General features: G+C 64.8%; 52 protein-coding genes (1 of these 52 cut by a window edge). 28 read left to right on the top strand and 24 right to left on the bottom strand.

What is annotated here, in order from left to right; translation table 11 throughout:
- Positions 1–663, bottom strand: the 5' portion of a protein-coding gene (locus tag BRA1253DRAFT_RS31055; protein WP_088941181.1) for an MFS transporter. The gene continues 630 nt to the left of window position 1, outside the view; only the first 663 of its 1,293 coding nucleotides appear in the window; it begins with the start codon at positions 661–663; the stop codon falls past the left edge of the window.
- A 265-nt stretch (positions 664–928) separates the two neighbouring features.
- Entirely contained in the window at positions 929–3,319 is a 2,391-nt protein-coding gene (locus BRA1253DRAFT_RS31050; protein ID WP_007600929.1) for an EAL domain-containing protein, read from the bottom strand.
- Positions 3,320–3,634: 315 nt separating this feature from the next.
- Between BRA1253DRAFT_RS31050 and BRA1253DRAFT_RS31045 the strand changes: the two genes are divergently transcribed.
- A complete protein-coding gene (locus BRA1253DRAFT_RS31045) occupies positions 3,635–4,801 on the top strand; it encodes an ABC transporter substrate-binding protein (RefSeq protein ID WP_035994256.1) in 1,167 nt (388 codons plus the stop codon).
- Between the two features lie 6 nt (positions 4,802–4,807).
- Here the strand turns inward: BRA1253DRAFT_RS31045 and BRA1253DRAFT_RS31040 are convergent, their stop codons facing one another.
- The 4 genes from BRA1253DRAFT_RS31040 to BRA1253DRAFT_RS43905 all read right to left on the bottom strand — a co-directional run bounded on the left by BRA1253DRAFT_RS31040 (position 4,808) and on the right by BRA1253DRAFT_RS43905 (position 9,141).
- Entirely contained in the window at positions 4,808–5,785 is a 978-nt protein-coding gene (locus BRA1253DRAFT_RS31040) for a hydroxyacid dehydrogenase (protein ID WP_007600926.1), read from the bottom strand.
- Positions 5,786–5,797: 12 nt separating this feature from the next.
- On the bottom strand, positions 5,798–7,675 hold the full coding sequence (locus tag BRA1253DRAFT_RS31035; RefSeq protein WP_007600924.1) for a TRAP transporter large permease subunit: 1,878 nt from the start codon (positions 7,673–7,675) through the stop codon (positions 5,798–5,800).
- Positions 7,676–7,682: 7 nt separating this feature from the next.
- The gene (locus BRA1253DRAFT_RS31030) at positions 7,683–8,714 is read right to left on the bottom strand and encodes a TRAP transporter substrate-binding protein (RefSeq protein ID WP_007600923.1); all 1,032 of its coding nucleotides are present in this window, start codon (positions 8,712–8,714) and stop codon (positions 7,683–7,685) included.
- Between the two features lie 142 nt (positions 8,715–8,856).
- Entirely contained in the window at positions 8,857–9,141 is a 285-nt protein-coding gene (locus BRA1253DRAFT_RS43905; RefSeq protein ID WP_157158653.1) for a hypothetical protein, read from the bottom strand.
- Between BRA1253DRAFT_RS43905 and BRA1253DRAFT_RS31025 the strand changes: the two genes are divergently transcribed.
- Together BRA1253DRAFT_RS31025 and BRA1253DRAFT_RS31020 are read left to right on the top strand one after the other, a co-directional pair.
- A complete protein-coding gene (locus BRA1253DRAFT_RS31025) occupies positions 9,140–10,627 on the top strand; it encodes a caspase family protein (RefSeq protein ID WP_007600921.1) in 1,488 nt (495 codons plus the stop codon). The genes BRA1253DRAFT_RS43905 and BRA1253DRAFT_RS31025 overlap by 2 nt on opposite strands.
- A 186-nt stretch (positions 10,628–10,813) precedes the next feature.
- Positions 10,814–12,481 carry a SulP family inorganic anion transporter gene (locus BRA1253DRAFT_RS31020; RefSeq protein ID WP_007600919.1) on the top strand — a complete coding sequence of 556 codons (1,668 nt, stop codon included), beginning with the start codon at positions 10,814–10,816 and terminating at the stop codon, positions 12,479–12,481.
- Positions 12,482–12,642: 161 nt separating this feature from the next.
- Here BRA1253DRAFT_RS31020 and BRA1253DRAFT_RS31015 read toward each other — a convergent pair whose 3' ends face one another.
- The 3 genes from BRA1253DRAFT_RS31015 to BRA1253DRAFT_RS31005 form a co-directional block, all read right to left on the bottom strand.
- Positions 12,643–13,005: a hypothetical protein gene (locus BRA1253DRAFT_RS31015; RefSeq protein WP_007600918.1), complete on the bottom strand. Its 363-nt coding sequence runs from the start codon at positions 13,003–13,005 to the stop codon at positions 12,643–12,645.
- A gap of 116 nt (positions 13,006–13,121) precedes the next feature.
- Complete coding sequence (locus tag BRA1253DRAFT_RS31010; protein WP_007600917.1) at positions 13,122–14,441, bottom strand: Spy/CpxP family protein refolding chaperone; 1,320 nt, start codon at positions 14,439–14,441, stop codon at positions 13,122–13,124.
- Positions 14,442–14,527: 86 nt separating this feature from the next.
- The gene (locus tag BRA1253DRAFT_RS31005; RefSeq protein ID WP_007600916.1) at positions 14,528–15,967 is read right to left on the bottom strand and encodes an FAD-binding oxidoreductase; all 1,440 of its coding nucleotides are present in this window, start codon (positions 15,965–15,967) and stop codon (positions 14,528–14,530) included.
- Between the two features lie 88 nt (positions 15,968–16,055).
- Here BRA1253DRAFT_RS31005 and BRA1253DRAFT_RS31000 point away from each other — a divergent pair, with 88 nt between their 5' ends.
- Complete coding sequence (locus BRA1253DRAFT_RS31000; protein WP_007600915.1) at positions 16,056–16,562, top strand: thioesterase family protein; 507 nt, start codon at positions 16,056–16,058, stop codon at positions 16,560–16,562.
- Between the two features lie 5 nt (positions 16,563–16,567).
- On the opposite strand, the gene BRA1253DRAFT_RS42105 is transcribed toward BRA1253DRAFT_RS31000, so the two are convergent.
- A complete protein-coding gene (locus BRA1253DRAFT_RS42105; RefSeq protein ID WP_007600914.1) occupies positions 16,568–16,741 on the bottom strand; it encodes a DUF1328 domain-containing protein in 174 nt (57 codons plus the stop codon).
- A 241-nt stretch (positions 16,742–16,982) separates the two neighbouring features.
- Between BRA1253DRAFT_RS42105 and BRA1253DRAFT_RS30990 the strand changes: the two genes are divergently transcribed.
- The 9 genes from BRA1253DRAFT_RS30990 (at position 16,983) to BRA1253DRAFT_RS30950 (ending at position 25,414) form a co-directional block, all read left to right on the top strand.
- On the top strand, positions 16,983–19,589 hold the full coding sequence (locus BRA1253DRAFT_RS30990) for an ATP-dependent helicase (protein WP_007600913.1): 2,607 nt from the start codon (positions 16,983–16,985) through the stop codon (positions 19,587–19,589).
- A 7-nt stretch (positions 19,590–19,596) separates the two neighbouring features.
- Positions 19,597–19,887, top strand: a complete 291-nt coding sequence (locus BRA1253DRAFT_RS30985) for a type II toxin-antitoxin system HicB family antitoxin (RefSeq protein WP_007600912.1) — start codon at positions 19,597–19,599, stop codon at positions 19,885–19,887.
- An 88-nt stretch (positions 19,888–19,975) separates the two neighbouring features.
- Complete coding sequence (locus BRA1253DRAFT_RS44665) at positions 19,976–20,392, top strand: hypothetical protein (protein ID WP_007600911.1); 417 nt, start codon at positions 19,976–19,978, stop codon at positions 20,390–20,392.
- On the top strand, positions 20,392–21,063 hold the full coding sequence (locus BRA1253DRAFT_RS44660) for an OmpA family protein (protein ID WP_007600910.1): 672 nt from the start codon (positions 20,392–20,394) through the stop codon (positions 21,061–21,063). The genes BRA1253DRAFT_RS44665 and BRA1253DRAFT_RS44660 overlap by 1 nt, the downstream gene beginning before the upstream one ends.
- Positions 21,064–21,217: 154 nt before the next feature.
- Complete coding sequence (locus BRA1253DRAFT_RS30970) at positions 21,218–21,754, top strand: DUF962 domain-containing protein (protein WP_007600909.1); 537 nt, start codon at positions 21,218–21,220, stop codon at positions 21,752–21,754.
- A 29-nt stretch (positions 21,755–21,783) separates the two neighbouring features.
- A complete protein-coding gene (locus tag BRA1253DRAFT_RS30965) occupies positions 21,784–22,815 on the top strand; it encodes an NAD-dependent epimerase/dehydratase family protein (protein ID WP_007600908.1) in 1,032 nt (343 codons plus the stop codon).
- Positions 22,816–22,845: 30 nt separating this feature from the next.
- Positions 22,846–23,472 (top strand): isoprenylcysteine carboxylmethyltransferase family protein, encoded by a 627-nt coding sequence (locus BRA1253DRAFT_RS30960; RefSeq protein ID WP_007600907.1) that lies wholly within the window; start codon positions 22,846–22,848, stop codon positions 23,470–23,472.
- Between the two features lie 287 nt (positions 23,473–23,759).
- On the top strand, positions 23,760–23,969 hold the full coding sequence (locus BRA1253DRAFT_RS30955) for a hypothetical protein (RefSeq protein ID WP_007600906.1): 210 nt from the start codon (positions 23,760–23,762) through the stop codon (positions 23,967–23,969).
- Positions 23,970–24,109: 140 nt separating this feature from the next.
- Positions 24,110–25,414, top strand: a complete 1,305-nt coding sequence (locus tag BRA1253DRAFT_RS30950; RefSeq protein WP_007600905.1) for a sorbosone dehydrogenase family protein — start codon at positions 24,110–24,112, stop codon at positions 25,412–25,414.
- A gap of 195 nt (positions 25,415–25,609) precedes the next feature.
- Here BRA1253DRAFT_RS30950 and BRA1253DRAFT_RS30945 read toward each other — a convergent pair whose 3' ends face one another.
- Positions 25,610–26,434 carry an aspartate dehydrogenase gene (locus tag BRA1253DRAFT_RS30945; RefSeq protein WP_007600904.1) on the bottom strand — a complete coding sequence of 275 codons (825 nt, stop codon included), beginning with the start codon at positions 26,432–26,434 and terminating at the stop codon, positions 25,610–25,612.
- A gap of 37 nt (positions 26,435–26,471) precedes the next feature.
- Positions 26,472–27,389: a LysR substrate-binding domain-containing protein gene (locus tag BRA1253DRAFT_RS30940; RefSeq protein WP_007600903.1), complete on the bottom strand. Its 918-nt coding sequence runs from the start codon at positions 27,387–27,389 to the stop codon at positions 26,472–26,474.
- A gap of 133 nt (positions 27,390–27,522) precedes the next feature.
- Here BRA1253DRAFT_RS30940 and BRA1253DRAFT_RS30935 point away from each other — a divergent pair, with 133 nt between their 5' ends.
- From BRA1253DRAFT_RS30935 to BRA1253DRAFT_RS30920, 4 genes are all read left to right on the top strand, one after another.
- Positions 27,523–28,596, top strand: a complete 1,074-nt coding sequence (locus BRA1253DRAFT_RS30935; protein ID WP_007600901.1) for a tartrate dehydrogenase — start codon at positions 27,523–27,525, stop codon at positions 28,594–28,596.
- Positions 28,597–28,825: 229 nt separating this feature from the next.
- On the top strand, positions 28,826–29,281 hold the full coding sequence (locus BRA1253DRAFT_RS30930) for an Hsp20 family protein (protein ID WP_035994254.1): 456 nt from the start codon (positions 28,826–28,828) through the stop codon (positions 29,279–29,281).
- 116 nt (positions 29,282–29,397) lie between these two features.
- Positions 29,398–29,715, top strand: coding sequence for a hypothetical protein (locus tag BRA1253DRAFT_RS30925; protein WP_007600899.1), 318 nt, complete (start codon positions 29,398–29,400; stop codon positions 29,713–29,715).
- Between the two features lie 26 nt (positions 29,716–29,741).
- A complete protein-coding gene (locus BRA1253DRAFT_RS30920) occupies positions 29,742–29,981 on the top strand; it encodes a hypothetical protein (protein WP_007600897.1) in 240 nt (79 codons plus the stop codon).
- 343 nt (positions 29,982–30,324) lie between these two features.
- Here the strand turns inward: BRA1253DRAFT_RS30920 and BRA1253DRAFT_RS30915 are convergent, their stop codons facing one another.
- Positions 30,325–31,257, bottom strand: coding sequence for a LysM peptidoglycan-binding domain-containing protein (locus BRA1253DRAFT_RS30915; RefSeq protein WP_007600895.1), 933 nt, complete (start codon positions 31,255–31,257; stop codon positions 30,325–30,327).
- Positions 31,258–31,385: 128 nt separating this feature from the next.
- Entirely contained in the window at positions 31,386–32,003 is a 618-nt protein-coding gene (locus BRA1253DRAFT_RS30910; RefSeq protein ID WP_007600893.1) for an ABATE domain-containing protein, read from the bottom strand.
- A gap of 126 nt (positions 32,004–32,129) precedes the next feature.
- On the opposite strand from BRA1253DRAFT_RS30910, the gene BRA1253DRAFT_RS30905 reads away from it, so the two are divergent.
- Entirely contained in the window at positions 32,130–32,978 is an 849-nt protein-coding gene (locus BRA1253DRAFT_RS30905) for an alpha/beta fold hydrolase (RefSeq protein ID WP_007600892.1), read from the top strand.
- 22 nt (positions 32,979–33,000) lie between these two features.
- On the opposite strand, the gene BRA1253DRAFT_RS30900 is transcribed toward BRA1253DRAFT_RS30905, so the two are convergent.
- Positions 33,001–33,990 carry a putative zinc-binding metallopeptidase gene (locus BRA1253DRAFT_RS30900; RefSeq protein ID WP_007600891.1) on the bottom strand — a complete coding sequence of 330 codons (990 nt, stop codon included), beginning with the start codon at positions 33,988–33,990 and terminating at the stop codon, positions 33,001–33,003.
- Positions 33,991–34,391: 401 nt separating this feature from the next.
- Positions 34,392–35,105, bottom strand: coding sequence for a hypothetical protein (locus tag BRA1253DRAFT_RS30895; RefSeq protein WP_007600890.1), 714 nt, complete (start codon positions 35,103–35,105; stop codon positions 34,392–34,394).
- Between the two features lie 281 nt (positions 35,106–35,386).
- On the opposite strand from BRA1253DRAFT_RS30895, the gene BRA1253DRAFT_RS30890 reads away from it, so the two are divergent.
- A complete protein-coding gene (locus BRA1253DRAFT_RS30890; RefSeq protein WP_007600889.1) occupies positions 35,387–36,310 on the top strand; it encodes an ABC transporter ATP-binding protein in 924 nt (307 codons plus the stop codon).
- Positions 36,307–37,068: an ABC transporter permease gene (locus tag BRA1253DRAFT_RS30885; RefSeq protein ID WP_007600888.1), complete on the top strand. Its 762-nt coding sequence runs from the start codon at positions 36,307–36,309 to the stop codon at positions 37,066–37,068. The genes BRA1253DRAFT_RS30890 and BRA1253DRAFT_RS30885 overlap by 4 nt, the downstream gene beginning before the upstream one ends.
- A gap of 49 nt (positions 37,069–37,117) precedes the next feature.
- Here the strand turns inward: BRA1253DRAFT_RS30885 and BRA1253DRAFT_RS30880 are convergent, their stop codons facing one another.
- On the bottom strand, positions 37,118–37,441 hold the full coding sequence (locus tag BRA1253DRAFT_RS30880; protein WP_007600887.1) for a hypothetical protein: 324 nt from the start codon (positions 37,439–37,441) through the stop codon (positions 37,118–37,120).
- A 315-nt stretch (positions 37,442–37,756) separates the two neighbouring features.
- On the opposite strand from BRA1253DRAFT_RS30880, the gene BRA1253DRAFT_RS30875 reads away from it, so the two are divergent.
- The 3 genes from BRA1253DRAFT_RS30875 to BRA1253DRAFT_RS30865 all read left to right on the top strand — a co-directional run bounded on the left by BRA1253DRAFT_RS30875 (position 37,757) and on the right by BRA1253DRAFT_RS30865 (position 40,732).
- Entirely contained in the window at positions 37,757–38,527 is a 771-nt protein-coding gene (locus BRA1253DRAFT_RS30875) for a L,D-transpeptidase (protein WP_007600886.1), read from the top strand.
- A 225-nt stretch (positions 38,528–38,752) separates the two neighbouring features.
- Positions 38,753–39,007, top strand: coding sequence for an acyl carrier protein (locus BRA1253DRAFT_RS30870; protein ID WP_018454262.1), 255 nt, complete (start codon positions 38,753–38,755; stop codon positions 39,005–39,007).
- Positions 39,008–39,031: 24 nt separating this feature from the next.
- Positions 39,032–40,732 carry a fatty acyl-AMP ligase gene (locus tag BRA1253DRAFT_RS30865; protein ID WP_007600884.1) on the top strand — a complete coding sequence of 567 codons (1,701 nt, stop codon included), beginning with the start codon at positions 39,032–39,034 and terminating at the stop codon, positions 40,730–40,732.
- 6 nt (positions 40,733–40,738) lie between these two features.
- Here the strand turns inward: BRA1253DRAFT_RS30865 and BRA1253DRAFT_RS30860 are convergent, their stop codons facing one another.
- Genes BRA1253DRAFT_RS30860 through BRA1253DRAFT_RS30850 form a run of 3 tightly spaced genes read right to left on the bottom strand, consistent with a single transcriptional unit; the run spans position 40,739 to position 44,063 of the window.
- Entirely contained in the window at positions 40,739–41,701 is a 963-nt protein-coding gene (locus BRA1253DRAFT_RS30860) for a hypothetical protein (protein ID WP_245285998.1), read from the bottom strand.
- 25 nt (positions 41,702–41,726) lie between these two features.
- A complete protein-coding gene (locus BRA1253DRAFT_RS30855; protein ID WP_007600882.1) occupies positions 41,727–43,109 on the bottom strand; it encodes an MBOAT family protein in 1,383 nt (460 codons plus the stop codon).
- Positions 43,110–43,154: 45 nt separating this feature from the next.
- Entirely contained in the window at positions 43,155–44,063 is a 909-nt protein-coding gene (locus tag BRA1253DRAFT_RS30850; RefSeq protein ID WP_035994249.1) for an acyl-CoA desaturase, read from the bottom strand.
- Positions 44,064–44,332: 269 nt separating this feature from the next.
- On the opposite strand from BRA1253DRAFT_RS30850, the gene BRA1253DRAFT_RS30845 reads away from it, so the two are divergent.
- Positions 44,333–45,268, top strand: coding sequence for a glycerophosphodiester phosphodiesterase (locus tag BRA1253DRAFT_RS30845; protein ID WP_245285997.1), 936 nt, complete (start codon positions 44,333–44,335; stop codon positions 45,266–45,268).
- Between the two features lie 121 nt (positions 45,269–45,389).
- Here the strand turns inward: BRA1253DRAFT_RS30845 and BRA1253DRAFT_RS30840 are convergent, their stop codons facing one another.
- Positions 45,390–47,669 carry a spermidine synthase gene (locus BRA1253DRAFT_RS30840; protein WP_007600879.1) on the bottom strand — a complete coding sequence of 760 codons (2,280 nt, stop codon included), beginning with the start codon at positions 47,667–47,669 and terminating at the stop codon, positions 45,390–45,392.
- 248 nt (positions 47,670–47,917) lie between these two features.
- Here BRA1253DRAFT_RS30840 and BRA1253DRAFT_RS30835 point away from each other — a divergent pair, with 248 nt between their 5' ends.
- The gene (locus BRA1253DRAFT_RS30835; RefSeq protein ID WP_007600878.1) at positions 47,918–49,528 is read left to right on the top strand and encodes an NAD(P)/FAD-dependent oxidoreductase; all 1,611 of its coding nucleotides are present in this window, start codon (positions 47,918–47,920) and stop codon (positions 49,526–49,528) included.
- A 277-nt stretch (positions 49,529–49,805) separates the two neighbouring features.
- Here BRA1253DRAFT_RS30835 and BRA1253DRAFT_RS30830 read toward each other — a convergent pair whose 3' ends face one another.
- Entirely contained in the window at positions 49,806–49,961 is a 156-nt protein-coding gene (locus BRA1253DRAFT_RS30830) for a Flp family type IVb pilin (RefSeq protein ID WP_007600877.1), read from the bottom strand.
- A 163-nt stretch (positions 49,962–50,124) separates the two neighbouring features.
- Between BRA1253DRAFT_RS30830 and BRA1253DRAFT_RS30825 the strand changes: the two genes are divergently transcribed.
- A complete protein-coding gene (locus tag BRA1253DRAFT_RS30825) occupies positions 50,125–51,012 on the top strand; it encodes a 50S ribosomal protein L11 methyltransferase (protein WP_007600876.1) in 888 nt (295 codons plus the stop codon).
- Positions 51,013–51,036: 24 nt separating this feature from the next.
- On the opposite strand, the gene BRA1253DRAFT_RS30820 is transcribed toward BRA1253DRAFT_RS30825, so the two are convergent.
- A complete protein-coding gene (locus BRA1253DRAFT_RS30820) occupies positions 51,037–51,216 on the bottom strand; it encodes a hypothetical protein (protein ID WP_007600875.1) in 180 nt (59 codons plus the stop codon).
- 187 nt (positions 51,217–51,403) lie between these two features.
- Here BRA1253DRAFT_RS30820 and BRA1253DRAFT_RS30815 point away from each other — a divergent pair, with 187 nt between their 5' ends.
- Complete coding sequence (locus BRA1253DRAFT_RS30815) at positions 51,404–53,233, top strand: aminopeptidase P family protein (RefSeq protein WP_007600874.1); 1,830 nt, start codon at positions 51,404–51,406, stop codon at positions 53,231–53,233.
- Positions 53,234–53,556: 323 nt separating this feature from the next.
- Positions 53,557–54,834 carry a multidrug effflux MFS transporter gene (locus BRA1253DRAFT_RS30810; protein WP_007600873.1) on the top strand — a complete coding sequence of 426 codons (1,278 nt, stop codon included), beginning with the start codon at positions 53,557–53,559 and terminating at the stop codon, positions 54,832–54,834.
- A 102-nt stretch (positions 54,835–54,936) separates the two neighbouring features.
- On the opposite strand, the gene BRA1253DRAFT_RS43900 is transcribed toward BRA1253DRAFT_RS30810, so the two are convergent.
- Positions 54,937–55,536 (bottom strand): IS3 family transposase (locus BRA1253DRAFT_RS43900; protein WP_198288271.1); only part of this gene is annotated, 600 nt, incomplete at its 5' end.

Here is a 55,536-nt window from a genome sequence, read left to right as displayed (position 1 = left end):
CCGGGCCCAGACGGGATCGACGATGTTGGAGACGGGTTTTGCGGCGCCTGCGGCCGGCGCGGCATCGCCGTCAGGCCGCAGGCCGATATCCTCGGGGCGCCTGTGCAGGAACAGATTGATCGGCGCCAGCACGATCAGAATCATCAGGCCCATCGCCGTGCAGGCCGTGCGCCAGCCGGTCTGTTCGATCAAGTGCTGCACCCAGGGCAGCAGCGTCACCGAGCCGATGCCGACCCCGGCGAAGGCAATGCCGATGGCGAGGCCGCGTGTGCGGATGAACCAGTTCGGCAGGAACAGCGACTGGCCGGAATAGCCGAGACACACCGAGCCGGCGCCAACCATGACGCCGATGGTGACGTAGAGATGCCATGGCTGGCTGGTGAGCGGCGCGAGCAGCAGCCCGCCACCCATCAGAACCACGCCGAGCTCCATCACCGCGCGCGGGCCGGCGCGGTCCATCAGCCGGCCGATCAGCGGGCTGACCATGCCCGACACCACGAAGCCGAAGGAAAAGGCGCCCGCGGTGACGCCGCGCTCCCAGCCGAACTCGGAGATGATGGGAGGAAAGAACAGCGAGAAGGCGGTGCGCGCGTTGACGCCGATGGCCATGGTGACGAAAGTCACCGCGACCACGACCCAGCCGTAGAAGAACGGAAGCCGCATTGTGTGTTTCATCCCTGGACGGTCCTTCCGACCATCCGGGACTGCCCGGGTCAAGCGCTTTTCGCGCATGCCCGTTGAGTAAGGTGATCGCGCTGGAAGAAGTACTGGCAAGCACCTCGCCTGCGGCCATCCTTCGAGACGCCCGCTTCGCGGGCTCCTCAGGATGAGGACAGAGTGTTTGGCGACAATTCAACAGGCCCCGATGCCACCTAGCCTCATCCTGAGGAGACCGCGAAGCGGTCGTCTCGAAGGACGAGGCGGGCGCTCAGGCGGCGTCGAGTTGGGATGGTTTGACGGGCACGTCGAACATGATCCGTTCGATCGGGTGCGGGCGGCCGAACAGATAGCCTTGCGCGAAATTGACGCCGAGCGCCTTCAGCCGCTCGTACTCCTCGCGGGTCTCGACGCCTTCGGCGGTGACCGACATGTCCAGCCCGCGCGCCAGCGTCACGATCGAGGAGATGATGGCGGAGCTGCGCGGCTGATGCGTGAGGTTGCGGATGAACGACTTGTCGATCTTGATCTTGTCGAACGGGAACGCGGTCAGGTAGCTCAGCGACGAATAGCCGGTGCCGAAATCGTCGAGTGCGAGCGCGATGCCGATGCTCTTCAGCCGCTCCATGAAGGCGTGGTTCTCGACGCCGCGTTCCAGCAGAACGGATTCCGTGATCTCAATCTCCAGCCGCCGGGGCGGCAACCCGGAATCGGCGAGCGCCGCGCTGATCATCTCGAACAGCTCGGCCTCCTTGAACTGGATCGGCGACAGGTTGACTGCAACCGCAAGGTCGGACGGCCAGCCGGCCGCGTCAGCGCAGGCGCGTCGCAGCACGAACTCGCCGAGCGGCACGATCAGCCCGGTCTCCTCCGCAAGCGGGATGAACTGGTCCGGCGCAATCAAGCCGCGCGTCGGATGCCTCCAGCGCACCAACGCCTCGAAGCCGCGCCGCGCGCCGCTGAGGGCGTCGACGAACGGCTGGTAGTGCACCTCGAGCTGACACCGCGCAATGGCGTCGCGCAGATCGCCTTCCAGCGTGCTGCGCGCCTCGAGCTCGGCCGACATCGCCTTGTCGTAGATGGTGAAGCAGTTGCGGCCCGACGATTTCGAGCGGTAGAGCGCCAGGTCGGCCTTCTTCAGCAGCTGCTCCTGATCGCTGCCGTGATCGGGCGCGATCGCAATGCCGATGCTGGTGCCGATCTCGACGCGGTGTCCGGGAAGAAGGAACGGCTCGGCCACAAGCTTGGCGATCCGCCCCGCCAGTTCGGTCGAGCAGACGCGCTGATCCTCGCAAGCTTCCTGGATGATGGCGAATTCGTCGCCACCAAGCCGGGCCAGCACGTCGCTGGCGCGCAGCGCGGATTTCAGCCGTTGTGCGACCTGACGCAGCAGCGCATCGCCGGCACCGTGACCGAGCGAGTCGTTGACGTTCTTGAAGCGGTCGAGGTCGAGCATCAGGATCGAGAAGGTCCGACCGCCGTCCTTCAAACGACCATTGAGCTCGTCGAGCCGGGCCAGGAAGAAAGCGCGGTTCGGCAATCCGGTCAGGATGTCGGTCTGGGCGAGTTCGAGCACCCGCCGGTTCGCCAGCGACAACCGCTGCGAATTGCGGCTTGCGAGCATGAGATAGGTCGAAAGCGACAGCGTCAGCAGCATGCCGACGATCAGCACCGCGCCCGCGCGATCGTAAGTCGTCTCCAACGGACCGCCGGCAGTCGGCACCGCCCGCACCTGCCAGTCGGTGTCGCCGATCTTGAGATTGCCCGACCAGTGCAGGGCCCGCGCGACGTCCCGCATCGACTGCGGCGCCGTGGCGGCCGACGAATAATCCGGCAGCATCTCCTCCAGGCCGACGATCTGCCACGCAAACGGCGGATAGACGTTGACGCTGACCGCGGGGCTTGCGCCGGTGGTCACGCGAATGGACTGGATCAGCAGCGGCAGGTCGAAGACGCCGACGACGAAGCCGGCGAGATTGCGGCGTCGGTCCACGACCGTGTCGCGCGACGTTCCCTTGGCGTAGACGGGAATGGCGACGAGAACGTCGGGCAACCGGCCGCCCGCCCTCGGCTCGAAGAGGCGGGTGCGAATGGCCGAGACCCGGTCGGTGTCGCGCGCGCGCTCGAGGAGCGCGCGGCGCTCCGGAACGGTCGCGTAGTCCATGCCGTAGACCGGAGACGTCTTCGGCTGGGTCGAGTAGAGCACCGGAAAATATTCGTCGCTCTGCGGCGCGGTCGCGAACCCATCGCCCTGGAGCGACTTGATGCGATAGCCGGAGACACCGTCCATGATCGCCGCGGCCTCGTATTCGGCGCGCTCCTTGCGGTTCACGCGCGGCACCCAGGAGATGCGCAGCATGCCGGGATGGCGCTCGAACAGGCGGGTGCTGAAGGTCTCGAATTCGCTGCGGGTGATCTCCTGGTTGGTCGATTCGAACAGGGTGCGTAGCGCGACGAGCCTGGAGATGTACTCGCCCATGCCGTTCTGCATGACGATCACTTCAGTCTCGGCCGCGTTCTCGAACTCGATCTTGTTGACGCGGCCTTCCCATCGCGCCACCGCGGCCGCGGCCACGACCGAAAACAGAAGACCTACACCGACCGCAACGAGCGCAGGGCGATAGAGCCCGAGCAGCGGCGCGGCACGCCACCATCCGGTCATTCGCCTCCGATCCTGATCGTTCTGATCCCGACCGTCCATTCAGAAACCGCCGTCCCCTCTCCCGGTCAACCGAACCTCTGGTTGAGCCGCCGGAGCCACTATCGGAACAGGACCGCGGTTAAGAACTGCACAATTTCAGGCGCCGGCTGTTCCGCATGACCCGCCTTAGTTAATGAAATGCAGGACGATGCGGACTTTGACGAAGCAAGTTGCCGGTTTTCCCCGGAGTAGTACGGAGCCATCGATACATCGCCGATTCATCCTGCGGCGATAGCTTTCCCGAAGCTACTCACCGCACCGGCAAGACTTTTCCTGATGTATCGATCTCGATCTGCGACGTCCATCGTCATGACCGTCGTCCTCCTGGCAGCAATCATGCTGCCGGCGAAAGCCGACGAGATCGGCGTCAGCGAGGATGCGATCCTGTTCGGCCAGGCCGCAGCACTCGAGGGTCCCTCCTCCGCACTCGGACAGCGGATGCGGCAGGGCATCGTCGCAGCCTTCACCGAAATCAACGCCAAGGGCGGCGTCCACGGCCGCAAGCTCCAGCTCATCAGCCGCGACGACGGCTACGACCCCGACCGCTCGGTAGCGCAGACGCTGCAGCTGATCGAGGACGACAAGGTGTTTGCGCTGATCGGTGCGGTGGGCACACCGACCGCGGTGGCGACGATACCGATCACCAGCGCCAGGAACGTGCCCTTCATCGGTCCGTTCAGCGGTGCCGAGTTCTTACGCGACCTCGAGCTCGCCAACGTGGTCAACATCCGTGCGAGCTATGGCGCCGAGGCCGAGGCATGGGTCAAGCACCTCACGGAGGATCGCCATTTCACCCGCATCGCCATTTTCTACCAGGACGATTCCTTCGGGCGCGACGGTCTTTCCGGCGTGAAGGCCGCGCTTGCCAGGCGCGGCCTCGAGCTCGCCGCCGAAGGCACCTTCGAGCGCAACACCCGCGCCGTCGCTTCGGCCTGGCGCACGATCAAGCGCGTCGAACCCGAGGCGATCGTCATGGTCGGGACCTACGGTCCCTGCGCCGAGTTCATCAAGCTCGCGCACCGCAGCGGCGCCAATCCGACCTTCGTCAACATCTCTTTCGTCGGCGCCGTTGCGCTCGCCCGGGAGCTCGGCCCCGAGGGCGAAGGCGTCGTCGTCACGCAGGTCGTGCCGTTTCCCTGGGACCGCTCGCTCAAGCTCGTCGCCGACTATCAGGCCGCGCAAACCGCGTTCGACCCGACGCTGACGCCGAATTTCGTGTCGCTCGAAGGCTACATCGCCGGCCGTCTCGCGGCCGCGGCGCTGGAACAGGCCGGACCGCAACCGACCCGCGCGAGCCTGCTGCGCGCGATCAACGATGTCGGCCGCTTCGACATCAGCGGCAGCACCGTCACCGTCGGCATGCGCATGATCGACGCGCCACCAAAGGTGTTTTTAACGGTGATCCAGAAGGACGGGACGTTCAAAGCCGTGGACCGGCTGTAGAGCGGATCACGGCCGCCGCGTCCAGCGCTCGGCGTTGACGGCGCCTTGTGGGGCCTCGCCTTTGACGATCGCCTCGACCTGGCGCACGGTTTCCAGCGACTGATATTCGATCGCCTGCGGCGTCAGGCCGCCGACATGCGGCGTGGCGATGACGTTGGGATACTTCGCAAGCTCCGGATTTGGCATCTGGTCAGGCGCGCGGCCGACATCCATCGCGGCACCCGCGATACGATATTCAAGCAGCGCCTTCGCCAGCGCCGCTTCGTCGACGAGATTGCCGCGGGAGAGATTGACGAAGACCGCATGCTTCTGCATGCGCGCCAGCGCCGCCTCGCCGATCAGGTTTTCGGTCTGTTCGTTGGCGATGGCAAGGCAGACGACATAGTCGGACGCGGCGAGGAGCTCGTCGAGGCCGACCTGCCGGATGGCGCTGTCGCTCACGGTGGCAAACGGATCTGCGACCAGCACCTCCATGCGCATCACCTTGGCGATGTCGGCGAGGTAACGCCCGATGCTGCCATAGCCGATGATGCCGATCTTGCTGCCGGCCAGCTGACGGCCCATCCGGGCTTCCGGCCTGCGACCGGCGTGATAATCGGCCGTCGCTCGGGACACGCCGCGGGAGAGATCGACCATGAAGCCAACCGCGAGCTCGGCAACGGCTTGCACGAAGCCGGGCCCGGCGCGGGTCACGAGCACGCCGGCGTTCGAGGCGGCCTCGATATCGACATTGCGAATGTCGACGGCGCAGCGGACGAAGGCGCGCAGGCGCGGCAGTTGCGCAAAGATCTCGCCGCGGCCCTCGGTCATGCGGTCGGCCACGATGATGTCGACATCTTTGGCAGCGCGCACGAGGCTGGCTGAGACCAGCGTCTCATCGCTCTCGTGCAGCACCACCTCGGCGGCCGCGCGCAAACCGTTCAGGCTGCGATTGCCGTAGTAATTGCGGCGCATCTCCGGCGTGTGGGCCAGCAGGACTTTCACGGCAAGACTCCTTCAGTAGCCGAACGCGCGCGGCAATGCCGTGCTGAGCCATGGCACGAACGCGATCACGAGCAGGCAAAGGAACAACAGGCCAAGATAGCCCATGATCGGCTTCACCGTCTGCTCGATCGGCACGTTGCCGATCAGGCAAGCGCCGTAGAGCCCGAGCCCGAGCGGCGGCGCGAACAGGCCGATGCCCATCGCGATCACGAGCACGACGCCGAAATGCAGGGGATCGATACCGAGCTGCACGGCCACCGGCAGCAGCAGCGGCCCGAAGATGATCAGCGCGGCCGCGCCCTCCAGCACCGAGCCCATCACGATCAGCACGGCGATCGCGAGCAGGATGAACAGCCAGGTGCCCGAGGTCTTGGACAGTCCCAGCATGAAATCGCCGACCGCATGCGGCACCTGCTGCAAGGTCAGCGTGAACGCCAGCGATTGCGCCGCCGCGACGATGAACAGCACGAGCCCCGCGCGCGTTGCGCCCTGGACGAAGCTGTGCGCAGCCGATGTGAAGCTGAGCTCGCGGAACACCACGCTGCCGACGACGAGCGCATAGGCCACCGCGAAGGCGGATATCTCGGTCGCGGTGGCAAAGCCGCTCTTGAAGCCGAAGAAGATCATGAAGATCAGGCCGAACGAGGCGATCGCGCCGCTCCACAGGCCCGACACCGGCATCTGCGGCGCGATGTCCTCGGCATCAGCCGCAGTCTCAGCCGGAGTCTCAGTCGGCGTCTTGCCGAAGATGATGGAGACGGCGATCAAGGCCAGCGCCATCAGCGCGGCCGGCAACAGCCCTGCGACGAACAGGCCGCCGATCGACAAATTCGCGACGAAACCCAGGATGATCAAATTGATGCAGGGCGGAATGGTCTCCGCCATCACCGCGGAGGCCGCGAGCAGCGCCACGGCACCGCCCGGATTCTGCTTGGAGCGGCGCGCGGCCGGAATCAGCACGGAGCCAACCGCGGCGACATCGGCCATCTTCGAGCCGGAGATGCCGGAGAACAGCACCATCGAGGCCACCATCACGACGTTGAGGCCGCCGCGCATGCGCCCGACCCCACGCTGCAACAGCTCGATCAGCCGCACCGACATGCCGTTGGCTTCCATGAGGTAGCCGACGAGAATGAAGAACGGAATCGCGAGCAGCACGAAATTATCGATGCCGCGCGCCATCTGCTGCGCGAAGATGACGCCGGGCAGTGCGCCCTCGACCCAGATGAAGATCAGCGCGGCCAGCGCTAGCGCAAAGCCGATCGGCAACCCGCCGACCAACGTCGCGAAGAAACCGATCAGCATCAGCGTGCCCGCCGAGGGCACCGTGGCGGGCGACAGATAATCCCAGGCGAGATAGAGGCCGGTCACGATGGCAACCGCGACGAGGCCTCTGACGATGTCGGGGAGCGGCCTGGCGCAGAGCTGGTCGATCGCAAACACCGTCATGAACAGCGCGCCGGCGCCCATCGGGTAGAAGGTCAGCTCCAGCGGCAGGCCCGACCCGGTGGTCTGGCCCGCCGTCAGCGAGCCGAGCTTGATGGAATTGTAGGCGACGTAGCCCGAAATCAGCACCACGAGCAGCGCACTCGCGGCGTCGACCAGCGCGCGCAGCCGTACCGGAGCCAGGTCGCGGAAGAAGGAGACGCCGACATTCTCGCCGCGCGCGAGCGCACTCGCCGCGCCGAAGAAGGCCGAGCCGACCATCAGGCCGCGCGCGACGTCGTCGGACCACTCCACCGGCGCGTTGAAGCAGAAGCGCAGCAGCACGGAACCGCAGACGACGACGAGATCCGCAGCCAGCAAAATGGCCGCGATCGCGTCGCTGAGGCGAAGCAGCAGGGCGATGCTCCCGTGGCGGCCGCCCGAGAGAGGTACGGCAGCTGTCATTGCCACGTCAGGCCTGCGTGGCGCGAATGATGTCGATGACGGCCTTGGATTCCGGCCGCGCCTTGATGAAGTTCTCGATTTGCGGCGCGACGCGCTTCTTGAACGCCTCGCGGTCGCATTCGGCCACCGTCACGCCCTTTTCGGTCAAGGCCGACAGCGCCTCCTTCTCGACCGCGAGCCCATGGGTCCGCGTGTCCGCCGCGGCCTTCTTCGCGGCATCGAGGAAACCGTCGCGCAGCTTCGGATCCATGCGATTGTAGGTCGTGTCGCTGAAATAGATCGCGAGCGGCGAGAAATTGTGCTGCGTCAGTGAATAGAATTTCGCCGTTTCGAAGAACTTGCTGGCCAGGATGGTCGGCGGATCGTGCTCCAGCCCGTCCAGCACGCCGGCCTGCAATGCCGTGTAGATTTCGCCGAACGCCAGCGGCGTCGCGGCGGCCCCCATCAGGCGCAGGCATTCCGTGATGACGGGATTTGGCAGGGTGCGGATCTTGAGACCGGCGAGATCTTCCGGCGTCTTCACCGGCTTCCTCGCAAGTACGCTGCGCGAGCCGAAATTATAGGCCCAGGCGATGATGCGGATGTTGCTGCCCTTGAGCAGCGCGTCCTCGATCGGCTTGGCCGCGCCGGCGTCGAACGCCTTGGTCTGCTGCGGAAAGCTCGAGAACAGAAAACCGAGGTCGTAGGTGCCGACCAGCGGCACCAGATTGGCCGAGATCGAAGAGCCCGACACCATGAGGTCGATGACGCCGAGCTTCACCGAGTTGATAACGTCGATTTCCTGACCCAATTGGTTGTCGGGAAAGAACGCGACGTCGATCTGCTCACCGAGGCCGTTCGCCTTCAGGTTCTTCACGAGATTGTCGTAATAGACACGGCCGTTGGCGAATTTGGGATCGTTCGGCAGCGAGGAGGAGCATTTCAGCTTCAGCGTCGCGGCTTCGGCGCGGCCGATGAGTGCGGGGGAGAACACGAGGCCGGCGGCAAGTCCCGTCGACGACTTGATGAACGCGCGACGGTTCACGGGCACGATGGACATGGTGCGGTCTCTCCCCAATTATTATTTTTCGCGCCACGGTCGTTGCCGCAGCCCGTTGCGCGGACTGTATGGCCAAAGCGGCGGTGCAGGCAAGACTTGCGGCCGACCGCTGCAAAGCGGCGGATCGCGAAGATCGACGGCATCATCGCGCGCCGAAACAGTCATATTTTGCAGGATTTTCGATCAGATCGGCATGGGGGCCGATGCGCGAGAAGATGCTTTCGCGCAGCGTTGGGATCAATCCAATTGGCGCATGGATCAATGCGCAATTCACATGGATGGTGCCAGAACGATGCTGCACCAGCTCTGGCAGACCTTCTGCCCCATTTTGCCGCAGCTCAACGTGATCCAGTGCACAGACAGACGCATGGCGGCCACCTAGAAAAGGTGACATCATCGTGCGCATTGCCGATGGAGGTGACACCATGCGCCGTCCAGTTCTTCGCAATTTGTTTCTTGCATCCGGTCTTCTCGCGCTCACGCAATTGACGACGCCCACGGAGGCGGCGGCCGAAGCGCGGCTCGCGCTCGTGATCGGTCAATCGGCCTATCGCACCGTCCCGGAACTGCCCAACGCAGCCAACGATGCCAAGGGCATGACGGAGCTGCTCGGCAACGCCGGCTTCACCGTCACGACGGCATCCAATCTGGCGCAGAACGACATGCGTGAGGCGATCTCGGATTTCGCCGGCAAGGTCAGCGCCAGCGGCGCCGACACCGTCGCGCTGGTGTTCTATGCCGGCCACGGCCTCCAGATCGACGGCGAGAACTATCTCGTTCCCGTCGATCTCGATCCCAAGCGCGAAGCCGACATCCCGCTGCAGGGTGTGCGGCTCAACGATTTGCTCAACACGCTCGGCGCGCTGCCGACACGAGCCCGCATCTTCATGCTCGATGCCTGCCGCAACAATCCGTTCCCGGCGCTCAGCGGCGCCGGACACGGGCTCGCAATCGTCGACACCAAGGCCGGCGCGCCGGGCTCCTTCATTTCCTATTCGACTTCGCCCGGCTCCGAAGCCGAGGACGGCAGCGGCATCGACAGCCCCTACACCACCGCGGCGCTGACCGTCGCCAAGCAGCCCAATCTGCCGATCGAGGAAGTGTTCAAGCGCATTCGCGTCGCCGTGGCGCAATCGACCGACGGACGCCAGATCCCCTGGGAAAGCTCGTCGCTGACGACCGACTTCAAGTTCTTCGGCGGCGACAGCAGCGGCAGTCAAACTGCGCTTCCTGGCGCATCCTCCATGGCACTTGCCAGCGGCACGCGCAGCCTAGAGGATTGGCGCAAGGATTTGCAGGGCAAGCCGGCCATGGTCGCCTATGAGATGGTGATCACCGACGACACCGTGCCGGCGTATCAGGCCTATATCGAGTTGTATGCTCAGGACACCCGTACGCCGCGGCTGCGCACGATTGTGGAGCGCCGGCGCCAGATGCTGGCGTGGGAGCGCGCCACCGCGATCAACACCCGCGCCTCGTTCGAGGCTTATCTGGCGAACTGGGACAACAGCGACCTCGCTGCGACCGCACGCAGGCTGCTGCTTCGCGTGCAGAACCGCAACTACGTCTTGCCTGCCGTGGTCGCGGCCGCTCCTGCCCCGGTCGCCGTCGCGATGGCGCCAACCTGCCCGTGCTCGACGCCTTCGACACCGGCAACGCCGGTCAACCCGACGATCGCGCCTGTGATCAAGAAGCGCGTCGACGACACGCCGCCGAAGCGCAAGGTGGTCGACACGCCGCCCAGGCAGCGCCGGCCGCCGCCTGATGAAGTGATCTACGAGCGCGCGCCGCCGCCGGATCGCGGCCCGCCGCCCGGCGCCATCATGCAAGGCATTGGCATCGGTGTCGGGATCGGCATGGGTATGGGCGGCGGACGCGGCGGCGATTATCACAACGACCGCGGCCGGTACTGAGCCCACTCGCGAGATACGGAGGACAGATCTGTCCTCCGTCATTGCGAGCCACCGGGGCCGCGCTTCGCGCGGACCCGGTGGCTCGCAATGACGACGGATGGAGATAAACTGCGTCTTCTGCTTCCCGATACGGAAATGCTGTAGTCTAACCGACTAACGCCAGGGCTTTCCGGGGACTCCACATCGATGCCGCACGACGCTCACGCCAAGCCAGCTTGGCCGCTGTTTCGCTCACTCGCGTCCTATTCCCTCCCGGGCGACCTGATGGCGGGGCTGACGCTCGCGGCGATCGCGATTCCCGAGCAGATGGCCACGGCGCGGCTCGGCGGCTTCGCGCCGCAGATCGGCTTCTTCGCCTTTATGGCGGGCTCGCTCGGCTTTGCGATGCTCGGCGGCAACCGCTTCCTGTCCTGCGGCGCCGATTCCACGATCACGCCGATCTTCGCCGGCGGACTGGCGGCGCTGGCCGCCACCGGCTCGCCTGAGTATCAGGGGCTCGCGATCGCGCTGGCACTGATGGTCGGCGCGATGATGCTGGCCGGCGGCGCTTTCCGCCTCGGCGGCATCGCCAATCTCTTGTCCGTGCCCGTCATGGTCGGCTTCCTCGCCGGCATCTCCGTCCACATCATCGTCTCGCAATTGCCGGGCGTGCTGGGTCTGGACTCGCCGGGCGGGCCGACGCTCGATCGCATCGGTGTGCTCGCAAGCGAGCTCGGCCGCACCAATCCCTTCACGCTGTGCATCGGCTTCGGTGTGCTGGCCGTGGTCTTCGTCTCCGAGAAGGTCAGCGCAAAAATTCCGGGCGCGCTGATCGGGCTCGTCGCCGCGACGCTGGCCACGATCGCACTCGGCCTCGAGAGCAAGGGCGTCAATGTCGTAGGCCTCGTGCCGGGGACGCTGCCGCGGCCGACCTTCCCCGAGCTTGCAGCGGAGCAATGGGTCCGCCTCGTGCCGCTCGCCTTTGTCATCACGGTCGTGGTGATGGTGCAGACTGCGGCGACGACGCGCTCGTTCCCGTCCGATCCCGACAAGCCGGCCGATGTCGATCGCGATTTTCTCGGCGCGGGCGCCGGCAGCGTGCTGTCGGGCCTGTTCGGCGCGTTTCCGGTCAATGCCAGCCCGCCGCGGACGGGCATTGTCGCCGAGACCGGCGGACAATCGCAGCTCGCGGGTCTCGCCGCCGCTGCGATCGTGCTGGCGCTGCTCGCGTTTGGAACGGGATTGCTGCAGCACGTTCCGGACGCAGCCCTCGGCGGCATCCTGCTGTTCGTCGCGCTGCGCATCATCCGCGTGAAGCAGATCGTCACGATCTATCACCAATCCCCGAGCGAATTCCTTCTGATCGCCGCCACCGCCGCGCTGATCATCGTGCTGCCGATCCAGCAGGGTGCGTTCCTCGGCATCGTGCTGTCGCTGCTGCACGGCATCTGGAGCACGACGCGCGCGCGGCTGGTCGAGTTCGAGCGCGTGCCGGGCACCACGATCTGGTGGCCGGCGCACCCGCACATCACCGGCGAGCGCATCGACGGCGTCGCCGTGATCGGGTTGCAGGCGCCGCTGTCGTTCCTCAATGCGCCCGGCTTTCGCAGCGACGTGTCCAGGGTGCTCGGCGCGACGCCGCCGCAACTGCTGGTGCTGGAGGCGAGCGGCATGGTCGAGATCGACTTCACCGCCGCGCAGATCCTGCTCGACGTTTTCAGGGCCTGCAGCGAACAGGGTGTCACGGTCGCGCTGGCCCGGCTGGAATCGGTACGCGCGCAGGCCGCGTTCGAGCGGTTCAGGCTGTTCGAGGCGCTGCCCCGGGAGAACGTCTTCCACAGTGTGGACGAGGCCGTGCGGAAGTTGGCGAAATAAGTCCTGCTACGCACTCCGATCCTCATCCTGAGGAGCCCGCGAAAAGCGGGCGTCTCGAAGGATGGCCACGGGCGAGATCCGGGCCTTCATGGTTCGAGACGCGCGAAGACGCGCTCCTCACCATGAGGGTCTTGGTGCAACGACGATCGCGCGAGCACCGCTCACTGCGCCAATGTCGGATGATCCCGCTGGACCGTTTCGCGGATCCAGCTGGCATGGATCGCGCGAAACAGGATCTGCGCCGTCTTGAGGTCGTTTGCCTTCATGCAGAGATCGACGATGCGGTGCACTGCGTCGTCGCGCATCAGTCCATCTGAGATCTTCATCGCGATTTCCATCGCGACTTTCGCCGCGCGCTCGTAGCGCGCGCTGTCGCGCTTGTCGTTGCGCGCGCTGCCTGCCGCGCTGGCCGCAGCCGCGTCACAGATCGCACGGATGCGCTCGGCGGCGTCGATGTCGCCGAGCGGTCCTTCGACCGTCTCATCCCAGACGTCGCCCGCCTTCTTCCTTGCGAACCACTCCATCACCCCGCCACCCGTGGTCTTCCGGCCACCGCATTGTTTCTGCTTCAGCGCCACCCAGCATAGAGAACCGCAGTGCGATCGGAGGCGGTTTTCCGCCACGGCTTTTTGCGACGCGCTCAGGACGTCCGACGCGGCCCGATCGCCTCGAACTGCGCCTTCTGCTCGTCGCTCAACGTGCCATAGAAATCCTCGAGCGCGGCCCGCACTGATTTCACGCCGTCCAGCATCATTTCGAGCCGCTTGTGAACCGCGGCCATGCGCGCCGGTGGTGTCATCACGTCGCTGGGCTGGCACGCGTCCTTGAGCGAATCTTTGACCCTGGCGCTGGTATCCTGAAGCACTTGCAGAGCAGCACGCTGAGTCTCACTGGGATGGAGCCGCGCGCCGATCTCGCCGGCTGGCCAATCGAGCCCAACAGGCGCACCGCAATTCTGAACCAGCGATGCGCTGGCGTCGCGGGAAGCCGCTGTCCGGCGCTGATCCTCGGCCAACGCATTGAAACGGGCCTTCTGCTCGTCGGTGAGGGCCCCATAGAATTTGTCGAGCGCCGGTTGCACCAGCTCGACGGCCTTCTCCATCGCCTCGATGCGCTGCTGCATCGCCGCCAACCGACCGGGCGCCGTCGCCGCGACTTGCGTTGGACAGGCCGCGCGGATGAGCTCTGCTGCCTGGATCGAGACATTGCCGAGTTCGTCGAGGCTTGCGCCTTGCGCCTCGGTCGGCTGCACCGCCGCGACGATCTGGTCGATCGGCAGACCGACGATTTCGCGACGGTCGCTGCCGCAAAGCTGATCGAGCGCAACGCCTCGCGCTTGCCGTCGTCCCTGCGATCGTTGCGGCAGATAGGCCGAGAGGCGATCATAGCCATAGGGGCCGAACATGCCGGCATAGATGTCGGGATAGCCGTAGCCCCAGAAGCCGAGACCGTCGCCCCAGATCGCGTAGTCGTAGAGGTCGTTGTAGGCGAACGGCCAGAACAGCGGCCCGACCCAGCCATAGCCGCCCCCGGCATGTTGCCACCAACCGCCGCTTGCGCCGTGCCAGCCGGCAAGGGCGGCCGCAGCTGCGATCTGGGCCCGCGCCGCCGGATTGCTGATCAGCCGGCCATTGCGAAACGCGCTGGAGTGCGCGTTCAGGGCATTGCGAAAATGCGCGGGACGGATACCCGTATTGCGGATCTGACCGAATTTCGAGGAACCATGTCGGGCTCCGGCTGCGAACCGCGTCCCGCCATGATGCCCGCCGCCGCCATGCGCGTGCCCGAAACCGTGACCGCCGAAATGACCGCCGCCATGATGGCCACCCCCGTGCCCACCGCCATGCCCGCCCCCGTGCCCACCGCCATGGCCGCCGCCATGGCCGCCTTTCGCCAGTACCGCTCCCGCCAGCATGCACGCAAATGCCACCGCGGCAATTCGAATGACCGGTCGCACCATTGTACCCTCCCGCGCAGACCCCTGCCATTGAGGCATCGGAACTGGCGGGAGTTGGAACCGACAGGACTGCCGAAAGTTCCCGGTCGTTAGCTGCGCAGGCTCTCCGCCTCCGGCACGATCTTGCCGGGGTTGAAGATGTTCTGCGGATCGAGCGCATGCTTCAGCGCCCGCATCGCATCCAGCGCTTCCGGCCCGAGCTCGGCCCTGAGATATTTCTGCTTGCCCTGGCCGATGCCGTGCTCGCCGGTGCAGGTGCCGTCCATCGCCTGCGCCCGCTCGACCAGGCGGTGCATGAATTCCTCGCCGCGCGCCATCTCGTCGGCATCGTTGGTGTCGCAGACCAGCGAGCAGTGAAAATTGCCGTCGCCGACATGACCGACGATCGGCGACAACAGATTGAGGCGCTTGAGGTCTTCCTCGGTCTCGCCGACGCATTCCGCAAGCCGCGAGATCGGCACGCAGACGTCGGTCGCGACCACGCCGATGCTGTCGCCGGGCCGTAGCGCCTTCACCGACCAATAGGCGTCGTGCCGTGCCTGCCAAAGTTTTGTGCGATCCTCCGGCTTGGTGGTCCAGGAGAAATCACCGCCGCCGCAATCCCTGGCGATCTCGCCGAACGCCTTGGACTGCTCGGCCACCTCGATCTCGCTGCCGTGGAATTCCATCAGCAACAGCGGCGTCTCCGCCAGCGTCAGCTTCGAATAGGCGTTGCAAGCCTTCACCTGCGCGGCATTGAGCAGCTCAATGCGCGCCACGGGAATGCCGGTCTGGATCGCCAGGATCACGGCCTGACACGCGCCATGCACGGTCTCGAACGACACCGCGCCGGCTGCGATCGTCTCGGGAATGCCACGCAGGCGGATGGTCAATTCGGAGATGATGCCGAGCGTGCCTTCGGCGCCGACGAACAGATGCGTCAGGTCGTAACCGGCCGACGATTTCTTTGCGCGCGTGCCCGTGGTGATGATCTCGCCGTCACCGCGGACGACCTTCAGCGCCAGCACGCTGTCGCGCATGGTGCCGTAGCGCACCGCATTGGTGCCGGAAGCCCGCGTCGAGGCCATGCCGCCGAGCGAAGCGTCAGCGCCGGGGTCGATCGGGAAGAACAGGCCCTGGTCGCGCAGATGCTCGTTCAGCGCCTTGCGGGTGACGCCGGGCTGGATCACGCAGTCGAGGTCCTCGGCGTGCACCGCCAGCACCTTGTTCATGTCGCGCAGGTCGATGGAGATGCCGCCCGCGGGCGCATTGACCTGGCCTTCGAGCGAAGTGCCGGTGCCGAAGGCGATGACGGGGACGCCGTTCTTCGCGCAGATCCGCACCACGTCCTGGATGTCGGCGGTCTCCTGCGCCATCACCACGCCGTCCGGCGGCTGGTTGGGAATCCACGTCGTGGTGTGGCCGTGCTGCTCGCGGACGGCCTGCGACGTGATGAGGCGGTTGCCGAATCGTGCGGCAAGCTGCTCCAGCGCGGTCGCGAGGGCTTTCGGCGCCGGCCGCGGCGGATTATTGGTGATGGTCGTACCCACGGAAATTCCTCCCGACGAGAAGAGACCGTGGCAAAGGACATCTAACCGGTCAAGTCAAGCGACCGGACGCATAGCTGGGGAAGGACACATGCCGGACACTGTCACCGCTGCGCCCGATGCCGAGCCGTTCCGCGCCTCGATCATGCAGATCGAGCCGCAATGGATCGACTACAACGGCCACCTCAACATGGCCTATTACAACGTGATGTTCGACCGCGCGATCGACCAGATGTGGCTGACGCTTGGGATCGGGCCGGGCTATATGAAGGAGCGAGGCGGCTCGACCTTCACTGCCGAGTGCCACGTGCGGTATTTGCGCGAAATCCACTTGGGCGATCCCGTGCAGGTCTCGGTCTGGCTGCTGGAGGCCGACGACAAGCGGCTGCACACATTCCAGGAGCTGCGGCACGCCACCGAGGGCTGGTTGTCGGCGACCTCCGAAAACATGTCGCTTCACATCGACATGGGCTCACGAAAGGTGGCGGCGTTTCCGCCAGACATCCGCGAGCGCATCGCAGCGGTGGTCAAGGCCCACAGTGCCGTACCGCGGCCCGAGGGCATCGGCCGGAACGTGGCGATGCCCTCGAAGCGGTAAGCGCGCTAGACCCTGTTACGGCCGCGGGCCAGACCGACAACGGCCGAGACCAGGAACAGCACGACCGCGATGAAGAAGATGATCTTGGCGATTTCGATCGACGCGCCGGCGAGGCCGCCAAAGCCCAGGATACCGGCGATCAAGGCGATAACCAGAAACGTCACAACCCAGCTAAGCATGGTCCGAACCTCTGTTTCGATGTCTGTCTGCGATCGGCGCGGCTGACGCGCCTCACTTGCAGAACCAATCGCCAACTCGGAACAATGGTTCCGGGCCGCTGGGGCCGGAAATTCGCCTGACCCGCAGGAACAAATTGGCTTTCCGCGCACGTGGAAAACCCCCGTCCGCGGCCCCATATAGGGACCAATCCCTGTTAAGAAGGCTCCCCTTTCACCACCCCGCGGTGCCAACGTGGGGCAAATGATTCGCATGACCGAGCCGAGCAAGATCACGTCCCAGAGCGTCCCCGACCACCAGCCCGCAGCCGGCGGCATTGCCGCGCGCGCGCGCGCCTCGGTGGGCCCGCAATACCTGTCCGGGCTCAATCCGGAGCAGCGCGAGGCTGTGGAGACGCTGGACGGGCCGGTTCTGGTGCTGGCCGGCGCCGGCACCGGCAAGACCCGCGTGCTGACCACGCGCATCGCCCATATCCTGAGCCAGGGCCGCGCCCGCCCCTCCGAAATCCTGTCGGTGACCTTCACCAACAAGGCCGCGCGCGAGATGAAGCACCGGCTGGGCCAGATGCTCGGCCATGCCGTCGAAGGCATGCCGTGGCTCGGCACCTTCCACTCCATCGGCGGACGCATCCTGCGCACCCACGCCGAACTGGCGCAGCTCAAGTCGAACTTCACCGTGCTCGACGTCGACGATCAGGTGCGGCTGTTGAAGCAGCTGCTGCAAGCCGACAACATCGACGACAAGCGCTGGCCCGCGCGCATGCTGGCCGGCCTGATCGACGGCTGGAAGAACCGCGGCCTCACGCCGTCGCAGGTGCCGTCGGGCGAAGCCGCCATCTTCGCCAACGGCAAGGGCGGCAAGCTCTATGCGAGCTACCAGGAGCGGTTGAAGATTTTGAACGCCGCCGATTTCGGCGATCTGCTGCTCGAGGACATCCGCATCTTCCGCGAGCACCCGGATATCCTGCGGCAGTACCAGCAGCGCTTCAAATTCATCCTGGTCGATGAGTATCAAGACACCAACGTCGCGCAGTATCTGTGGCTGCGGCTATTGTCGCAGGCACCGACGAAGCCAACCTCGCCCACTGTCATTCCGGGGCGGCTCGAAGAGCCGAACCCGGAATCCGGAGATGAGTCTGCCGTTCGAGATTCTCAGGTGCGCGATCGCGCACCGGAGTTCGATGCTACGCATCGCCCCGGAATGACGGAACTCGCTGCCCCCCACGTCAAGAACATCTGCTGCGTCGGCGATGACGACCAGTCGATCTATGGCTGGCGCGGCGCGGAGGTCGACAACATCCTGCGCTTCGACCATGATTTTCCCGGCGCCAAGGTCATCCGCCTCGAGCGCAACTACCGCTCGACCGGCCACATCCTCGCCGCCGCCTCGCACCTGATCGCCCACAACGAGGGCCGGCTCGGCAAGACGCTGCGCACCGAGGACCATGACGGCGAGAAGGTCACGGTGACGGGCTCGTGGGATTCGGAAGAGGAAGCCCGCGGCATCGGCGAGGAGATCGAGCAGATCCAGCGCCAGGGCGACAAACTCAACGAGATCGCGATTCTCGTTCGCGCCTCCTACCAGATGCGCGAGTTCGAGGACCGCTTCGTCACGCTCGGCCTGCCCTATCGCGTCATCGGTGGCCCGCGCTTCTACGAGCGCGCCGAAATCCGCGATGCGTTGGCCTATCTGCGCGTCATCAATTCACCGGCCGACGATCTCGCCTTCGAGCGCATCGTCAACACGCCCAAGCGCGGCCTTGGCGATGCCACCGTGCAGATGCTGCACGATCACGCCCGCAAGCGCCGCATTCCGCTGTTCGAAGCGGCGCGCGCGGTGGTCGAGACCGACGAGCTGAAGCCGAAGGCGCGCGGCTCGTTGCGCGACGTCGTCGCCCAGTTCGACCGCTGGCGCGCCCAGCGCGAGGTCACGTCGCACACGGATCTCGCCCAGATCGTGCTCGACGAGAGCGGCTACACCGAGATGTGGCAGAAGGACCGTTCGGCGGACGCCGCGGGCCGGCTCGAGAACCTCAAGGAGCTGGTGCGCTCGATGGAGGAGTTCGAGAACCTGCAAGGGTTCTTGGAGCACATCTCGCTGGTGATGGACCGCGACAGCGGCGCCGATGAGGACGCGGTGTCGCTGATGACGTTGCATTCGGCCAAGGGGCTGGAATTCGACAACGTGTTCCTGCCGGGTTGGGAAGAAGGCTTGTTTCCGAGCCAACGGACGCTGGACGAACAGGGCCGCGCCGGCCTTGAGGAAGAGCGCCGGCTCGGTCATGTCGGCCTGACCCGAGCCCGCCGCCGCGCCAAAATCTATTTTGCCACCAATCGGCGGATCCATGGCACCTGGTCGACCACGATCCCCTCGCGCTTCCTCGACGAATTGCCCGCGGCCAATGTCGAGATCACGGAATCCAAGGGCGGCTCGGCCTGGGGCGGCACTGGCGGCTACGGCGCCTCCCGCTTCGACGACATGGAAGCGTTCGGCTCCACCTATTCGACCCCCGGCTGGCAGCGCGCCCAGGCCAATCGCAATCGCGGCGGCGGCGGGGGCGGTAATGGCGGCCGCGGCAGCTTCGAGGAACAGGCCTCGTCGTTTTCGTCCCAGTCGTCCTCGCCCGATTTCGGCAGCTTCTCCTCGCGCCGTCGGGGGCCCCTGACGATCGAGGGCGAGCTGGTGGCCAAATCCACCGGCACGACCTCGGAATTCTCGCTCTCCGACCGCGTCTTCCACCAGAAATTCGGCTATGGCCGCGTCACCAAGATCGACGGCAACAAGCTCACCATCGCCTTCGACAAGGCGGGGGAAAAGAAGGTCGTGGACAGTTTTGTGCAGCGGGCGTGAGGCCTGCATGCCGCACTACATTGCCATCATCGAGGACGCCGGCCCGGACGAAGCCGTCGGCGTGTGGTTTCCCGACCTGCCCGGCTGCATTTCCGGCGGCGACGACGTCGATGAGGCCCTGGAGAATGCGCCCGAGGCACTCGCGTTCTATGCACAGGAACTGATCGCGGACGGCCGCCAGCTTCCCCCGCCGCGGACATTGGACGAGCTCAAGGCCGACCCGGATGTGGCCGACGACCTCGCGAAGCACACGGTCGCCCTGATCGAATGGCCGCCCCTCACTGAGGCCACGGAGTGAGGACTGTTCGCCGCACTGGTCGGACTCTCGACACTTCTCGCCCGAACGCCTCTTGACCCCCGCGAACTTCCCCGTATCAGATGCGGCCATGGTCCGGGGCTCCATCACACTGATCTTGCTGGCATTGGGTATGCCGTCGCTTGCGGCGGCGGAGACCATGAGCTTTGGCGATGCGATCGGGCTGCTGGCGAAAAGTTGCGGCGCGGAAATCGTCGCCAATTGCCGCGGCGTCAACCCGGATTCGACCCGCCTGAAGGAGTGCCTGTCGCGCAACCGCGACGTGCTCTCGCAGCAGTGCCAGAGCGACTATCTCGGCGCCTTCGATGCGATCCAGAAGCGCGTCGCTGCCCGCGTCACGGTGGCGAACGCCTGCCAGCGCGAGATCGTCAAGGTCTGCGGCGGCTCGACCAAGGAGACCAGCAAGGCGGTCCCCTGCCTGATCTCGACGCCCAAGGGCATCAGCAACAACTGCCTGAAGGCCGTCGACGACGCGGGGTATCGGTGATGCCAGCGAACAGGCTTACCACCGCCGGAATATGCATCGCGCTTGGCCTCGCTTTGCTCGCGGGCACAGCCGAGGCGCAGACGGCGCCGCCGACCCGCGACGACATCGTCGGCAAGCTCAACCATTTCGAACAGCCCGCCGAGATCGATATCCCCGCGCTGAAGCTGCAGGTGATGGAACGGGCCAAGGCCAGGATCAAGAACGATCCGGGTCCGGTGAACCGGCCGTTGATCGCGCCTGATCTGGCCAGTTTGCCGACGTTCACCGCGCAGATCCAGTTCGACGCCGACACTCCGATCATCCAGCCGGCGTCCTACCAGACCGTCGGCCGCCTCGCCGACGCGCTGGTCCATGCCGCGCTGCTGCCCTACACGTTCCTGATCGTCGGCCACGTGGAATCCAACGCGAAGACGCGCGAGGCCAACGCGATCCTGAGCCAGCGCCGGGCGGACGCGATTCGCGACGTGCTGGTGAACACGTTCAAGATCTCGACCAAGCGGCTGCATCCGATCGGCCTCGGCGAGGAGCAGTTTCTCGACCGCGCCAAGCCAAGCTCAGTCGTCAACGGCCAGTTGCAAATCCTGACCTATGCCAAGGTACCGGAGGAAGCGCCTGCGCATCCGGCTGCGACACCTGCGCCTGCGGCGAAAAAGCCCGCTAGGAAGCACTGAGCGGACGCGCCACGGCGCCTGACGGAACCCTTTGAAGTCCCGATCGTTTTGTGACCTGTCTCACAGCGCGACGGCGCGGCCTCGCGCGACAATCGCGCCGGTTTGTGCACCGCCCTATCAGGTGCTATAGGCTTTTTTCGTCCTCCCCGACCCCATGCTGCACGAGACCGAGATGGCCAGTTATTTTCAACACCAACTGGCCGACTACGTCGAATATCATCGCGATCCCTGGAACTGCGCGATGCACGTGGTCGGCATCCTCTTGCTCTTCACCGGTGCTGTGCTGCCGCTGACGCAGGTGCATTTCCCGCTGTTCGGGATCGAGGTCAGCCTGGCCGTAATTCTTGCCCTGCCGGTGCTGGTCTACTGGCTGATGCTGGACGCCGGGATCGGGCTCGGCATCCTCGCCGCGATGATCGTGCTGCTTTTGGTCGCAACCGCGATCGGCAATCAGGTCTCGATCGTCATGATGTGGTCGATTTTTGCGGTGCTGATCGGACTTGGCGTCACTGCGCAGGTCGTCGGCCACAAGGTTTTCGAGGAGCGGCAGCCGTCGATGGTCGACCACCCCACGCATTTCCTGCTTGGACCGATGTTTGTCATGGCAAAATTATTCATTGCATTGGGCTTCCGTCGCGACCTTGCCGCGATTCTGGCGCCAGTTCCGACCAATTCCCTTTCAACCCGATAGTTCTAGACGCGAAACAGCAAACCTTCTGCATGGCTCTCGTACTGGTTACCGGTGGCAGCGGCTTCATCGGACATCATCTCGTAGAAGCGCTCCGCGCCCGTGGGCAGCGGGTGCGTGTTCTCGATGTTCGTGCGCCGGCCACGCCGTATGCCGACGTTGAATATGCCCGTGGCTCGGTGCTGGACGGCGCCGCGGTCGATGCCGCGATGGCGGGTGTGGATCAGGTCTATCACCTCGCCGGCCTGCCCGGCATGTGGGTCGCCGACAAGCAGGCCTTTCACGATGTCAATTGCCGCGGCACCGAGATCATGCTCGCGGCCGCGATGAAGCGCGGGGTCTCGCGCTTCCTGCACTGCTCGACGGAATCGATCCTGTTCCCCTATTCCGACCTCAACGGTGTTCCCGCCGAAGAGGCGCTGCAGCCGGCCGATGCGATGCCGGGCGCCTACACGCGGTCGAAATCGCTGGCCGAGCATTGCGCCGCGAAGGCCGCAGCCGCAGGCTTCCCGCTGGTGATCGGCACCCCGACCATGCCGATCGGTGCCGCCGATCATAATCTGACGCCGCCGACCGCGATGCTGTGGTACTTCCTGCAGAAGAAAGTGCAGCCGCATCTCGACTTCCCGGTCAATCTCGTCGACGTCCGCGACGTCGCCATGGGCCTCGCGCTGACCATGGAACGCGGGCGTAACGGCCAGCGCTACATCCTCGGCGGCGACTGCGTCAGGCTCGGCCAGATTCTGCGGATGATGTCCGCGATGAGCGGCCGCCGGCAATTCCCGGTCGTCGTTCCCGGCAAGATGGCCGAGCTGTCGGGCATCATGCTCGAATATCTCTCCGATCGTATCACGCGCCGGCCGCCCAACGGCACTGCCGAGGGCGTGCGCATCGCGCTCGCCGCTAGCGACCTCTCGATCGGCAAGGCGCGCACCGAGCTCGGCTACGCGCCGCGCCCGATCGAGCCGGTCCTGCGCGAAACCATCACCCATCTTCTCGCCCGCGGCGGCGCGCTTGCCTCCGGCGCCATCGAGCATCACGCGCTCTCCTCGCGCGCCAGCTGAGCTGCCGCCCAACCCAAAGAACCTTTCCGCATGTCCTTCGATTTCAGCAAGCTTCTCTCGGTCGCCTGGGGTGGTTGGACCACGACCTGGCCCACGCAACTGCTCGCCCTGATCTGGCTCGCCTGGCTCGCAAGCTGGGTCGGCGCCTCGTTCTGGCAGGGCCGTACCCAGAAGCAGGTGATGACGCTGGAGTCCGGCCGCTATCGCATCCCGATCCTGGTCGGCGGCATCCTGTTCACGCCCTGGACCGCCGAGGTGCTCGGTGAGAAGCCGCTCTGGGTGTTCAGCAATACAGCCGTCTACGTCGTGGCGCTGATCGTGCTGGCCGGCATCTCCTTCACCTGGTGGGGACGGCTGCATCTCGGACAGTTCTGGTCCAACACCATCACCCACAAGCAAGACCACCGCGTCATCGACACCGGCCCGTACGGCATCGTGCGCCATCCGATCTACACCGGCCTGATCCTCGGCATGCTGGTGACCGGCATCGCGGTCGGCACGGTCACTGCGATGCTCGGCGCGATCCTGATCTCGCTCGGCATGTGGCAGAAGGGCCGAATGGAAGAAGTGTTCCTGTCCAAGGAGCTCGGCGAAGACGCCTACGGCGCTTATTGCCGCCGCGTGCCGATGATCATCCCGTTCCTGTCGCCGCGGTAAGAGCGGGTATCGCTTCAACGCTGTCATCGCAAGCGTAGCGCAGCTGCACCTCCGGAGTCGTCCTGGCGAAAGCCAGGACCCATTACCCCAGGGAGCGGTTTGGCGAGGATTGCCCGGAACTGAGGTCGCACGCAATCGATGGATTCCGCGGTATGGGTCCTGGCTTTCGCCAGGACGACGTTGAGGAAGCTGGGTGCGCAACACATCGGCCCCCTGCTGCCAGGAACCCCTGCTGCCTGCGCCCGTTAGCCCCTCGATACCTGCCACCACTCGCAGAGCATCGAGCCATGTCCGACGCCTACGATTATTTTCGCGAGCACGCGATCGCCGCCGTCCGCAAGGCGCGGGCGCTGCCGCCCGGGCGGCCGAAGCAGAAGCAGCGCACGGTGGCGCGCGTCTATCATCTCCTGTCCAGGGAGGCCGCGCTGGCGCCGAACGTTCATCATCTGGATGATTTCCGCACGGCGCGACGGCTAGAGCAACAGATCGGCCGCTGATCTCCGGGCAGCCTGCCGGGATTCGTCCCATGCAAATTCGAACGGCTGCCATTCCACGGGAATAGAGCCCCGCGGCGCTCCACACAGGTTGACGTCTGGCCCGTCAGCCCGTTGGATGCGCGCGCAAACAGGGGCCTCTCATGACGTTTTCCAGCATCTTTGCGCAGTTCGTTGCGCTTCTCGGCGGCATCGCGCTGCAATGGCGGAAGCTGTCGGGCACCGTGCCTGCGCCGGCCTGGGGCCAGTCGCCCGCTATTCCCGAAGCCAAGCCGCAGGGCGCCATCCCGACACTGAAGATGCCGACGGCGCGGGGCTGGAGCGAAGGACAGAAGCCGACGGTCGCACCCGGGCTCAAGGTCAATGCGTTCGCGACCGGCCTCGACCATCCGCGCTGGATCGAGGTGCTACCCAATGGCGATGTGCTGATCGCGGAGGCGACGCAGATCGCGGGGGCGCCGCGGTCCGTGTTTCATTACGCGATGCAGGCAACGATGCGGCGCGCCGCCGCGCTCGGCGTCAGTGCCAACCGCATCACGCTGCTGCGCGACAAGGATGGCGACGGCGTCGCGGAGTATCGCGGCGCGTTCATGGAAAATCTCAGCCAGCCGTTCGGCATGGCACTGGTCGGCGACACCTTCTATGTCGGCAACACCGACGGCGTGATGGCCTTCCCGTACGTGGCGAACGCCGATCGCATTACCGCGCCGGGCAAGCGCCTCACCAATTTCAAGCCAAGCGGCCACTGGACCCGCAGCCTGCTCGCAAGCCCCGACGGCAAAAAACTCTATGCCGGCGTCGGCTCGCTCAGCAACATCGCCGAGATGGGCATGGAGGTCGAGGAAGGCCGCGCCGCGGTCTACGAACTCGACCTCGTCGCCGGCACGCACCGCATCTTCGGCGCCGGCCTGCGCAATCCCGTTGGTCTTGCCTGGGAGCCGACGACCGGTGTGCTTTGGACCGTCGTCAACGAGCGCGACGGCCTCGGCGACGAAACGCCGCCGGACTATCTGACCTCGGTGCGCGACGGCGGCTTCTACGGCTGGCCCTATTGCTACTGGGGCAAGACGGTTGACGAGCGCGTGCCGCAGGATCCGGCGATGGTCGCCAAGGCGCTCACGCCGGACTACGCGCTCGGCGGCCACACCGCTTCGCTCGGCCTGTGCTGGATGCCGGCGGGCACGCTGCCTGGCTTCCCCGACGGCATGGCGATCGGCCAGCACGGCTCGTGGAATCGCAGCACGCTGTCCGGCTACAAACTGGTGTTCATCCCGTTCGAGAACGGAAAGCCTTCGGGTCCCGCACGCGACATCCTGTCCGGCTTCCTGGCACCCGACGAAAAGGAATCCTACGGCCGCCCGGTCGGCGTCGTGATCGGTCCTGACAAGAAGTCGCTGCTGATGGCCGACGACGTCGGCAACGTGATCTGGCGCGTGACGGGCGCGTAGGCGGAAGTTATGTCGAGATACGCGCTGCGGGCTCCCTACACCTCTCGCGCTTGCGGGAGAGGTCGGCGCAGAGCGCCGGGTGAGGGCTCCCGCCTCTGGGGGATTGTCCCATTGCGGAGACACCCTCTCCCCAACCCTCCCCCGCAAGCGGGGGAGGGAGTGCACCGCCGTCTGGGCTAACCAAATCCCACCTCACTATGTCCCTACACACAACGTGGCGCGCTGCTTGCGGAGCAGGGCGATCACGGACAGCGCCGTAATCAACCCGGTCTTGGGATTCTCGGACGGGATATTCTCGATTGACATCGAGAAGCGCGCCGAATCCGCCTCGACCTCGATGCGGTGAACATTGCGCGTCACGGTCGGGTCGGCCCAGATTTGCACCTGGGTGCGATCCGGCCCGACGCCCGCGAGCGACAGCGCGACCGCGACGTTGAGATTGGCCGGAAAGCCTTTTGCGGCCTCGCGCGCCGTGCCTTCGAACAGCTTCAGCGGCTCGCGCAGATTGTCGATATCGATGTTGTTCTGGACGATGAACGGCGCGCCCTTCAAGCCGTCGATCGGCTTGCGCGTCACCATCCTCACCGAATGAATGGTGCCGATCGCAGCCGCGTTGACGGCGTCGAGTCCGATCAGCGCGCCGGTCGGCACGAGGATGCGGCCGCCATTGGCGCGGGCGAGATCGACAAGATCGAAATTGTCGAGCAGCCCGCCGACACTGACGACGACCGCGGCCCTGCCGCGTTTCACCGCGGGCTCGACGATCGCACGCAGTTGGCTGCTCGGCGCGCATTCGACCACGATGTCGGCGGCGTCGCCGAGTTGGTCGAGCGGCAGGACGGATGGCGGACGACGCAGGCTGGCGAGGAACGTCTGATGCTTTGCGGGATCGCGCACCGCCACGGCAGAGAGCGTCAATCCTTCGATGCCCTGATCGAGCGCGGTCGCGATCTTGGTGCCGATCGAGCCGAGCCCCGCGATGGCAACCCGCAATTCGTTCGAAGCTCTCCGTTCCGTCATCGCATCACCCTTCTCGCCCAGCCGATGTCATAGCGCCTCAGGCGTCCCGCGCATAGCTGCGCAGGCGCGCCTCGAGCACGGACAGCATCGCGTCGCGGGCCGGGTCACGCGAGCCGCGCAGCCATGCGGCAGCGAGCGGCAGCCGGCCGACGGGTCCGATCTGCTTTGGCCGCAGCGGCACGAAGCGCACGCCGGATACCGCCATCCGGGTGGACCAACGCGGCACGATTGCGACACCGAGCCGGGTTGCGACGAGATTGATGATGGTCTGCTTCTCGTCGGCGACCTGCACGATGCGCGGCGTGAGGCCAGCCTGCTCGAACAGTTTCATGGTGAGGTCGTGGCTGTGCGGCCGCGAGCGGCGATCAGGCACCAGCATCGCCTCCTCGGCGATCTCCGCCAGCGTGATCGACTTGCGTTTGGCCAGCGCGTGGCGCTGCGGGAAGGCCACGATGGCTGTCTCCTGCAGCAGATCGCGGAATTCAAGCCGCTTGTCCCGCTGAGCCGGTGGACGCACGAAGGCAAGATCGAGCGCGCCGGTCAGGATCTTTGGCAGCAGCCGGACGGTCTTCTCCTCCAGAAGCTGCACCGCGATATCAGGACGCTTTGCGCGGAAGTCGCGGAGCAATGCCGGTAACAGCCCCGCCGCAGCACTGTCGATGGCGCCGACCCGGAGTTTTCGAGCAGCCCCTGCGCGCGAGCGATTGCGCAGATTGCTCTCGACCGCCTCCACGCGGGCGAGGATGGCACGGGCATCGCGCAGCAGCATTGCGCCATCTTCCGTCAGCGACACCGCCCGCGTCGTCCGCGCGAACAGCCGCGTATCCAGATCCTGCTCCAGCAGCTTGATCTGGCGGCCGAGTGCGGAGGGCAACATCTGGAGATGCTGCGCCGCGCGGCCGAAATGCAACTGCTCGGCCGCCGCCACGAAGCATCGCAACTGATGCAATTCCATTCACCGGTCCTCTGATCCTGTGACGGAATTATATCATTTTTTTGTATAAACCAGTGTCGATTGAGTCCCTGCCCCTCCCCGCCTAGGTTCCCTAGCGTCACGCAATCCCACCGACATCTGGACGGAGCACTTCATGCGCACCCATTCGATTGCAGCGATCCCCGCCGACGGCATCGGCCCCGAGGTCATCTCCGCCGGCGTTCGCGTGCTGGAGGCGCTGGCCAAACGTAGCGGCGATCTCGCCTTCAACATCAAGACGTTCGACTGGGGTTCGGACTATTACAAGAAGCACGGCGTCATGATGCCGGCCGACGGCCTCGCGGAGCTCAAGAAATTCGACGCGATCTATTTCGGCGCGGTCGGTGCGCCCGACGTGCCCGACCACATCACGCTGTGGGGCCTGCGGCTGCCGATCTGCCAGGGCTTTGACCAATACGCCAATGTGCGGCCGACCAAGATTCTGCCGGGCGTCGCCTCGCCGCTGCGCAATGTCGGCGTCGGCGACCTCGACTGGGTGATCGTGCGCGAGAATTCCGAGGGCGAGTATGCCGGCATGGGCGGCCGCGCCCACAGGGGTCTCCCCGAAGAGGTCGGCACCGAGGTCGCGGTGTTCACCCGCGTCGGCGTGACGCGCATCATGCGCTATGCGTTCGAGCTCGCCCGGTCGCGTCCGCGCAAGTTCCTGACCGTGGTGACCAAGTCGAACGCGCAGCGCCATGGCATGGTGATGTGGGACGAGATCGCCGCCGAGGTCGCGGCCGAATTCCCCGATGTGACCTGGGACAAGATGCTGGTTGACGCCATGACGGTGCGCATGACGCTGCATCCGAAGAGCCTCGACACCATTGTCGCGACCAATTTGCACGCCGACATCCTCTCCGACCTCGCCGGCGCGCTGGCGGGAAGCCTCGGCGTCGCGCCAACCGGCAATATCGACCCGCAGCGCCGCTTCCCCTCGATGTTCGAGCCGATCCACGGCTCGGCGTTCGATATCACCGGCAAGGGCATCGCCAATCCGGTCGCGACGTTCTGGACCGGCGCGCAGATGCTGGAGCATCTCGGCGAGAAGGACGCGGCGGTGCGGTTGATGGCGGCGGTGGAGAAAGTATGTGCAGCCGGCGTGCTGACGCCCGATGTCGGTGGCACGGCGACGACGAAGGACGTGACGGACGCCGTGATCGAGGCGATCCACGGATCGAACGCGTAGTCCGAGGTGCGTCTCCCTCCCCGCCCGTTCTTGCGGCGAGAGGGTTAGGGAGGCGCGGGGGATTCCAAAAAATTTTGGATCCCCTCTTGAAACCAAAACAGGCTTTTTTTATTTTTCCGCTGCCGCCGAGAGGTGGCGTTCCCGACGCCTGGTGGGTCGGGAAGCTGAGACGGGCACCGGTCGTGTCCGGTGTCGTTCGTATCCATTTTGCTCCTTGGAGGATCTGGCTATGCGCACTTACGACTTCTCTCCCTTGTGGCGTTCGACCGTTGGTTTCGACCGCCTTTTCGACCTCGTTGAAACGGCACAGCGTGCCGGCGAGGACAACTATCCCCCCTACAACATCGAACGCATCGGCGAGGATCGCTACCAGATTTCGCTTGCGATTGCGGGCTTTGCACCCAACGAGGTCGCGGTGACGGCCGAGCAGAACGCGGTGACCGTCGAGGGAAACAAGCCGGACAGGACCGAACGCGAATATCTCTACCGGGGCATTTCCGCGCGGCCGTTCAAGCGGCAGTTTAACCTGGCCGATTATGTTCAGGTGCACAGCGCCTCGTTCGAGAACGGCCTGCTCAAGATCGAACTGGTCCGGGAAATCCCTGAAGCCATGAAGCCGCGGCGAATTGCCATCAATGCCGCGCCGTCCGGCAACGTGCATCAACTCGAGGGCAAAGCCGCCTGAATTTGGTCTGTCGGAGACCCGGTGATCCCGCCCGATCGTCGGGCGGGATCGACCATGGCCTTCGACCGCGCACCCGAATGCAAGTCAGAGGTTTAAAGAAAGGAGGAGGACCTCTCATGCTCGATCATGTCGACAACATCATCGATCTGAATGCGATATTGCACCCTGGCTCTGTCTATGATCATCCCCGCGACGTCCTAGCCGATCCAACTCTGTCGATCGGCGAGAAGCGTGCAATCCTCGCGTCCTGGGCTTCGGACGCAGCCAGTATCGCCTCGAGTCCGGCATTGCGCGAACTGCCCGGCTCGGGCAAAGCCGTCACCATCGACGAAATTCTGGAAGCGCTCGCGAGCCTCGACCACCATCCGAAAGGACCTCCGGGTGGCAAGCCGGTCCGCACGCGATCCGTCGAACGAACCGGCCTCGCAGCCTAGGCAACGACAGCTCAACGAGGATTGCGATGATGGTTGATGAAGAGCTGGCCTTGTTGCGCGGCCACCGCAGCAACATCAGCCGCTATCAGCGGTTGCTCAAGACCGAGCTGACCGAGTTCGAGCGGCGGTTCATCGAGAGACGTGTGTCCGAGGAGCGTTCGGCGATCGAGAAGCTCGCCCTCTCCGCCTTTCCGCTCACCTTTCAGGCCCCGAACGGCGCGATGGGGAACGCAATCACGCGCCGGGCGGCAAGCAGCCACGGCTAATTGACATGCCCGAACACCTCCCGACGTTCGAAGTGTTCCTGAAGAAATGCGGTCGAAGGACATGGCGATGGCATGTCTGTACGACGGAGGGACGCCTCGTCATGCACGGCTTCGAAAATGGCCGACCCGCCGCCAAATATGCGGCTGAAAGGGCATTGTTTCTGATGCTTCTCGCCGCGCCCTATCGCCCGGCGGGCCGGGCTTCCACCACGGCTCGCTCCTCCTTGGCGACATCCGCATCAAGATGGCTGCCGCGACACAAGATTCGTGAATGACAGGCGCCGCGAGGGATGGTGCCTGGCATCAGCCAAGCTCCATCCCGGCGATCTCCGTTGCTGACCGCTTACCGCCGTGCGGCCGGCGGGGTCGCCATGGCGGCTGTCGGCTCCGGCGGCGTCAGGTGGCGCGGGACGATGATGGACTGGCCGGGGGTGAGCGTGGCGTTCTCCGGCAGCGAATTGCTCTGCGCCAGCGACCACAGCGGCACGCGATTGGCCGCCGCGATGCTCTCCATGGTGTCGCCGCGGCGCACCGGTTGCCGCACGCCGCTGTCCCACAATTCGACCAGCGTATTCGCCGGCACGAGATAGCGCAGCGGCACGGCATCGACCTGCGTCTGGGGCGGAATGCGCGGCAACTGCGTGACCATGTCGACGATCTGACGGTGGATGTCGTCGGACTTCTCGATGTTGATGTGGCTGACCCGCGCGTTCTCCTTCAGGTCATAGCTCGCATAGTGACCGCGATAGCCCGGCACCGCGACCACGTTGCCGCCGCCAAGCACGCTGTCGGAGAGGTAGATGTTGATGAAGCGCTCGACATTGAGCGGCACGTCGCCGGTCGCATGCGCGGGATCGATGGTGATGACGAGGCTGATCGGGATGTTCTCCTTGGCCGCCATCTCCGAGATGACGATCGAGCAAAGCCCGCCCATCGAATGCCCGATCAGCACGATCGGCGCCGGCGTTTCCTTGTAGCTGGAGATGGCACGATCGCCGATCCATCGGCAGATGGTGAATTCATAGACGTTGGCGGAAAAGCCGGCCTGCGTCAGTTTCTCTTCGAGCCGGTCCATGCCGGTGGAGAAGAACGGCCCCATGGCGCCCCGAAACAGGTAGATTTTCGGCGGCGGCAATGGCTCAAACGGTACGGGCGGTGGTGCGGCGGGTGCGGCCGCGGCGGGCTTCGTCTTGGCAGGTGAGGCAACGGCCGTCCCGGTGCTTAAGGCGAGCAGCGCAACGGCTGCCAGCGCGAGAAGTCGCCTCAAATCGATCATCAGTCCAGCAGTCCCACTCCGGGAGGCTGCAGCCTCCCCCAAAGGCGCTTAGTGACGGCCGATTGGGTGGAATTTGGGGCACGGAACCGGGGCTCGATCCGCGCTCATTCCAGCATCTCGACACCCAATCACTGCACGCTCTTGAGCCTGCTGCGGTGGGCAGCCTGTTTCGCGCGGTTGCCGCAGACCGCCATGATGCACCATCGCCGCGCGCGCCTGCGCGTGTGGTCGGCGAACAGCATGGTGCAGTTGTGCCCCTCGCACGCCTTGACGTTGGAAAAGTCCTCGTCGCATACGAACTTCGCCATGGCTTCGCCAACCGGCAGCAATAGCGCTTCCGGCGAGCGCCAGCGCCGTTTCATTCGCAATGCGAGAGCGCCGCCATCGTGAGGCCCGGGCTCGATCCGGCTGAAGGCTTCGTCGCGCTCCAGCAGGCTGTTCAATGGACCGAGCTCGCGCAATGCATCCCTCGTGAGCGGCCGGCCCGCATGCTTGCGCACGAATCCCCTGAACCATTCGCGCAAGGCGCGCGCCTGATCCGCGACCTTGTCCAGTTCGTCCGGCGTGGCGCGGGCCGTCAGCGCGTGCAGATCATCCGGCGGCACCAGCTTTGCCTGCGCCAGCCAGTCGATCAGGCCATGACCACCGTCGATCCAGTCCACCGGCGTATCGACCGGTGTCGCCACCGAGTTGAGAAAGTCGAGGCCGAGCGAGTCGGCGATGAACATGGCGGGCGGGCGATCCATGAGCGGTCCTTGGCCGGTCGGGAGAACATGGACCTACATAACCGGTTAAGGCGCCATTGACAAGTTACGACGGTGGACGTAACCTCTTAGCTAGCTTTAATAGGGTTACTACCAATGGAGAAGGTCATGTCAATCACGTACCGCAGCGCGGATGTCGACGGATTCAAGGTGGCCTATCGCGAGGCCGGCACTGTCGGAGCGCCAAAACTCCTGCTGCTTCACGGCTTCCCCAGCGCAGGCCACATGTTTCGCGACCTCATTCCGCTGCTTGCGGACAGGTTTCATATCGTGGCGCCCGACCTTCCCGGCTTCGGCCAATCCGGCATGCCTTCGCGCGAAAGCTTCCGTTACACGTTCGATAGCGTCGCACGCGTGATCGAACGCTTCACCGAGGTGATCGGCTTCGACCGGTTCGCGGTCTACGTCTTCGACTACGGCGCGCCGACTGGTTTCCGGCTTGCGCTCAGCCACCCCGAGCGGATCACGGCGATCATCTCGCAGAACGGCAATGCCTATGAGGATGGCCTTAGCGACAACTGGACTCCGCTCAAGGCCTATTGGCAGGATCCCTCGCCGGCCAATCGCGACGCGCTGCGCGCGCTCCTCACGCCGGAAGCCACGCGCTGGCAGTACACGCATGGTGTTTCCGATCCGATGACCGTGTCACCGGATGGCCAGAACCTCGACAATTTCTACCTTGCGCGCCCGGGCTCGGACGACGTGCAGCTCGACCTGTTCGGCGACTACAAGAGCAACGTCGCGCTCTACCCCGCCTTCCAGGACTATTTCCGCAAGCACAAGCCGCCGTTCCTGGCGGTCTGGGGCAAGAACGATCCGTTCTTCATTCCGCCCGGCGCCGAAGCGTTCAAACGCGACAATCCGAATGCCGTGGTGCAGTTCTTTGACACCGGTCATTTCGCGCTGGAGACGCATGCGAAGGAGATCGCGGACAGCATTCGCGCGTTCCTGACGTAACGGGGGCCGTCCTGCGCGATGTTTACGCCGCCAAACTCTGCTGATCGCGGAATGCGCTGATCGCCATGTGGACGAGATGCAGCTTGCCCTTGACCGCCGGCGATATGTCGAAGGGATATGCGTCGCTCATCCCAAGCGAGCGGTTGAGTTCGTTGATGCTGCGGGCAAGCGGCATCCACAGGGCCAGGAGTGCCTCGAAGTCGCTCTCGAGATAGGGATCCGTCAGGGTCTGGCGGGCGCGCTCGTCCAGCGACAACGGCAAACCTGCCAGCGAGTCGAGCGTCGACACAATGTGCAGGAAATGCGCGAACGTTTCCGCCCAATCCTCCCAGGGGTGGGACGTGGCGTACTCGCTGATGAAGCCGCTCCGGTCGTATGAACGGTCGGCGCGGCTGTAATAGGAGTTGATTGCGGCCTGATAGTCCTGCGCCTGGTCACCGAAGATCAGCTTGAACGGGGCCTGGAATGTCGTGCCGTCAACGAGCAGGTCCCAATAGAAGTGACCGATCTCGTGCCGGAAATGTCCGAGCAGCGTGCGGTACGGCTCCCGGAATGCCACGCGGCGAGATTCTCGTTCGACATCGTCGGCCTCGGCAAGGTTGAGCGTGATCAGGCCCGAGAGATGCCCGGTCAGGATCGGACTGACCTCGTCCGAGAGAATGTCGAAAGCCAATGGTTCGCCGCTGCGCGATGCGAGCGGAAGCCTGAGGCGGCTGAGATCATAGAGAAGACGGCGCTTGGCTTCCTCCATGCGGCGCCAGAGCATGACGTTTCTGGTGCTGCCGAGGTTCGGAATCGTCCGCGTGACGCGACACGAGCCGCAATACCAGTTCGCGCCCTCGACACACCAGTTGCAGCCGATGATCTCGCGGTTACGGCAAGCTTGATGGGATGCAAGTTTCGTCATCTCGATGCGCGAGGAATCGAATGCCAGCTCGGTGCTGCAATTCGCGCACGCGACGTGCTCGAACGAGACAGGATGGCGGCATGACGGGCACTGAAAAAACTTCACGTGGACTGGCCCCAGACAGACGGCACACCGGAACACCGGCCTGTCAATTCGAGGAACTCTTATTTCTTGCGACCGTCGCTGTTGCCTGCGAGCAGCGCCCGCTGCGTTCGCAGCGCGTGCTGTCTCAACAGGCCAGCTCGCGTCGCGCTCAACTGGCTCGATTGAGGCTGCGGCTTTTTCTCAAGGACGTTTTCGGAAACAGGGCGACCGGCCCACGCCCGCTCGGGCTGAACCGCCATGGGGCCGACGTTTCGTTTCCTTGTCATAGTGTGACAACACCAGATCGGGTGCCGAGTTCCCTTCCTCCGACCGGCAGGTGATCGAGTTTGGCTCTGCAGATACGACAATGCCGCCGTCTGCATGACGGCGGCATTGTCAATTCAGCGGCTCGCGGCGAAGGCTTAGTTCCGGGGAGCCGTTGCCGCCGCCGACCGCGCCGGCCTGGGCGCGCCGGGTTCGGCAACCGGAGCCGGTGCGCGCGAGCGCATGATTGCGGCGTCGATCTCGGCGATCACGCGGCGCTGGATCGCTTCGTTCTTGTCGATCGAGATGTGGCCGACACCGGAGCCGCGGACGTCGACATTGTCGAGCTTGCCGCGAAAACCGTCCGCGCGCTTCACCGGCTCGCCGGGGCCGTCGCCGATATAGATGTTGATGTAGCGTTCGGCGCCGGTCGACAGTTTGGTCTTGAACACGGAGTCGAGCCCGATCGCGAGCTTCACGGGCACGCCAAGACGGTTGAGCTTGGCGATCATGTCCGGCAGCGCGGTTGCGCCGGAGGAGTGCCCGACCAGCACGATGGTCTTGAGCCGGCCGGCCTTGTAGGCGGTGGCGGCCTCATCCGCGAGCGAGGACCACGACACGAAATTCGCGACGGTCACCGGGATGCCCTGCGCCTGGAGCCGGGCGCCGATCGTGTCGAGCCCGAGCGAGAAGATGTTGAGCACGCCGCGGAGGAGGTAGACATGCGTGGTCGCGACCGCAGCCTGGCTCGGCGCCGCCTTGACGGTGGTCGGGCTGATGGCAACAGCTGACAGCAGAAGCAGGCCCATCGCCCATGCACGGAGGGCGGACAACTGGCTGGTGCCGGCGGTGTGACGGCCGTTCGGTCTCATCGATCTTTTCCCTGGGAATATGCTTCGGCCGGAATCGTAGCCATGGCCTGCTCGCAGACGCAACAAAGAGCCGCGTGAACGACGATCTTAGCAGCAAGCCGTGACCATCGCGCAACACTTGCTCGAAACCTGCCACGGAAGGGCCTGTTTTGAGGCCATTTTTCTCCGGCTAATTGCAGCCGGGCAAGGGCATTCCTATCTCAGGGCTCCGCTGACCCGTCCTCCCGGCAGGTTCCAGCCTCCCCTCCCCAGCCTTCGCCCCCCTCAGACTTGCGGCCATCATGTCCTCCATCATTTCCGTCGCCAATTTGTCGAAGACCTATGGGTCCGGCTTCAAGGCACTCAAGAACGTCAATCTCGACATCAAGCGCGGCGAAATCTTCGCGTTGCTCGGCCCCAACGGCGCCGGCAAGACCACGCTGATCTCGATCATCTGCGGCATCGCCAATCCGAGCGAAGGCAAGGTCCTGGTCGGCGGCGAGAACATCCAGACCTCCTATCGCAAGGCGCGCTCGCTGATCGGGCTGGTGCCGCAGGAATTGCACACCGATGCCTTCGAGAGCGTGTGGGCGACCGTGAGCTTCTCCCGCGGGCTGTTCGGCAAGCCGAAGAACCCCGATCATATCGAGAAGGTGCTGAAGGACCTCTCGCTGTGGGACAAGAAGGACAGCAAGATCATCACGCTTTCCGGTGGCATGAAGCGTCGCGTGATGATCGCCAAAGCGCTGTCGCACGAGCCGCAGATCCTGTTCCTGGACGAGCCGACCGCCGGCGTCGACGTCGAGCTGCGCAAGGGCATGTGGGAGGTGGTGCGCACGCTCCAGCAATCCGGCGTCACCATCATCCTGACCACGCATTACATCGAGGAAGCCGAGGAGATGGCCGACCGCATCGGCGTCATCAATAAGGGCGAGATCGTGCTGGTCGAGGACAAGGCCACCTTGATGCAGAAGCTCGGCAAGAAGCGGCTGACGCTGCATCTGCAAGGCAAGCTCGATGCGCTGCCGGAGAGCCTCGGGCATTACGAGCTCGACCTCTGCGACGGTGGCGCGACCCTGGTCTACGACTACGACACCAAGGGCGAGCGCACCGGCATCACCAGCCTGCTCGGCGACCTCCGCACCGCCGGCATCCGTTTCAACGATCTCGACACGACGCAATCGTCGCTCGAGGATATCTTCGTCGACCTCGTGAGGGCGTCATGAACTACCGGGCTGTCCGCGCCATCTATCTGTTCGAAATGGCGCGCACCTGGCGCACGCTGCTGCAAAGCATCGTCTCGCCGGTGGTCTCGACCTCGCTGTATTTCGTGGTGTTCGGCGCCGCGATCGGCTCGCGCATCAGCCAGGTCGAGGGCGTCAGCTACGGCACCTTCATCGTGCCGGGCCTGATCATGCTCTCGGTGCTGACGCAGAGCATCGCCAACGCCTCGTTCGGCATCTACTTCCCGAAATTCACCGGCACGATCTACGAGATCCTGTCGGCGCCGATCTCCTATTTCGAGATCGTGCTCGGCTATGTCGGCGCGGCTGCGACCAAATCGATCATCCTCGGCCTGATCATCCTCGCCACGGCCGGCCTGTTCGTGCCGCTGCACATCCATCATCCGGTCTGGATGCTGGCCTTCCTGGTGCTGACGGCGGTGACGTTCAGCCTGTTCGGCTTCATCATCGGCATCTGGGCCGACGGGTTCGAAAAGCTGCAGATGATCCCGATGCTGGTGGTGACGCCGCTGACCTTCCTCGGTGGCAGCTTCTATTCCATCGACATGCTGCCGCCCGCCTGGCGCACGGTGGCGCTGCTCAATCCGGTCGTCTATCTGATCTCCGGCTTCCGCTGGAGCTTCTACGAGATCGCGGACGTCAGCGTATCCGTGAGCATCGGCATGACGACGGCGTTCCTGGTGATCTGTCTGGTCGTGATCTGGTGGATTTTCCGCACGGGGTATCGGTTGAAGAACTGACCCCGGCCGTCATTCCGGGGGCACGCGCGCGCCCCGGAATCGCCAGGGGTTACCGATAGCAGTGGAAGCGGTTGTATCCGTCGTAATAGCCGCGGCAGCGGCGGTGGCCGCGATGGGGAATGCCGAACACACCCTCGACTGCTCCCACGGCCCCGCCAACACCGGCGCCGACCGCGCCACCGACCACGCCGCCCACAGGACCGGCGATACGGTTGCCTTCATAAGAACCTTCCTGGGCGCCGCGCACGATGCCCTGCGCGTGCCCGGCATGTGGCAGCGACAACAGCGCCAGCGCCATGGCGGCGGCTGCAAACAGCAGGCGGACGGGCAAACCGGCCGGCAATGACGCGGCGGTGATACGGGCTTTGTTCATTTTCGGTCCCAGGGACGGTGTAAGGGGCAATTGGCGGCGAACGCCGCCTGTCGAGGCAGGCATCTTCAACGCCGGGCGCGGCCAAATGGTTGCGCCTTTGTGACGAATTGTCGGCGTTGTGAACGCGTGCCCGCTCGCGAAAATGTCAGCATCGCCACGGGCGGCGCGGCACAAAGCGGCCTTGCTAACGCCCGCCGTCACGTTAACGATGGCCGGGCAGGCCGCTGGAACGAAAGCCGGATTGCAGGCATATTGCACGCCGGGGGACGGAGAGCCGCGGCGCCTAGCGTGAACAGGCCGGAGGCCAGAACTCAGATGCGTTCGTTTTTTATTGCTTTCACCTCCCTGATGCTTTTGAGCGCGGGCGCCGCGCAGGCCAAGGTCGAGATCACCGTCGACAAGGACAATCAGCAGATGACCGTCGCCGTCGACGGCATCGCGCGCTATCACTGGCCGGTGTCGACAGGCATCCCCTCCCGCGAGACGCCGAACGGCGCGTTCCGTGCCTTCCGCATGGAAGAGGACCACTACTCCAAGGAATTCGACGACGCGCCGATGCCGCATTCGATCTTCTTCACCAAGATCGGGCACGCCATCCACGGCACAGACTCGGTCGGCCGGCTTGGCACACCGGCGTCTCATGGCTGCGTGCGGCTGTCGCGGCAGAACGCCTCGACGCTCTACGCGCTGGTGCAGCAGCAGGGCGTGCTCAACACCACGGTGACGCTGACCGGCTCGTCGCAGGTGGCGCTCGCCCGCAACCCGCGCGGCCGCAACCCCACGGCTGTCGCCCGCGCACCGCAGCCGACCGAGGAGCAGTACGCCACATCAGGCGACCCCGTGAATCTCGCACCGACGGCCCAGCCCGCCCGCCGCTACATGCCCCAGGACGACAATTACATCTATCCAGCCGATGGCAGCGACACCGGCACGCGCTACCCGGCGCCGCGTGGCAGCCGCCCGCTCTATGACGCGCAGGTCTACCAGCAGCAGCCGCAGCAATATTACAATCAGGGCAACGGCACCTATTATCAGCCGCAGCCCCGGCAGGTTTACCAACCGCGTGGCTATTACTACCAGAACTGACGCTATCTGGACGCGGCGTTGCCGGGCAATCAAATCAGAAAGCCGCTGCCGCGACGGGCGCTTGCCGCAGTCGACCGCAGGAAATAGCGCCGGCCTGTGCACGGATTGGGCACCGGCCGACGCAAGGAAGCAACAGTCCACAACCTTCGACGCGGCGGCGTTCCGGCCAAATTGACAACCAGGGGGTCGCCCGTATTGTCGTTCCCATTGTTTCTGGGACATGACATGACACGCGAGCAGATTTCGGATTTCTGCGTTACCGCCCTGGCAAATATCCTGCGAATTTCGAGCGACCGCGTCGACATCGGCACGAAATTCAGCCGCCTCGGGCTCGATTCGGCGATGCTGGTCTACCTGATGATGGAACTCGAGGAGAAGCTCGACCTCGAACTATCGACGGACGACTTCTACGACCATCCGACCGTTGAGGCGCTGTCGCGATTTCTCGCCGACAAGCGCGCAATCCGCCCCGCCGCCTGAGGGCGGCTGAAGCCGGCGCAACCCATGGAAACCTTCCGCTCGCTCGTGGCACTGCTGGCCCGGCGTGCGGCGGAGCAGGCCGACGACCGCGTCTATGTCTTCGTCTCCGATCGCGGGACGGAGGAAGCTGCCCTCAGCTTTCGACAGCTGCACGATGCCGCGGGCGCGCTCGCGTTGCGACTGACCGTGGCCGCGCGTCCCGGCGACCGCGCCATCCTGGTGTTTCCGCCCGGCATCGAGTTCATGGTGGCGTTCTTCGGCTGTCTGATGGCCGGCATCATCGCCGTGCCGATGATGATGCCGCGGCGAAACAGCGCGCGCGATGCCAGCGCCGCGATCCTCGCCAATTGCACGCCGGCGGTGGCGCTGACCAATTCGGCCGTCGCGCTCCGTGGTGATCTGCGGGCACGCTTCGCGCATGAGAACATTCGCTGGATCGAGGTCGATCTCGCCGCGGACGATGGTGAGACAATCGAACTACCCGAGCCGGCGCCGGACGACATCGCCTTCCTGCAATACACCTCCGGCTCGACGTCCGCGCCCAAAGGCGTGATGGTGAGCCACGCCAATCTGCTCGCCAATCTCGAGATGATCCGGCTCGCGCTCGGCAACACCCGGCAATCGACTTACGTCAATTGGGTGCCGCTCTATCACGACATGGGGCTGATCCTGAACGCACTGCAGGCGCTCTATGTTGGGGCGACCTGCGTGCTGCTGGCACCGAATGCGTTCATGCAGCGGCCACTCGGCTGGCTGCGCGCGATCTCGCATTTTCGCGCGGAAGTGGCGTGCAGCCCGAATTTCGGCTTCGATCTCTGCGTCAGCCGCTATCGCGCCGACCAGATGGAGGGCGTCGACCTGTCCTCGCTCAGGATCGCGCTGAACGGCGCAGAGCCGGTGCGTGCGGAAACCATCGAGCGGTTCGTCCAGACATTCGCGCCCCACGGCTTCGATCCGCGCGCGATGTATCCCGCCTACGGAATGGCGGAAGCGACACTCCTGATTTCCGGCGGACGCCGCGGCGGAGGTCATGTCACACGCAGCCTGAGCCGCACGGCGCTTCAGGCGCATGCGGCGGAAGCGCCTTCCAGCGTCGAAGACACGCAGATCGCCGTCGGCTGCGGGCGCGCGCTCACCGGCGAACGGATCGCGATCGTGGACCCGGACAATCGGACGCGCCTGCCCGCGGACCGGGTCGGTGAAATATGGGTGAACGGCGCCAATATTGCCCGCGCCTATTGGCGCAACGACGAGGCGACGCGCGAGGGGCTCAATGCGCAGATTGCCGCCGAAGACGGGGCATGGCTGCGCACCGGCGACCTCGGCTTCGTCGACGCCACGGGCGAATTGTTCGTCACGGGACGGATCAAGGACCTCATCATCATCCGTGGCATCAACCATTATCCCCAGGACGTCGAGCGCACCGTGCAATCGCTCGATCGAGCTTTGCGCGAAAATTGCGGCGCGGCGTTCTCGGTGCCGGACGAGACCGGCGAAGAAACACTCGTCATCGTCCAGGAAATCGAGCGCACTGCGCGCCACTCGATCGACACCGAAGCCATCAAGGGTCGGATTCGCGAGGCCGTCGCCGACAACCACGAGCTCTCCGCGCGCCACATCGCGCTGATCCGGCCCGGCACTCTGCCGAAGACCACCAGCGGCAAGATCCAGCGCAAGCTGGCACGCAAGCTCTGGCTCGATGGGGGATTCGAGCAGCTCAGCTGAGACGGTTCAGAAATCGATCTTCGCGCTCTCCCCATCGCGCAGGCTCGCAGCGATCCCCTGCTCGATCTTGCGCGCGAGGATGGGGCGATAATGGATGAAGTCGGCAAAATTGGCGCGGTCGCGCGTGAGATCGTTGTCAACGCGATAGCTGATGAAATTGCTACGCGGTCGGCCCGCGACCACTTTCTTCAGCGCCGCGTCGCAGGCGCTGCGCTCCAGGGCGGTTTCCGTACCGGGCTTCGGCACGGTGGTCGCGAAGGTCGGCGGCACGATGATGACGACGGGCACATCGGCCGACAATGTCCTGACGGTATCTGCGAGCACAGCGATCTCGGGAAATGTCGCCCGCATCTCGGTGGACGAGGACGGCGCCGGATCCCCGGGCCAGCCGACTTCCTTGAATTGACCCGGCGGCCAGATGTCCTCATAGCTGACAAAGCCGTCGGGGTTCATCCGTGGTCGGCGACCAAGCCCGATACTGATGCGCTGAAAAGCGTGCTCGATCGCCTGCCAGGAGATCAGCCGTGCAGCGTAAGTGACGACGCTTCTGTCGTAGAGCCAGTCGGGAAACGGGACGCCGCCCTCCTCCTTGGCCCGTGCATGCGCGCACCAGCCGGGGTCAGTCACGACCACCAGTGCACCAACATCCTTGTGATTTCGGAGGAAGAAGTACAGCACCGCGAGCTCCTGGCGGGGAAACGCACCGGTCATGTAGAGCTGCACGAAGCGCAGGCCGGTCGCGCGCGACAATTCCGTCGGCTCGATCATCTGCGCCGTCGAATTACCCAGGATAGCGGCATTGAAATCCGGATTCCTCGCGCGGCTCGCGGCCGTGATCTGGGTCAGACGATTGTCGACGCCCTCGATGCCGAACAGACCGAGCTTGCCGCTGTCATAGGGATCGACCGCCACCATCAGTGCGAGCAACAGCAGCGCAGCGCCGATCAGCGTGCCCAGACACGCGAGCAAGCTCCGGCCCCAGCCGGGGTCGGTCTCAGAATTTGAAGTAGACGAACTCATGGAGATCCCGACCACCCATGTGAAGCAGCAATGCGAACAGCCCAAGACCGAGCAGACCTGCGAGCCACGGATTGGGACGGCGCGTGAGCACCGCCACAATGTCCTGGCTCGCCGGCAGCAGGAAGGCGAACAGCGGCGCTGCGATCAGCGGCCACAAATGCTTTCCGCGCTCGAGCGGCAGCGGCGAAACCAATCCGGCGAAGACATGCCATGCCGCCTCCACCGATCCCGCGCGAAAAATTACGCCGGTCGCGAGCACGAACAGGACGGTCAGCGCCCAGCCGAGCCATGACGGGAAATTCGGGCCATAGCGACGCCACAACGTGCAGGCGACCAGCGCAAGCCCGTGCAGCACGCCCCACAGCACGAAGGTCCAGCTCGCGCCGTGCCAGAGGCCGCACAGCGCCATCGTGATCATCATGGCGGCGAAAAACTGTACGGGAAGCCAGTGCCGCGGCAGCAGGCGGAGATTGACGAGCGGATAGAATACGTAGTCGCGCAGGAACAGCATCAGGGTGATGTGCCAGCGCTGCCAGAAATCCTGGATATTGGTCGAGCGCAGCGGGGCGTTGAAATTGTACGGCAGCTGTACGCCGAACAGCAGGCCGAGGCCGATCGCGATGTCGGAATAGCCGGAGAAGTCGAACAGGATCTGGAAGGAGAAGCAGAAGGCAAGCCAGGCGTCGCCGCTCGGGAGCGGCCCGTTCCCTGCCTGGGTGTAGATTGGATCGAGCAGATGCGCGAGGCCGTCGGCGATCACGATTTTTTCGAACAGGCCGATCGCGATGAAGCAGGTCGCGACGCAGAACTGGCGCTGCCAGCCCGGAACGTAGATCTGCCTGCCGAACTGATGCATCACCTCCGGCCAGCGCGCCAGCGGGCCGGCGATCGCCTGCGGGAAGAAGGTGATGTAGAGCGCGTAGCGGTCGAGCGCATAGAGCGGCGCCCTCCCGCGCTTCAAGTCGACCAGATACATGATGTGGTGGAAGGTGAAGAAGGAGATGCCGAGCGGCAGTCCGACATCGAGCACCGGCAACGTCGTACCCAACACCAGACCGAGATTGGCGAGAAGGAAGTTGGCGTATTTGAACAACGCCAGCACCGCGAGATCGAGCATGAGCACCAGCGTCAGCACCGCCGGCCACTTCACGCGCCCATAGGCGACCGAGGCAAGCCAGTTGATCACGATCAAGCCGATCAGGAGCAGGATGAAGGACGGGCTGCCCCAGGCATAGAAGGCGAGCGAAAGCGCGACCTGCACGCCGATGCGCAGATGCGGATAGGGATCGGCCAAGCGATAGATCAGCAGCGCCGCGGGCAGGAAGACCAGGAGGAAGGGATAGTCGTTGAACAGCATCGGTTCAAAGCTGCGCCATCGCCGGCGTGAGCCGGCGGATGATGCTCAGCCCGTTTCGAGGTCGGGCGCAGCGTCGCCCGGCTGCCGCAGCATGCGTCGCGCAATCTTCTCCTCGCTCGGCACCTTGACGTCCCAGGCCAATCCGAGCGCTTCCAGGGCGCGGATGAAGATGAAGCCGGGATCGAATTCGAACCAGCGCAGGCCGAAGGCCGCGGAATAGGGAAAGGCGTGGTGATTGTTGTGCCAGCCCTCGCCCCAGGCAAGCCAGGCCATCACACCGAGATTGCGGCTATTGTCGTCGCGGGTGACGAAGGGCTGCGCGCCAAAGCTGTGCATCACGGAGTTGATGGCCGACATGGTCTGCTCGACCACGAACATGCGCACCACGCCGCCCCAGAGCAAGCCGGTCAGCGCGCCCCACAGGCTCATGGTGGCGACGCCGCCGATCGCGGCCGGCAGCACCAGGCCGAGACCGACCCAAGTGTAGTAGTAGCTGTTGACGGCAACCAGCCTGCGATCCGCCATCAGATCCGGGACATAGTGCGCAACGTTGGGATAATCGTGCTCGATCATCCAGGTCAAATGCGCGTGCAGGAAGCCGCGCAGGCGGCCGAACGGGCCCTCGCCGTGCAGCCGCGGCGAATGCAGATCGCCGTCGTGATCGGACAATTCGTGGTGCCGGCGGTGCATTGCCGCCCAGGACAGCATGGGACCGCGGCCGGCCATCGATCCCATCACGACCAGGATCGCACTCATCACCGTGGAGGTCGCAAAGGCGCGGTGGGTGAAGAGCCGGTGATAGCCGACGGTGAGGCCGAGGCCGGTGACCAGCCAAAAGCCGACGAACAGGCCAAGCTCCGCCGCGCCGATCGGGCGGTAGAGCAGAAGCACCAGCGCCAGCAGCGTGCCGACGAAGGGCAAAACGTCGAAGATGATGAAATGCCGGCGCTGCATCCGGCGAAAATGCCGGCTACGAATAATTCGATGATCGCGTTGCTGCTGCACGGGCGGGATTCCAGGGCGCCGACCATGAGTACATACCCTCGCGGCGGCCGCAACCCAAGCCACCGCCCAAGGTTTCAACAGCCACGAAAGCCTATACTATGGGCCGGACATGCCCAAATGCGTTCAAATATCCCTTTCCGCTTGCCCCATGAGCCGCCATGCCGTCACGTGCTGCGACGATCTTGACCGTACTGTCACTTCTCATTGCGGGACCGGCCATGGCATTTGATTCGGCTTTCGATCTCGAGGCCCATCGCGGCGGGCGGGCACTGCTGCCGGAAAACACGCTTCCGGCGTTCGCCAACGCGCTGTCGATGGGCGTGGACACGCTGGAGCTCGACGTCGGCATCACCGCCGACGGCGAAGTCGTCGTCTCGCATGAGCGCGGGCTCAACCCTGATATCACGCGGGATGCGAGCGGCGCCTATGTCGCGGCTCCCGGCACGCCCTTCGTGAAGCTGCGGCTCGAGCAGGTCAGGAGCTACGACGTCGGCCAGATACGTCCGGACAGCCCTTACGCAAAGCAATTCCCCGACCAGCGCGCCGTGCCCGGGACCCGCATTCCGACCTTGAGCGAACTTTTCGCGCTGGTGCGCAAATCCGGCAACAATCGGGTGCGCTTCAACATCGAGACCAAGATCGATCCGAACCATCCGGACGAGACGCTCGATCCGCAAGCTTTCGTCACCAGGCTGCTCGCGCTGATCGAGGCCGAAAAATTCTCCGACCGCGTCATGATCCAGTCGTTCGACTGGCGGACCCTGCTGCTCGTCCAGCAGCGGGCATCGAAGATGCCGACGGTGTACCTGACGCTCCAGCGCGGCTCGAGCCAGACGGTGGCGCTGGACAAGGCGACCAATTGGACGGCGGGATTCAGCCCGGCCGATCACGGCGGGTCGCTGCCCCGAACCATCAAGGCTGCGGGCGGCGCGATCTGGTCGCCCTATTTCGGCGATGTGACCGCGGCGCTGATCGCCGAGGCACACGCGCTCGGGCTGCACGTCGTGGTCTGGACGGTCAACAAGCCTGAGGACATGGCGCGGATGATCGAGATCGGCGTCGACGGCATCATCTCCGACAGGCCCGATTTGTTGCGGCAAGTCGCGGGCGAGAAGGCAATTGCGTTGCCCGCGGGGACACCGGTGACGCCGTGAGGCCGAGCCGCAGGCTTTCTGCTGTAGCCCGGATGGAGCGCAGCGAAATCCGGGGCCGTTAATCACCGCGAGGCAAGAACGTCCCGGATTGCGCTGCGCTCCATCCGGCTACGAAGTGCCCCTACTCCCCGTCCCGCAAACGCCGGTACAGCGCGCCCAGAATGTTGGAGTAATCGTCGGTCCAGACCCGCACCCGGTCGTCGGCTTCGGTCTGCTCCCATGATTTCGACGATGCGAGCCTGCCGACGTCGGCATTCTCGCGGGCGGAGATGACGACGTCGGTCGAGAAGATATAGTCGCCATCGCGCCCCGAATCCTCGTTGTAGACCCAGCTCTTGAGATCGTTGGCATCGGCGATGCCGACCACGACGGTCTCGAGATCGAGGTGGCGGTTGGACACGTGCATCACCACGGCGCCGTGCGGAGCGAGCTTGTCCTTGTAGATCTTCATCGCCTCTTCGGTCGCAAGATGGATCGGGATCGCATCCGACGAATAGGCATCGACGATGATGAGATCATAGGCGCCGTCCGGCTCCTTCGCGAAGGTGAGGCGAGCATCGCCGATCACCGGCTTCAGGCCCGGCATGCAACTCGAGATATAGCGGAAATTCTTCGGATCGCTTGCCGCGTCGACCATGGACTGATCGATCTCGAAGAAGGTCCAGCTCTCGCTAGGCTCGGCGGCGCAGGCGAGCGTGCCCGATCCGACGCCGATCGCCGCGACCTTCAAGGGCGCGCCCTTGCGCTCCCGGATCGCGGTCACGGCCTGACCGATGCCGCCATCCTTGTGGTAGTAGGTGATCGGCTCGGGCCGTCCGGTGACCGGCGTGCCGTCATTGTTGAGGAAGCGCTCGGCGCCGTGGATCGTGGTGCCGTGCATCAGCACGTGGAAATAGCCGCCGGGCGTCACCACGATCTTGTGCACGCCGAAGAAGCTGCGCACCGTGGTGACGCGGCCTTCATCCGCCGGATAAACCCGGATCAACGCCAGCGCGAGCGCGACGGTGGCGAATATCTTCCAGCGGCCGGCGTTGACCGCCAGCGCCAGCAGGGCGGCGAGCACGCCAACGCCGCCGGCCACCCAGACGCGATGATCCTCGAACCAGGTCGACAGCCCGCCCGTCGTCATGGACGGCGCAACGAGCACGACGGCGAGCGCGGCAAGCGCCAGCCAGTACCATTTGATGAAGCCCGCCAGCCGCTCGTTCGCGGGCGGCCGGCACAGCGCGGCAAGCGCGACCAGGATCGGATATTCGGCGATCCAGGAGAATGTGAACGGCGCAACGAGCCCTGCGAACAGGCCGCCGACCATGCCGCCGAACGACAGCGCGACATAGAATCCGGTGAGATATTTCGCGGCCGGCCGGGTCCGCGCCAATTCGCCGTGGCAGGCCATCGCGATGACGAAGAAGCACAATTGATGGCCGCCGAGCGTCAGCAGCAGGTTCTGTTCGCCGCCGAACGCCAGCAGGAAGACGACGCCCGCGATCGCGACCGGCTGGAGCATCAGCATCCATTTGTGCGGCAGCAGCGGCCGCGACTGGAACACCACCACCCAGGTCAAGAGATACAGCGACAGCGGCAGCACCCACAGCAGGGGCGCTGCCGCAACGTCGGTCGAGATGTGCGCGGTGACGGCGATGAGCAGGCCGGACGGCACTCCGGCGAGGAATATCCAGCGCAGCCGCGTCACGAAACCGGGCGCCGGCGCATTCAAATCCTCGGTTCGCACATCGACCATGGCGAGCTTCGGCGAGCGCAACAGCAGCACGCCGCAGGCGGCGATCAGGACGATCAGAATGCCGTAACCGCCGGTCCAGAGCCGGTTCTGCGTGTGCAGCGTGAACATCGGCTCCAGCAGGAATGGATAGGACAGCAGGGCGAGGAAGCTGCCGATGTTGGAGGACGCATAGAGGAAATAGGGATCATGTCCGGCAGGATGCCCGGTGCGGACGAACCAGGCCTGCAGCAACGGATTGTTGGCGGCGAGCGCGAAGAACGGCAGTCCGATCGAGATCACGAACAGGCCAAGCAGCCAGATCGCGTAGCCCGAAGCGGGCGGATCGCCATAGGCGGACGCGATGCCGAGCGGCAGCGTGGCGAAGGCCGCGATCAGCAGCAGGAGATGCACCACCACCGGAACGATGCGATTCCTCACCTGCATCAACACATGCGCATAGGCGTAGCCCGCCAGCAGCAACGACTGGAAGAACACCATCGCCACCGACCACACCGCCGGCGAGCCGCCGAGCCGCGGCAGGACCATCTTGGTGAACAGCGGCTGCACCGAGAACAGCAACAGCGCGCTGACGAAGATCGCTGCGGTGTAGACCGTCAGCAGCAGCCGGTTGCGTGACGAGGATGACTGCTCCGTGGCGGCGGGTTGCACGATCGAATCCATGGAAGCTCCGGCATAATCCCGGCGGGTGCCGGGCGCGCGCAATGGAGCACAAGGCGCCTGAACGGGCAATAAAGGGTCTCGTGATGTTGCAGCGGGAAATGCTTGATATAAGACGGTCGTGCCGGGCGATGCGACGGGACCGCGAAGCGCGGCCGCAGCATCGAACCCGGAACCTCGAGATTCTCCGGTGCGGAGCCCGCACCACAGTTCGGGCTTCGCGAATCCCGGAATGACAGCACCAGGGGCGCATGACCGAAACCGACGTCATCATCATCGGCGCTGGCCATAACGGCCTCACCTGCGCGGCGTATCTCGCGATGGCCGGCTTGCGCGTGCGCGTGGTCGAGCGCCGCAAGGTGGTCGGCGGGGCCGCGGTCACGGAGGAATTTCATCCGGGCTTCCGCAATTCGGTCGCGGCCTACACTGTGAGCCTGCTCAATCCGCAGGTGATCCGCGACTTGAAGCTGGCCGAACAGGGCCTCAGGATCGTCGAACGGCGCGCGCAGAATTTTCTGCCCGCGGCAGACGGCAGCTATCTTCTCACCGGCGAGGGGCGGACGCAGGCGTCCGTCGCACGGCTGAGCGCGCGCGACGCAAACGCGCTCGACGGGTTTTCGCGCGAGCTGGAAGATATCGCCGACGTGCTTCGGCAGTTCGTGCTGCGCGCGCCGCCCAACCTGCTCGATGGTTTCGGCACGGCATCGATCCGCGAGGCCGTGAACGCATTCCAGAGCGCCAATATCCTGCGCGGGCTGTCGCTGGAGCAGAGCCGCAGCCTGCTCGATCTCTTCACCCGCTCGGCTGGCGAGATGCTGGACGAACGTTTCGAGCACGATCTGATCAAGGCGCTGTTCGGCTTCGATGCCATCGTCGGCAATTATGCCAGCCCTTACGCCGCGGGCTCGGCCTATGTGATGCTGCATCACGCGTTTGGCGAGGTGAACGGCAAGAAGGGCGTCTGGGGTCACGCCATCGGCGGCATGGGCGCGATCACGCAGGCCATGGCGCGCGCCGCACGCGACCGCGGCGTCGTGATCGACACCGATGCAGGCGTGCGCGAGGTCATCCTCGAGCGCGACCGCGCGGTCGGCGTAGCGCTGGAGAACGGCACGACCATCCGCGCGAGATATGTCGCATCCAACGTCAATCCGAAGCTGCTCTATACGCGGCTGGTCGCCGCCGATGCGCTTCCCCAAAACTTTCTCGACCGCATCCGGCACTGGAAGAACGGCTCCGGCACCTTCCGCATGAACGTGGCACTGGACCGCCTGCCCTCCTTCACGGCACTGCCGGGCGTCGGCGATCATCTCACCTCCGGCATCATCCTGGCTCCCAGTCTCGGCTACATGGACCGCGCCTTTCTCGATGCCCGCGCGCACGGCTGGAGCCGAGAGCCCGTCGTGGAAATGCTGATCCCCTCGACGCTCGACGATACGCTCGCGCCCGCAGGACAACATGTCGCGAGCCTGTTCTGCCAGCATGTCGCGCCGGAGCTTCCCGATGGAAAGTCGTGGGACGACCATCGCGACGAGGTCGCCGACCTCATGATCGCGACGGTGGACAAATACGCGCCGGGTTTTGCGACCAGCGTGCTCGGCCGCCAAATCCTGTCACCGCTCGATCTCGAACGGCAGTTCGGCCTGCTCGGCGGCGACATCTTCCACGGTGCGCTGACGCTGAACCAGCTGTTCTCGGCCCGGCCGATGCTGGGCCACGCCGATTATCGCGGACCCGTGAGGGGCCTCTATCACTGCGGCTCCGGCGCCCATCCCGGCGGCGGCGTCACCGGCGCGCCCGGCCACAACGCCGCGCAGGCAATCCTGAGGGATCACCGGTCGCTGTTCGGAAGTCGTGGATAAGCCCGTGGATAAGCTGTGGACAGCCTGTTGGCAGAGCTGTGAAAGGGCGCTGGGTTACGCCCCTCCAAGCTTGGTACAAATTGGTGGAAAATCCGGGGATGAACGGCGGGATAATCCGTGGACAAAGTCCGGAAAAACCAGCGGATAGCCTGTGGGCATTCTGTGCAAGCCAATTCCCAAAAACGACTTCGCCCGCCAGGGGGCAATTCCCCCGACGGGCGCGGCTCGAAAGCAGTCGTATGGAGAATTGGCCTCGCCGGGAAATGGAAGGCGGAAATTACTTCAAGGAGCTGCTAATCGAAGTGAACTTGTCGTTCAGGGTGGTGCCCAGGCCGTTCACCACGGTGATGATCGCCAGCGCGATACCGGCTGCAATCAGGCCGTACTCGATTGCGGTTGCACCTGAATCGTCGGTCCAGAACTTCAAAATCATGCGCTTCAAGTCTCGCCTCCTATTCCATTTCGAACTGTGTGGGTTGCCCAACACCCGCAAATCTACGTGGCACAACCTGAGGTCGGGTTAACCTCGTGAATGCAAGTTATGCGAAAAATCGGGAACAAAAGTTCCAAAAATTGAACCGGACGGAAACCAGAGAATGCAGCCTTCCCCCACCCATCGCGCCAGTTTTTCGATCGGCGGCGAGATCGCCGCCAGGCGCATTGTCGACGTCCTAACCGAAATGTTCTTCGAGGACGATGCGGCGGTCGCCGCCTTCGAACAGCCGAACGGACAGTGGGACGTTGCGCTGCATTTCGCGAACGCGCCGGACCGGGCTTGGCTGCGCGAACTCGTTGCAACCGCAGCAGGAAATGAGATCGCGGACACGCTGGCCTTCGACACCGTCGAAGCCAGGGACTGGGTCAAGGCGAGCCTGGAAGATCTCGTCCCGGTGCCGGCCGGACGCTTCGTCGTCCACGGCAGCCATGATCGCGACCGCGTGGCGCCGAACAAGCTCGCCGTCGAGATCGAGGCGGCTCTCGCCTTCGGCACCGGCCATCACGGTACCACGCGCGGCTGTTTACTCCTGCTTGACCATGTCCTGAAAAGCACCCGGCCCGGCCGCGTGCTCGACCTCGGCACCGGGACCGGCGTGCTGGGGATAGCGGCGGCGAAGGTGCTGCATCGCGCGGTGCTGGCCTCCGACATCGACCCGGCCTCGGTCAAGGTGGCAGCCGAGAACGCCGCGTTGAACGAGGTCGGTCACCATGTGCGAGCAATCCGCGCCACCGGCTTCGCGGCGGCTGATTTCGGCAGATGCGGCCCGTTCGACCTGGTGCTGGCCAACATCCTTGCCAATCCGTTACGGCAATTGGCGGGCCCGTTGACGCGGCACCTCGCACCTGGCGGGCGCGTCATCCTCTCCGGCCTGTTGACGCCCCAGGTCCCCGCCGTGATCGCCGCCTACCGCGCGCGCGGCCTCGTGCCTCTGAAGCACTTGCGGATCGAGGGGTGGAGCAGCCTGTTGCTGCGGAAGATGGGGTGAGTCGGGGGGCTGCCGTAGGTGCCGCTACTTTGCGGCCTTCTCGTCCCGGCGCATCGCGCGCTCGGCCTGCGAGGCGCGCCTCGCGCGGCGTTCAGCGAAACGGTCGATCATCTGGTTGATGAGGCCGCGCGGTTTCTTCGGTGCTGCCGGAGCCGGGGCGCGGCGCACCGGCGGCGTAATCTTCTCAAACGTGAACGCTGGCATCGAGTGTCCCCTCGTCGTTGAGATGAACAACTTGCTCGAATTTCCCTGTTATCCGGACGAAGCGCAACTGCCGCATCCTGTACTCCACTCAATTCGAATGGAACTGTTCAAGCACAGTCCATGCCAGATGCGACCTCAAATGCGTCTACATTGCGGACTGATCCGCATGATCCTAAAGTGATCCACCATGTTCGAAGCGCACTTCCAGACATTCGAGGAGCCCGAGGCCGGCGTCGCATTGACGGCGCGGCTGGCCGCGCTCCGTGAAGAACTCGCCCGCCGCAAGCTGACCGGTTTCGTGATTCCACGCGCCGATCAGCAGCAGAATGAGTACGTGCCGCCGTCGGAAGAGCGTTTGGCCTGGCTGACCGGTTTTACGGGCTCGGCGGGACTGGCGGTGGTGCTGACGCACGAGGCCGCATTGTTCGTCGATGGTCGCTACACGATCCAGGCGGCCAAGCAGGTCGATTCAAGGGCGTGGGCCGTGGAATCTCTGATCGATCCCCCGCCGGAAAGCTGGATATCGGCACACCTGAAGGCCGGCGACCGCCTAGGATTTGATCCGTGGCTGCACACTTTTGCGGCAGCCGAGCGTTTGTCCGCCGCCTGCGCCAAGGCCGGTGCCGAATTGGTCGCCGTCGACAGCAATCCGGTCGATGCGATCTGGCAGGACCGGCCACAGCCGCCGATTGCGCCGGTCACGGTGCACGGGATGCAACATGCCGGCGTGACTGAAGCCGAGAAGCTGACGCAGATCAGGAGCGAGATCGGCAAGCTCGGCGTCGATGCGCTGGTGCTGTCCGACAGCCATGCCGTGGCCTGGACCTTCAACATCCGCGGCGCCGACGTCGCGCATACGCCGCTGCCGCTGTCCTATGCGCTGGTGCCGAAGGACGGTCGTCCCACCATCTTCATCGATCACCGCAAGCTCTCAAATTTGACCCGCGACCATCTCGAGCAGTCCGCCGAGGTGCGCGAGCCCGATGCAATGGCGCCAACGCTGATGGCGCTCGCCAAGAGCGGTGGATCGATCGCGCTCGACAATGCGACCGCGGCCGACGCCCTCAGCCGGTTGATCACGGGTGCTGGCGGCAAGCCGGTGCGCGGCAGCGATCCGATCGCGCTGCTCAAGGCGGTCAAGAACACGACCGAGATCAAGGGCACGCAAACGGCGCACCGGCGCGACGCCGTAGCGCTGGCACGCTTCCTCGCCTTCATCGACCGCGAGGCGGCAAGCGGCAAGCTCACCGAGATCGACGCGGTCGAGGCGCTGGAGACGTTCCGCCGCGATACCGGCGCACTGAAGGATGTGTCGTTCCCGACCATATCGGGCACCGGCCCGAATGGCGCGATCGTGCACTACCGCGTCACCCGCAAGAGCAACCGGCGGATCGTACCCGGCGATCTGCTGCTGATCGATTCAGGTGCACAATACGAAGACGGCACCACCGACGTCACCCGGACCATGGCCGTGGGCGAGCCCACCGACGAGATGCGCGACCGCTTCACGCGTGTGCTGCGCGGTCACATCGCGATCGCGCGGGCGATATTTCCCGATGGCGCCACCGGCGCGCAGCTCGACACACTGGCACGGCAATATCTCTGGGCCGCCGGCGTCGATTTCGAGCATGGCACCGGCCACGGCGTCGGCAGCTATCTCTCGGTGCACGAAGGACCGGCGCGGATATCGAAGCTCGGCACCACGCCGCTGAAGCGCGGCATGATCCTGTCCAACGAGCCCGGCTACTACAAGACCGACGGTTTCGGCATCCGCATCGAGAACCTCGAACTGGTGGTCGCTGCCGACATCAAGGGCGCGGAAAAATCGATGAACGCGTTCGAGACGCTGACCCTGGCGCCGATCGACCGCCGGCTGATCGATGTCGGCATGCTGGGCAAGGACGAACTCGACTGGCTCAACGCCTACCACGCGCGCGTCAGGACCGAGGTGCGGCCGGCGCTGGACGCGACGACGAAGGCCTGGCTGGACCAGGCCACGGCGGAGTTGAAGGCGTAAGCGCGTCGTTCACGGTCTCGACGCATAGCACCACGCGATTTGCGCAATGCTCATTTCCACCCCCGCTGTCATTCCCCGCGAAGGCGGGGAATCCAGTATTCCAGAGACAGCAAACGTATGCGGAGACGCCGCGGCGTACTGGATCGCCCGGTCAAGCCGGGCGATGATACCGAGTTTTTGACGCGAGCAGCGCGCCAAATCCGTCCTCATCGCGCCGCCATTATAACCGTCCCGGAATCCGTATAGCCGCATTCCGAAACGCCGATATGCGTCTTGTGCGAGCGCGCTACAGTCCGATTCGAATTTCTGCGAGACGGACACGCATGCACGGCATGATCAGCAAGCCGCCGGAAACGGCGCAACACAACCTCGCGACCTCGCGCGTGGTTTTGCTGCTGCTCGTCGTCATGACCGGCATCGCGCCGATCTCGCTTTACATGCTGGTTCCGGCGCTGCCGGTACTGGCGACGACCTTTGGCAGCGACATCTCGGTCGCGCAGATGACAGTCTCACTGTACATGGTCGGCATCGCGCTGTCGCAACTCATCATGGGCCCGCTGTCGGACCGTTTCGGGCGACGACCGGTGCTGCTCGGAGGACTGGCGCTGATGGTAGTCGCCAGCGTCGCCTGCATCTTCGCGGAAACCCTACCGCAGCTGATCGCCGCGCGCTTCTTCCAGGCGCTGGGCGGCGCCGCCGGCATGGTGGTGAGCCGCGCCATCATCCGCGACATCTACGAGCGCGATCGCGTCGCCTCGATGATCAGCCTCGTGGTCGCGGCGCTCATGATCGGGCAGATGGTCTCCCCGCTCAGCGGCGGCCTGATCGAAACCGCGTTCGGCTGGCGCGCGATCTTCTACGCCATCACCGTCGCCGCGATCATTGTCGCCATCGGCATCGCATTCGCGCTGCCCGAGACCCGCCGAGACCGCGCCGCCGGCAGCGGCTTTCGCGGCGATGTCGGCATCCTGATCCGCAACCGCGCCTTCGTCGGCTACGTGATGTGCCAGGTGCTGGCCTCGCAGATCATCTTCACCTTCGCCGGCGGCGGCCCCTATATCGTGGTGACGCAGATGGGCAGGACCAGCGCTGAATACGGCGCGTGGTTCGCGACGACGGGTTTTGCCTATCTCGTCGGCAATCTGCTCTGCGTGCGCTTCGCGCCCAGGCACTCGTTGGAGAAGTTGATCTGGTTCGGCCTCGCGCTCCAGCTTTGCGGCAGCCTGTTGAACCTGCTGTGGAGTTTCACCGGCTGGAACGAGGCACCCGCCTGGCTGTTCGGCACGCAGATGATCGTGATGGTCGGCAATGCTTTCGTGATGGCGAACTCGGCCGCCGGCGCGATCAGCGTCCGTCCCGAGGCCGCCGGCACCGCATCAGGTGCGATGGGCTTTCTCCAGCAGGGCATCGGCGCGCTCATGTCGCAATTCGGCGCCTATCTCGGCGGCCATTCCGCGACCACGCTGCCGCTCACCGCCGCGGTGCTGGCGATCTCCCTGCTCTGCGCCTGCACGATGATCTTCGTCGTCCCCCGCCGCGAGGTCATGGTGAGCGAGACGCTGATCGAGCAGGCGGAAGAGGAAGAGAGCGGGATGATGTGAGGGATGGCACGCCGCGTCCTCCGTCATTGCGAGCGAAGCGAAGCAATCCAGACTGCGACCCGCGGAAAGATACTGATCTTCCCCCAAAAAAGTGGACATGGATCAAGCCGATTTTAGCTCCATCTCGACCGGGCTGATATAGCCGATGGCCGAGTGTCTTCGGGTCTGATTGTAGAAGCCTTCGACGTAAGCGAAGATGTCGCGCTCGGCTTCATTGCGGGTCTCATATTGACGGTGATGGATCAGTTCGGTCTTGAGGGTGTGGAAGAAGCTTTCCATCGGGGCATTGTCGTAGCAGTCGGCTCTGCGGCTCATTGAAGGCCGGAAGCCGGCGGCTTGCAGTGCTTGGCGGTACTCGGTTGAAGCGTATTGGGCGGATTCAAACGGTCGTCGCAACACCAGGAGTTTGGAGGTTGCGATGAACGTTGTAAGGCGCAGATCGGCGCGGTCAGGACGAGCCCCATTGCCGTCGCCAGGACGGCCCTCTGTTGCCGGGCGCGATGAACAGAATAAATTTTGGCGGGCGATTGCCGCTGGGTTAAGCAGCGAAGATGCTGCACTCGAAGCCGGATTGTCACAACCTGTCGGAAGCAGATTATTCCGAAAGGCGGGCGGCATGCCACCAGCGATGTTCAGATCTTCGGCAAAGGCACTGTCCGGGCGGTATCTCTCGTTGAATGAGCGCGAGGAGATCGCACTTCT

The sequence above is a fragment of the Bradyrhizobium sp. WSM1253 genome (genome assembly GCF_000244935.1).
Classification (GTDB): domain Bacteria; phylum Pseudomonadota; class Alphaproteobacteria; order Rhizobiales; family Xanthobacteraceae; genus Bradyrhizobium; species Bradyrhizobium canariense.
Note: the sequence above shows the minus strand (reverse complement) of the source record. Positions and strands in the feature narration are given on the sequence as shown.

Excerpts from the sequence above, each read along its gene's own strand:
- BRA1253DRAFT_RS31050 (WP_007600929.1), bottom strand. The coding sequence starts at position 3,319 with ATGACCGGATGGTGGCGTGCCGCGCCGCTGCTCGGGCTCTATCGCCCT.
- BRA1253DRAFT_RS31045 (WP_035994256.1), top strand. The coding sequence starts at position 3,635 with ATGTATCGATCTCGATCTGCGACGTCCATCGTCATGACCGTCGTCCTC.
- BRA1253DRAFT_RS31035 (WP_007600924.1), bottom strand. The coding sequence starts at position 7,675 with ATGACAGCTGCCGTACCTCTCTCGGGCGGCCGCCACGGGAGCATCGCC.
- BRA1253DRAFT_RS31030 (WP_007600923.1), bottom strand. The coding sequence starts at position 8,714 with ATGTCCATCGTGCCCGTGAACCGTCGCGCGTTCATCAAGTCGTCGACG.
- BRA1253DRAFT_RS31025 (WP_007600921.1), top strand. The coding sequence starts at position 9,140 with ATGCGCCGTCCAGTTCTTCGCAATTTGTTTCTTGCATCCGGTCTTCTC.
- BRA1253DRAFT_RS43905 (WP_157158653.1), bottom strand. The coding sequence starts at position 9,141 with ATGGTGTCACCTCCATCGGCAATGCGCACGATGATGTCACCTTTTCTA.
- BRA1253DRAFT_RS31020 (WP_007600919.1), top strand. The coding sequence starts at position 10,814 with ATGCCGCACGACGCTCACGCCAAGCCAGCTTGGCCGCTGTTTCGCTCA.
- BRA1253DRAFT_RS31015 (WP_007600918.1), bottom strand. The coding sequence starts at position 13,005 with ATGGAGTGGTTCGCAAGGAAGAAGGCGGGCGACGTCTGGGATGAGACG.
- BRA1253DRAFT_RS31010 (WP_007600917.1), bottom strand. The coding sequence starts at position 14,441 with ATGGTGCGACCGGTCATTCGAATTGCCGCGGTGGCATTTGCGTGCATG.
- BRA1253DRAFT_RS31000 (WP_007600915.1), top strand. The coding sequence starts at position 16,056 with ATGCCGGACACTGTCACCGCTGCGCCCGATGCCGAGCCGTTCCGCGCC.
- BRA1253DRAFT_RS42105 (WP_007600914.1), bottom strand. The coding sequence starts at position 16,741 with ATGCTTAGCTGGGTTGTGACGTTTCTGGTTATCGCCTTGATCGCCGGT.
- BRA1253DRAFT_RS30990 (WP_007600913.1), top strand. The coding sequence starts at position 16,983 with ATGATTCGCATGACCGAGCCGAGCAAGATCACGTCCCAGAGCGTCCCC.
- BRA1253DRAFT_RS30985 (WP_007600912.1), top strand. The coding sequence starts at position 19,597 with ATGCCGCACTACATTGCCATCATCGAGGACGCCGGCCCGGACGAAGCC.
- BRA1253DRAFT_RS44665 (WP_007600911.1), top strand. The coding sequence starts at position 19,976 with ATGGTCCGGGGCTCCATCACACTGATCTTGCTGGCATTGGGTATGCCG.
- BRA1253DRAFT_RS44660 (WP_007600910.1), top strand. The coding sequence starts at position 20,392 with ATGCCAGCGAACAGGCTTACCACCGCCGGAATATGCATCGCGCTTGGC.
- BRA1253DRAFT_RS30970 (WP_007600909.1), top strand. The coding sequence starts at position 21,218 with ATGCTGCACGAGACCGAGATGGCCAGTTATTTTCAACACCAACTGGCC.
- BRA1253DRAFT_RS30965 (WP_007600908.1), top strand. The coding sequence starts at position 21,784 with ATGGCTCTCGTACTGGTTACCGGTGGCAGCGGCTTCATCGGACATCAT.
- BRA1253DRAFT_RS30960 (WP_007600907.1), top strand. The coding sequence starts at position 22,846 with ATGTCCTTCGATTTCAGCAAGCTTCTCTCGGTCGCCTGGGGTGGTTGG.
- BRA1253DRAFT_RS30955 (WP_007600906.1), top strand. The coding sequence starts at position 23,760 with ATGTCCGACGCCTACGATTATTTTCGCGAGCACGCGATCGCCGCCGTC.
- BRA1253DRAFT_RS30950 (WP_007600905.1), top strand. The coding sequence starts at position 24,110 with ATGACGTTTTCCAGCATCTTTGCGCAGTTCGTTGCGCTTCTCGGCGGC.
- BRA1253DRAFT_RS30945 (WP_007600904.1), bottom strand. The coding sequence starts at position 26,434 with ATGACGGAACGGAGAGCTTCGAACGAATTGCGGGTTGCCATCGCGGGG.
- BRA1253DRAFT_RS30940 (WP_007600903.1), bottom strand. The coding sequence starts at position 27,389 with ATGGAATTGCATCAGTTGCGATGCTTCGTGGCGGCGGCCGAGCAGTTG.
- BRA1253DRAFT_RS30935 (WP_007600901.1), top strand. The coding sequence starts at position 27,523 with ATGCGCACCCATTCGATTGCAGCGATCCCCGCCGACGGCATCGGCCCC.
- BRA1253DRAFT_RS30930 (WP_035994254.1), top strand. The coding sequence starts at position 28,826 with ATGCGCACTTACGACTTCTCTCCCTTGTGGCGTTCGACCGTTGGTTTC.
- BRA1253DRAFT_RS30925 (WP_007600899.1), top strand. The coding sequence starts at position 29,398 with ATGCTCGATCATGTCGACAACATCATCGATCTGAATGCGATATTGCAC.
- BRA1253DRAFT_RS30920 (WP_007600897.1), top strand. The coding sequence starts at position 29,742 with ATGATGGTTGATGAAGAGCTGGCCTTGTTGCGCGGCCACCGCAGCAAC.
- BRA1253DRAFT_RS30915 (WP_007600895.1), bottom strand. The coding sequence starts at position 31,257 with ATGATCGATTTGAGGCGACTTCTCGCGCTGGCAGCCGTTGCGCTGCTC.
- BRA1253DRAFT_RS30910 (WP_007600893.1), bottom strand. The coding sequence starts at position 32,003 with ATGGATCGCCCGCCCGCCATGTTCATCGCCGACTCGCTCGGCCTCGAC.
- BRA1253DRAFT_RS30905 (WP_007600892.1), top strand. The coding sequence starts at position 32,130 with ATGTCAATCACGTACCGCAGCGCGGATGTCGACGGATTCAAGGTGGCC.
- BRA1253DRAFT_RS30895 (WP_007600890.1), bottom strand. The coding sequence starts at position 35,105 with ATGAGACCGAACGGCCGTCACACCGCCGGCACCAGCCAGTTGTCCGCC.
- BRA1253DRAFT_RS30890 (WP_007600889.1), top strand. The coding sequence starts at position 35,387 with ATGTCCTCCATCATTTCCGTCGCCAATTTGTCGAAGACCTATGGGTCC.
- BRA1253DRAFT_RS30885 (WP_007600888.1), top strand. The coding sequence starts at position 36,307 with ATGAACTACCGGGCTGTCCGCGCCATCTATCTGTTCGAAATGGCGCGC.
- BRA1253DRAFT_RS30880 (WP_007600887.1), bottom strand. The coding sequence starts at position 37,441 with ATGAACAAAGCCCGTATCACCGCCGCGTCATTGCCGGCCGGTTTGCCC.
- BRA1253DRAFT_RS30875 (WP_007600886.1), top strand. The coding sequence starts at position 37,757 with ATGCGTTCGTTTTTTATTGCTTTCACCTCCCTGATGCTTTTGAGCGCG.
- BRA1253DRAFT_RS30870 (WP_018454262.1), top strand. The coding sequence starts at position 38,753 with ATGACACGCGAGCAGATTTCGGATTTCTGCGTTACCGCCCTGGCAAAT.
- BRA1253DRAFT_RS30865 (WP_007600884.1), top strand. The coding sequence starts at position 39,032 with ATGGAAACCTTCCGCTCGCTCGTGGCACTGCTGGCCCGGCGTGCGGCG.
- BRA1253DRAFT_RS30855 (WP_007600882.1), bottom strand. The coding sequence starts at position 43,109 with ATGCTGTTCAACGACTATCCCTTCCTCCTGGTCTTCCTGCCCGCGGCG.
- BRA1253DRAFT_RS30850 (WP_035994249.1), bottom strand. The coding sequence starts at position 44,063 with ATGCAGCGCCGGCATTTCATCATCTTCGACGTTTTGCCCTTCGTCGGC.
- BRA1253DRAFT_RS30845 (WP_245285997.1), top strand. The coding sequence starts at position 44,333 with ATGGCATTTGATTCGGCTTTCGATCTCGAGGCCCATCGCGGCGGGCGG.
- BRA1253DRAFT_RS30840 (WP_007600879.1), bottom strand. The coding sequence starts at position 47,669 with ATGGATTCGATCGTGCAACCCGCCGCCACGGAGCAGTCATCCTCGTCA.
- BRA1253DRAFT_RS30835 (WP_007600878.1), top strand. The coding sequence starts at position 47,918 with ATGACCGAAACCGACGTCATCATCATCGGCGCTGGCCATAACGGCCTC.
- BRA1253DRAFT_RS30830 (WP_007600877.1), bottom strand. The coding sequence starts at position 49,961 with ATGATTTTGAAGTTCTGGACCGACGATTCAGGTGCAACCGCAATCGAG.
- BRA1253DRAFT_RS30825 (WP_007600876.1), top strand. The coding sequence starts at position 50,125 with ATGCAGCCTTCCCCCACCCATCGCGCCAGTTTTTCGATCGGCGGCGAG.
- BRA1253DRAFT_RS30820 (WP_007600875.1), bottom strand. The coding sequence starts at position 51,216 with ATGCCAGCGTTCACGTTTGAGAAGATTACGCCGCCGGTGCGCCGCGCC.
- BRA1253DRAFT_RS30815 (WP_007600874.1), top strand. The coding sequence starts at position 51,404 with ATGTTCGAAGCGCACTTCCAGACATTCGAGGAGCCCGAGGCCGGCGTC.
- BRA1253DRAFT_RS30810 (WP_007600873.1), top strand. The coding sequence starts at position 53,557 with ATGCACGGCATGATCAGCAAGCCGCCGGAAACGGCGCAACACAACCTC.